Source organism: Primorskyibacter flagellatus (assembly GCF_048268605.1).
GTDB lineage: Bacteria > Pseudomonadota > Alphaproteobacteria > Rhodobacterales > Rhodobacteraceae > Primorskyibacter > Primorskyibacter flagellatus.
In genome coordinates this window covers 43607-99892 of sequence record NZ_JBLWVF010000010.1, presented here as the reverse complement: position 1 = coordinate 99892, position 56286 = coordinate 43607, and the positions used below count along the sequence as shown (strand labels likewise).

The following is a 56286-nucleotide window of genomic DNA, read 5'->3' as shown; positions in this document are numbered from 1 at the left end:
CTGCGAGCTTTGCCGCCGCGACAGCAACTGCCGGGCTGGCACAGGACGCGCTCTCGATTCACGTCTTGAAGGACCCGAATTGCGGTTGCTGCACGGCATGGATCAAGATCTTGCGCGAAGATGGCTTCACGGTCACCACCGAGCGCAGCTTCGGCACCCTCCTGATCCGGCACAAGCTCGATAACGGCATCCCCCAGAAGATGACGTCCTGCCATACCGGCGAAATCGAGGGCTACATGATCGAAGGCCATGTGCCGACGGCCGATATCCGCAGGCTCCTTGCGGAGCGTCCCGAAGCCGTCGGTCTCGCCGTGCCGGGCATGCCCTATGGATCGCCGGGCATGGGACCAGTGGATGCGCGCGAAGCCTATGACGTTTTCCTGATCCGCAAAGACGGTAGCACGGAGGTCTTTTCCAGCTACGAGGCCGCGTAAGAAAACGGCCTTCACCGTTAGGGTCCCAAGCCGATTTGATCCGCGCAATTGCGGCGAAAGTCTGGAAAGTCCCGTACAACTGTCGCTGGCCCTGTTATTGTCTACGCCCGCCTCGGTGCCTTTGGCCTCCACCCCCGGTAGACGGTCATGCGGAACGTGCCGAGGGCACTCGATGCATTTCCGGCCCCACATCAACCTGCACGCAAGACGTTCCAAGTTTTGCCGCGCAGTTCTTTTTCCTGCCGACGACAGTGTGGGCCGATGTCCAACCCAGCGGTGGCAAGCGCAGCGACTCTGCTTGTAGCACGCGGGCGGTTTGGTAAAGATGACCCAGCAAACACCGGGGGATTAACATGCTGAACGCGGCCGATGCGGAATTTGTCGAAAGACTTGCTGGGGACCTTCCTGACGACACTCTACGCCCCGCAGAACCACGTTATCTGGAAGAGCCGCGCGGTGCCTGGATGGGCAAGTCCGAATGGGTTGCCCTGCCCCGCACCGTCGAAGAGGCCGCGACGATCCTGCGCGCCTGTCAGGCCGCGCGGGTGGGCATTGTGCCATACGGCGGCGGCACCGGACTCGTCGGTGGACAGGTGTCCGGAGACGGTCCGCAAACGCTCGTCCTGTCACTGGAGCGCATGTCCGCGATCCGCGCCGTCTACCCGCAGGAGAACGTCCTGATCGCCGAAGCTGGCGCGACTCTGGCTGATGTGCAAGCTGCTGCCGAGACCGAGTCGCGGTTGTTTCCGCTGTCGCTGGCGTCAGAAGGCACTGCGCGGATCGGCGGCAATCTGTCGACCAATGCGGGTGGCGTGAACGTGCTGCGCTATGGCAATGCCCGCGATCTCTGCCTCGGGCTGGAGGCGGTCCTGCCCGACGGTCAAATCTGGCACGGGCTCCGGCGGTTGCGCAAAGACAACACCGGCTATGATCTGCGCCACCTTCTGATCGGGGCCGAAGGCACGTTGGGCATCATCACCGCAGCCGCGCTGAAACTGTCGCCTATACCTGCCGGGCGCGGAACCGCGATCATGGCGGTGCGCGATCCCGCATCCGCATTGGCGTTGCTGTCGCTGGCCCGTGACCAGATCGGCGAAGCAGTCAGCGCCTTTGAGCTGATCGACCGCACCGGCACCGATTTCCTTGCCGAAAAGCTGCCGGATGTCCGCCTGCCCTTTGACCCGATACCCGAATGGATGGTCCTGATAGAAGTGGGCCTGCCGCGCGGATTGGTCCCCTCGGAAGCGCTGGAAGAGCTGTTCGTGGCCGCATTCGACGCCGATCTGGTCACCGATGGGCTGGTCGCGCAGTCGGATACACAACGTGCCGAGTTCTGGACCATGCGCGAATCCATTCCACTGGCCAACCGGCAGATCGGCGCGATTGCCAGTCATGATATCTCTGTCCCCTTGGGCGCTCTGCCTGAATTTATCGCCCGTGGCCGCAAAACCATTGCCGCCATGGGCGATTTTCGGGTGAATTGCTTTGGCCATGTCGGAGACGGCAATCTGCATTTCAACATCTTCCCGCCGAAAGGCCGTAACAAGGCCGAATTTTCCAATCTGAAACAGGCAATGACCCGCGCCGTCCACGACCTTGTGCATGACATGGAAGGCTCGCTCAGTGCCGAGCATGGCATCGGACGGCTGAAGGTCGATGATCTGGAGCGCTACGGCGACGCGACGAAACTGTCAGCCATGCGCGCGATCAAATCCGCACTGGACCCGGCTGGCATCATGAACCCCGGTGCGGTGCTGCCAAAAGCATGAGACGCGCATCAACCCCACGCCTCCGTCCCCCACACGCAAGGCTTGCATGACGGTTGTTCGCTCTGTTCGCCTTGTATAAGGTCGGACGTGGATTTAGGAACCGTTCGAAAGTCGGTTCAATGGTAAGGAACATGGTCATGTTAGCGCGTTTAGGCTTGAAAAAGAGCGTTACGACAGAAGAGCCGAAAGACGAATGGTTCGACGCGTTTCAAGTCAATCCTCGGGCCTTGATATTCAGCAAACAGCGGATCGTCGTTTCCTTTTCGCCAAAATCGGCATGCTCGCATGTGGTGACGTGGTTTTTTCTGAAAGAACGCCTGTTGGCGGCTGCGAACTACTATCACCCCTGGCCGCATAATTTCCGCACCAAAGTCTATTATGACAGTGCGCAATTTAGACGGCGACGCAATGCGCTTCTGGCCAACGGGCAACAAGACTGGACCTTGATCAAGGTCACGCGCGACCCGGTCAAGCGCCTTGTCGCGATTCTAAGACATGCTGTCAGATTTCCCATTGCGGACGAGATTGCCTTGCAACGCGGAATCAATATCAAGCGTGACGGCCTGTCTTTGCGAGAATTCGGAGAGGTTCTGAAAACAGTGGATCTGACGCGGGCGGCGCGACAGGTGGATACTCATCTTTGCTCTCAGATCCATCCGATATGGGACATGCCATTTGGCCGGACAATTACGTTGAACCTGGACGAAGTATCCCTGAACGATGGCTTGAACGACATTGAACGGAGCCTTGGGCTGGAGGTCACGAATTTCTCCGCGCATCCCAAATTCGATGAAATCAGAGAGAGCCATTACGTCAATAATGACCAGGATCTCGACACCGAGCAGAACCCGGAAGACGTGAAGTTCCGTCGCAATCAGGTAGAGCGCCGGTTCCCGAAAACGGTGCTTCAGAAACTGCCCTATACAAGCGAACTGGCGCATCACCTCTATCCCGATGACTTTTCGCAGGTCGTCACCAATGACACCAAAGGTGAATTGTTCCGGACCAGGTAGCCGCAGCCCCATGTCCGGCTGCGATCCACCAATCTTTCGAACAGAATATCCGGTAGATGCCTGATGCCATGTATCAGCGCCTGTTTATTTTGGTGGATAATTCCTGATTTCTGAACACCGCCATCGAGCGATACGGAAAAACCGGAAAGGCATCCTTGTTTGCCGGTAATCCCGTGCTTGGAGCGAACTGGCGTATCGCATTGATACCCCGTTCTTTGTCATCTGCGTGGCAATTCGCCGGTCTCTCGCTCGGGCAGAAAAACCCGTCTTTCAGGGCAAAAAAGACGCTTGACGCCCTCCGAGTGCTGCACTACCTAGCGTCCACCGTGGCGGAGTAGCTCAGCCGGTTAGAGCAGCGGAATCATAATCCGCGTGTCGGGGGTTCAAGTCCCTCCTCCGCTACCATTTAATTCTACATCATGGCGCAGGCTGCAAACCGGGTCGGTTCCCGGCTATGCTGCACACGCTTCAGGTTCCGAGATTGGCGCGCAAAAGCGCAACCTCGCATGCTGTGCGAGGCAAGCGCTTGCCGCCCCGCACAGGTGGATTGCCCAAATAAAACTGTGTCGGTTCAGTTCACCCGGCTCCAGGTTTGCCCCCGGCAAATGCCCAGCACGCAACCTTCCACCTTCAGCGAACTGCCGTTCAGCTGCATTCTGGAGTTGTAGGTCTTGTCACGGTCAGGTGCCCAGATCTTGCCACCGGCATATTTTCCATTGCCCTTGGGCTGCATCGCCCAGATCATCCGCTTGCCGATATTGGGCGAACTGACTTTCTTGCCCGACTTGTCATAGCCCTGCCCCAACACGCCGCAGATCTCGGCACCGCAGGTGCTGATCTTGACCAGACCAAAATTACCGTTGTCGTCGGGCTGGGTTTGCCAGGTGCCCTCGACCGGATCTGCCAATGCCGCCCCCGCGACCAGCGCAACTGCAGCGGCCAATGCCATTATTTTCATCTCTGTTCCTCCCTGAGTGATGGGACAATCCTGACGTGTCGAAGCTGCGTTGATCAAGTCTGACGTCAGGTCGCGTTGCATTCTGTCCGTCCCCGGTGCAAAAGCCGAACCGGAACAGACAGACAGGAAGACGCAGATGATCCTTTATCCCGCCATCGACCTCAAGGACGGCCAGGCCGTGCGGCTTTTGCGCGGGGATATGGAGAAATCCACCGTTTTCAACGACGACCCCGCCGCGCAGGCGATGGAGTTTGTCGAGGCCGGGTGTGAGTGGCTGCACCTGGTGGATCTGAACGGTGCCTTCGCGGGCGAGCCGGTGAATGCGGCCGCGGTCGAGGCGATTCTCGCGCGGACAAAAGTGCCGGCACAGCTGGGTGGCGGGATTCGCGACATGGCCACGATCGAGCGTTGGCTGGAACGGGGCCTCGCCCGCGTCATCCTTGGGACGGTCGCCGTGGAAAACCCCGCGCTGGTGCGCGAGGCAGCAGCCGCCTTCCCCGGCAAGGTCGCCGTGGGCATTGATGCGCGCAACGGACGTGTCGCCACCAAGGGCTGGGCCGAGGAAACCGATGTCATGGTCACCGACCTCGCGCGCAGTTTCGAGGACGCCGGCGTCGCCGCGATCATCTACACCGACATCAATCGTGACGGTGCAATGCAGGGCCCGAATATCGAGGCCACCGCGGCACTGGCCCGCGCCGTATCCATCCCGGTGATCGCCAGCGGCGGCGTGTCCTCACTGGAAGACATCATCGCGCTGCGCGACTGCGGGGCCAACCTGAACGGCGCAATCTCAGGCCGCGCACTTTATGACGGGGCGCTCGACCTAAAATCGGCCCTCACGGCGCTGAAGGCCTAGTTGCCAGCGGCGGCAGATGTCAGCTTGGCCAGCGCGCCGGTCATCATCTTCACATATTCGGCACCGTCGGGGATGGACAATTCGTCCAGCATTTCTTCTGGATCCTCATAGGCCAGCCAGACCTGGCCTTCGCCATCCTTGTAGACCAAAACCCGCAGCGGCAGATACAGTCCCGCCAACGCGTCATCCTGCATGGCAGGCGTACCAAGCTTGGGATTGCCGAAAATCAGCAGTTGCTCGTCATCCAGCACCATGTCGACCGAGGCCGCCCCCGCCGCGTGATCCACCCGTGCAAAGACGGTGGTACCAGCCCCTGTCACCGCCTCTTCCAGCCGGTCCATCGTTGTGGCGACATCTCCGGAGGCCTGCACTTTGATAATATCGTCATCACTGGCGAGGGCGGGGAATGCGACAAGGCAGAAGGCGGCGGCAAGCAAGTGTTTCATAAAGCACTCCGATGGCTGTAAAACTTGCCCCTATCGTCGTGTAACCGCACGCGCCTGCCCATCAACAATTTCGTGAGGTGGCGTTCCGGCGGATTGCCGCTAACGCAACGGCCCCGTCCGAAACAGCCGCACCTTCAGCCCCCCGAACGACACTGGCGCGCCCTGCGGCGCGAATGGCAGTCCGGTCGCTTTCGCCAACCCCGCCTCGCTGGTCACGATCCCGACGCGCCATCCCGCGAACCGCTCTTTCAGCACCTGCCCCAAAGACCCGTAAAGCCCGTAGAGCAGCTTCTTGTTGCCGATACGCCCACCATATGGCGGATTGACCATCACCAGCCCCTTTGGTCCCTCTGGCGGCTCCAGCGCACTGATCGGCTGGCACTTGAATTGCGTCAAGGCGGAGACCCCGGCGCGCGCGGCATTGGCCTGGCTCATCCGGATCGCCCCGGCATCACGGTCAAACCCGAAATACCGCACCGGCCCATCAGCCACGTCAGAAGGCCCGCGCATTCCAGCAAATGCGTCAACATCAAAGCCTGCGAATTTCTCGAAGGCAAATGCCCGCGAGCGCCCCGGCATCAGACCTGCCGACCACTCTGCCGCCTCAATCGGAAACGTCCCCGACCCGCACATCGGGTCAACCACCGGCTCGGCCCCGTCATAGCCGCATTGCCGCAGGAACAGCGCCGCCAATGTCTCGCGCATCGGGGCCTTGCCAACGGCCTCTTTATGGCCGCGCTTGTGCAGAGCATCGCCCGAAGTATCGACGGAAAAGCCGCAGAAATTATCCTCGATCCGCGCCAGCACCCGCACCGGCGCGTCATCGGCGACCGGCGCGCCAAGCTCTTCGGTGATCGCCCGCACGATCCGTTCGCTGGCCGCCCCTGCATGATAGATCTTTGACCGGCGGCAGGTGACCTCGACCTTCACGGGCACATCCGTCCGCAGGACGTCCCCCCAGGGAAATTTGCGCGCCCGCTTGTCCATTTGCGCCAGATGGAACACCGGAAACCCGCCGATCCGTGCAAGCACCCGCCCGGCACCCCGAAGCGCAAGATTGGCCCGCCAGACCTCGGGCCAGCCCCCCTGAAAGCTCACGCCCCCCGGCACGGCCTCCAACGGACCAAATCCCAGCGCGCCAGCCTCCTCGGCCAGCACCTCTTCCAACCCCGGCGCTGCCGCCAGAAAGATCTCAAACGTGTTTTCCATATGGCTGCCATAGATCAATCGCCCCGCCCCCGCGACAGGTTTTTCACCAACTCCACCGACACCCGCTAACTGCAAGGTCGTGGCAGGTCACTCAACGACCTGCGTGTTTTCCACGCTTGCCGCCCGCCCTGCCGCCGCGTATGACGTCGCCCATGTTGAAGACACGCATCATCCCCTGCCTTGACGTGGCCGACGGCCGTGTCGTCAAGGGCGTCAACTTCGTCGATCTGCGCGACGCCGGTGACCCCGTCGATGCCGCCCGCGCCTATGACGCGGCCGGAGCCGACGAGATCTGCTTTCTCGACATCCACGCGACCCATGAAAACCGCGGCACAATGTTCGATGTGGTCACCCGCACGGCAGAGCAATGCTTCATCCCCCTGACAGTCGGTGGCGGCGTAAGGACCGCTGCTGATGTCCGGGCGCTGCTGCTGGCAGGTGCCGACAAGGTCAGCTTCAACTCCGCCGCCGTCGCCGATCCGGACGTCGTGGCCCGCGCTGCGGACCAGTTTGGAAGCCAGTGCATCGTCGTAGCCATAGACGCCAAGACCACAGCCCCAGGCCAATGGGAAATCTTCACCCATGGCGGCCGCCGTCCCACCGGCATTGATGCTGTGGATTTTGCCCGCACTGTCACGGCCAAAGGTGCCGGAGAGATTCTGCTCACCTCGATGGACCGCGACGGCACGCGTGCAGGTTTTAACCTGCCGCTGACCCGCGCCATCTCGGATGCTGTTTCTGTCCCGGTGATCGCCTCGGGCGGCGTCGGCACGCTCGATCACCTTGTCGAAGGCGTCACATTGGGCGGGGCTTCCGCCGTGCTGGCCGCCTCGATCTTCCATTTCGGTGACTATACGATTACCGAGGCCAAGGCCCATATGGCTGCCGCCGGCATTCCTATGAGGATGACATGACCCTCGACGATCTCGCCGCCACGATCGCGGCACGCGTCCAAGCCGACCCGGATAGCTCCTGGACGGCCAGGCTTCTCGCCAAAGGCCCGGAAAAATGCGCCGAGAAGTTCGGAGAAGAGGCGATAGAAGCCATTATCGAAGCCATCAAAGATGACAAATCGCGCCTCGCGTCAGAAGCCGCCGATGTCCTGTTTCATCTCCTCGTCATGCTTCAGTCGCGCAACGTGCCGCTCTCGGATGTCATGGCGGAACTGGCGCGGCGGCAAGGCACTTCCGGCATCAGCGAAAAAGCGTCGCGCTCGGAATAGCTGACGACGGGACGGTGGGCGGGGCGCCTTCCGGCGCAGCCGGAACAGCGGCGCACAACGTCACGTCAGTTTCGACGACAATATCCCGGTGTTGAAGCCGCCCATACGCAACTCACCGAACAATCGCTGGTATTCGATCTTCGGGCAACGGTTCATGATCACATCGCAACCGGCCGCTCTGGCCGCCTGTGCCGCCTCATCATGCTGCACACCGATCTGCATCCAGACCGTACGCAGCGCAGGCAACACCTGAAGCGCTTCTTCAACAATATCGGGCACAGCCTCTGAGCGGCGAAATATATCAACCATATCGACTGGTTGCTTGATATCTGTCAGCGATGCCCGCACCGTTGCACCAAAAAGCTGTTTACCAACATGACCGGGATTCACCGGAATCACCTGAAACCCCTTCAGCGCCAGATACCGGGCAACATAGTGGCTGGGCCGCACCGGATTGGGCGACACCCCGACCACCGCGATGGTTTTCGTCCGGGTCAGTATCTTTTTCAGGAAGGCGTCGGAATATGTTTCACTCATGCGCCCAAGCTACCGTCATCATCGTGCCGACAAAAGTCGAAAAAGAAAAGGCGCTCAAGAACCAGTCTTGAGCGCCAGTAGCGGAACGAGGGACAGTGTAAAAGAGCTTCGGGGTTCCGGCCCGTGCTCTTGATACAGTAGATAGGCAACAGGCTGAAAATTATAAGGACCACTCAAGGAAATGTGATTGACAGCTGAATCCCGACACTTTGCGGACGATCAAATGGCCTGCGCTTCGCCGGGATGCGCAGGGTGATCTCACGCTCCCACCGACTCGTGCAGACGTTCCGAAGCGTCCCGCCCGACCGTGCGCGCCCTGCGGAACCAAAACAGCTTTCCCGTGCCATTCCATGTGCCAACCGAGGGTGCCGTGACATCGCAGGGAAACCGTGCACGCCAACCATCGGGCAAGGGCAGACCGCATGCCTCGGCCCGGCCCAACATCCAGACCAGTGGAATATTCGCCAAAGGCCGTGACGCGATATGCCCGTTCAGTTGTCCACCGACATCCCCATGGGTGCCGCGAAACCAGACCTGTTCGGCCTTGCCCGGCCAATCCGGCGGGCTTGTCCACAAAACCGGCGCATAGGCATGACGGGTCTCGTTCAGCGCCAGCGCGTGGTAGCCATGCCGGATACTCGCGCCCAGCTCATGGTTGTGAAACCCGTGCTTATCCTCGATCCAGCGCCACAACACGGGCAATCTCAAGCCAAGCGCCTTGACGGTATCCCACACGCCGATCATCTCGATCGGGGCTTGCGGATGGCAATGGGCCTGACCAAACGACCGGGTGACCGGGCCTGCCGGGTCGCTTTCGTAAAGCCTGTAGATCGTCCGGATATTCCGGACTGTCGCCTCTTCGGCGCGCAGCAGTCCAACGCGGTCGATCAGACCCGCCAAAGACCGCACCGCATAGGCACCACGCGAATACCCGAACAGAAAAATCCTGTCTCCCGGCCTGTAGCGCGACGCCAGAAAACCGTAAGCCCTTCGGATCTGACGGTTTATGCCGCGCCCGGTCAGAACATCCGCGGTGCTTCGCCATTCCTGCCACTGAATGCCTGCCTCGTAATACAGCGACAGCTGGCCGTTCATCTCTTCCAGCAGACGGTAAGTGATGCCGGCATTGGTCTCTTCGCCGGGGACCAAGGACGACATCGTGCCATCCAGAACGATCACATGAGTGCGAATCCCACGCCGGGCGCTCAACGCCGAATGATCGGCCCGAAATGTCCGGCGCAGCCAGGTTACGAATCTGTCACTCAGCCGCGATGGCCACATCGTTCAACATTTCCCATACTCTGTGCGGCGTGAAGGGCATGTCGGCCTGACGTACCCCGCGCTGCCACAATGCATCCTGCACAGCATTGGCGACAGCGGCCATTGCCCCGACAGTTCCCGCCTCTCCGCAACCTTTCATCCCCATCGGGTTGGCCGTCGACGGCACCGGGCGCGTCGAGAAGGAAATCATCGGCACATTGTCGGCCCGTGGAACCGCATAGTCCATGAACGTCGCCGTGAGCAGTTGCCCATCCTCGTCGTAAACCACGCGTTCCGTGATCGCCTGACCAAGCCCCTGAGCGACCCCGCCATGCACCTGCCCTTCGGCCAGCATCGGGTTGATGAGGTTGCCGAAATCATCAACAACCGTATAGCGGTCGACCTGCACATCACCGGTTTCGGGGTCAATTTCGACCTCGGCAATATGCGCGCCATTCGGATAGGACCGTCCCGGCAATTCGTCGCGCGCGTCATGCCGCAACAGATCGTCACGACCGGCCTCGCGCGCCATCTGGGCCACTTCCAGCATGGTCGGCGTCACGTTCGACCCCTCGGCGCGGAATTGCATATCATCAAAGCTGACATCAGCCGCGTCGACGCCCAGTTTTTCGGCCAGAAACGCCGAAAATTCTGTCACGATCTTTGCAACTGCGGTCAGCGTCACGTTCGTCTGCGTGGTGACAGAGCGTGACCCGCCCGTGCCGCCGCCCTTGGCGATCAGATCACTGTCACCTTGCACCACACGGATCCGATCTGCTGGAATGCCGGACTGGTCGGACAGGAACTGCGCATAGACAGTTTCATGGCCCTGACCGTTCGACTGGGTTCCGACAAACAAGGTCACGCTGCCATCCTCCTCGAACTCTACTCTGGCACCTTCGGAAGGATCCCCCAAAATACTTTCGATATAGTAACAGATGCCCAACCCGCGCAGCCGCCCCTTGGCTTCGGACGCCGCCTTGCGCGCAGCAAGACCGGCGTGGTCCGCCTCTTCCACGGCTCTGTCCAGAAGCTTGGCAAACTCGCCGACGTCATAAAGCTCTCCGGTGGCGGTCTTGTAGGGAAACGATGCCTCGGGAATGAAGTTCCGTCGCCGCAATTCGACCGGATCAATATCCAGCTCGCGCGCGGCGCGGTCCATCAGCCGCTCCAGCAGGTAGATTGCCTCGGGCCGTCCGGCACCGCGATAGGCGTCAACCGGTGCGGTATTGGTGAAATACCCTTCGGCACGCAGCCAGGTGTTCTGCACGTCATACGTGCCCATCAACACGCGGCCGAACAGAAAGGTCTGAATAGCCTGCGCAAATTGCGAATTGTAAGCACCAAGGTTGAATTTGCTATGCACGCGGTAGGCCGTGATCTTGAGGTTTTCATCAAAGGCCAGCTCGCCCAGGCTGACCAGATCGCGCCCGCCATTGTCCGACAGCATCGCCTCTGTCCGGTCCGACATCCAGCGCACGGGACGGCCCAACGTCTTCGCGGCAAAGGCCACAACATGATATTCCGGATAGGCAAACCCCTTCATCCCGAAGCCTCCGCCGACATCCGGGTTGGTCACGCGCACCTTGTCGTCGGGCAAGCCAAACGCCTTGGACAGCAGGTCCTTCTGCCCCCAGACGCCCTGGCCGTTGACCGAGACATGGAGCTTGTCAGCGTCCCATTCGGCGAAACATCCACGCGGCTCCATCGAGCAGACCATGATCCGGTTGTCGGGCACTTCAAGGCTGACCACATGGGCGGCAGCCTCGAACGCCGCGTTGCAGGCCTCTTCATCGCCCAGACCGTAATCCAGCGCCCGGTTGTCCGGTGCCTCGTCATGGATCGCCACGTCGCCCGGCGCACAGGCCATCTGGGCGGGCAATTCGTCATAGTCCAACTCGATCAGCTCTGCCGCGTCCTTGGCTTGCTGTAGCGTGTCTGCGACCACCATCGCCACGGCCTCGCCGACATGACGCAGCTTGCCCCGCGCCAGAACCGGGCGTTCGGGTGCGGCACCGTCCGTACCATCGCGATTGGGCTGCGTGGCACCGGGAATGTGAACATCCAGCCCACCATCCAGCAGGTCCTGAACGGTCAGCACCGCATGCACACCTTCAGCCGCGCGCGCCTCATCCACGTTCAACGTGGTGATCGTGGCATGCGCGACGGGCGACCGAAAGACATACGCAAACAGCGCCCCTTCCGGGGCTATATCATCGACATAGCGGCCATGCCCTGTCAGGAACCGGACGTCCTCGACACGTTTGACTGGCTGACTCTTGCCAAATTTATCCATATCCCATTCTCCCGTTGGCGTCCGTTGTTGTTTGTGGGCGAGACTAATCCCTGCGTACAAACTGTCCAGCCCCGCACCGCGGGAAGGCGGTTCCGGGCACCTGCGCGCAGGGATGAAAAGATCGTGAGGTGCCCCGGCATATCTCAGTGATCTACGACGAAGCGGGCTGGCAATCGCTTATGCACAGGGGCGTTTTGGACAAAAGGCCCCCCCCCGCTTTCAGGTGTCGTCCTCGATGGCGTAGCGGTTGAATACACCGCTTTGGGTCATGAAAAACACGAAGATCGCAGCCGTCAGCCCGAATGTCTTGAAATAGACCCAGGTCTCGGTGCTCATCGTGCGCCAGATCACCTCGTTCAGAATCGCCAGTGTCAGGAAGAACGCCGTCAGCCGCCGGGTCAGGATCATCCAGCCCTCTTGTTGCAGCGGCATGACCTCTTCCATCACGAATTTCAGATAGCTTTCGCCGCGCAGCAAGCCGATCCCAAGCGCGCCGCCAAACAGCAGGTAGATCATCGTCGGCTTCATCTTGAAGAACTGATCGTCGTTGAACCAGACGCTCAGCCCGCCGAACACCACCACCAGAACCAGCGTGGCCACCTGCATCCGCGACAGCTTGCCGGTCAGCTTCCACAGCGCAAGCGTCGAAAGGATCATCAGTGGCACAAAGCCCGCCGTTGCCAGGATGAACCCGTCATACATGGTTCCGTTGATTTCATAGCTGTTCCCTTTCAGCCGTAGAAACGCCACGAAGAACACGACGACGGGGCCAAGCTCCAGCGCCAGTTTCAGTATCGGATTGATCTTGCGCTCTGCCAAAACAGGCCTCCATTCGGGTAATGCGGGCTTAGCCGCCAAATTCAACTATGACCGCGCCTGCGGCAATCAAGGTCATCAACGCAATCCGTCGCGGTCCGACCGTCTCTTTCAGCACCAGCCAGCCGATCAGCGCCGCAAACACGGTCGAGGTTTCGCGCAGGACCGCCGCCTCGCCAACCTTGTCAAGCCGGGTTGCCAGCATGATCGACCCGAAGCTGAAGAACGCAATCACGCCGCCGACCACACCCCGCACCAGAAGCGGCGGCAGTGTCGGACGCTCGGACAGTTTTCGCCAGCGCATCACGCCCAGCACCGGAAATGCCACCCCATCGATCATGAAAAACCACGCCAGAAAGGTAAACGGATCCGCAGTGGCCCGGATACCGTAGGCGTCGTAGGTGGTATAAAGCGCCACGAAGATCCCGGTGAGAAAGGCCAGCATAAGTGCCGCCCACAAAGTGTCTCGCGCTTGGGTCAGAAAGATCAGATTGTAGACCGCAAGCCCGAAGATGCCCGCCAGCAGGACACCGACACCCAGCCACTGCGTGACCGAAAACACCTCGCCAAAGATCAGATAGGCCCCGATGACTGCAAATAGCGGTCCGGTCCCGCGCACGACCGGGTAGACCACCGTATAGGCACCCTTGGTATAGGCCTGCGCCTGCAACAGCTTGTAGCCGGTGTGAATGACAAAAGCGCCCACGAAGATCGGCCACATATGCGGCTCTGGCCAGGGCACGACGAACAGCGCAAAAGGTGCCGCCATCAGCCCGTAGCTGCCGTCAATCGCCGCGCGGCTGAGCCACGGATCGTGCCGTCCCTTTTGCAACGCGCCGAACACGGCATGCAGAAACGCCGCCAGCAACGCCAGCACAAGTGCAAGCTGATGTCCGGCTTCGGTGCCTTCCAAAGAGATCAGCCAGGCGCTCATGCAATACCCAACCTTTCGGAACCACGCGCCAAGCAAACGAGTTGACTGTCCATGATCCGGCCGGATCGCAATGCAGGGGGAGGCATGCTCGAAACAATTGTCAGTGAATTCAAAGGCAGCTTTGCCGCCATCCCGGCAGAGGTTGCCGCGGTCCGGCTGCTCGCAGCGGTCCTGTTCGGCGGTATGATCGGGTTAGAGCGTGAACGCCGCGAAAAACCGGCCGGGCTGCGGACACATATGCTGGTGTCGATGGCCGCCTGTCTGTTCATCGTCGTCAGCCAGCAGCTCGCCGCGATGTTCGCCGAGACCGACGGTCTGCGCGTCGATCCCCTGCGCCTGATCGAGGCGGTGACCGCAGGTGTCGCATTCCTCGCGGCCGGGATTATCTTCACCTCTGGCGACAAGGTCCGCAACACCACGACCGGCGCATCTATGTGGCTGGCCGGGGCTGTGGGACTTGCCTGCGGATCAGGACAACTGCCGCTGGCCGCGATGGCAACAGTGATCGTTCTGGCCGTACTACTGCTATTGCGTGAGGTTGAGCGCTGGATGGGCACGCGGTAGCGCGCGTCTACAGGTGGCCTGCGCCTGCAAGGCAGCATCTGATTATCGTCGGTCACGCCCGGTCTAGACCGGTCAGAGCGGCGGCAAAATCCTCGGGGTCAAACGGGGCCAGATCGTCGATCTGCTCGCCCACTCCGATGGCATGGATCGGCAGGCCGAACTTATCGGCCAATGCGACAAGCACGCCCCCTTTTGCGGTCCCGTCAAGCTTTGTCATCACCAGCCCCGACACATCGGCAAGCTTCCGGAAGGTTTCAACCTGACTCAGCGCGTTCTGGCCGGTCGTCGCATCCAGCACCAGCAGCGTGTTATGTGGCGCGTCGGGGTCTTTCTTGCGGATCACCCGGACGATCTTGGACAGTTCCTCCATCAGGTCGGCGCGGTTTTGCAGGCGGCCCGCCGTGTCGATCATCAGAAGGTCCGCACCATCCGCCTGCGCCTTGGTCATGGCGTCAAAGGCCAGACTGGCCGGGTCAGAGCCTGCGGGCGCGGTCAGCACCGGCACACCTGCGCGATCCCCCCAGACCTGCAACTGCTCTACCGCGGCGGCGCGAAACGTGTCGCCCGCCGCAATCACGACCGATTTGCCCGCCGCCCGAAACTGGCTGGCCAGCTTGCCGATCGTCGTGGTCTTGCCAGAGCCATTCACGCCCACCACCAGCACGACCTGCGGCTTTGACGGATAAAGCGGCATCGGGCGGGCGACCGGATCCATGATCCGGGTAATCTCGTCCGACAGCAATTGTTTGATTTCCGGCACCGACAGCTTTCGCCCCATGCGCCCCTCGGCCATATTGGCGGTGACCCGCAAAGACGTATCAACGCCCATATCCGAGGCAATCAGCAATTCTTCGAGGCTTTCGAGCATGTCGTCGTCAAGCGCGCGCCGCACCACAATGCGATCCTCGCGCCGTCCCAACAGGCGGTTGAGCAAGCCAGTGCTGCGGGGGGGCACTTCCTGCGGTGCTTCAATCGGGATCTCCAGCGGCGCGGGTGCGGGCACCCGATCAGGCGTGCGCACGGGCACTTCCTGCGGTGCCTGCTGTGGTACTTCGACAGGGCTGTTGCCGGGAATGTCCGGGCCGGGCGTGGGTTCGGGTGCCGGGTTTGGCGGCACCTCCGGCTCTGGCGGGGTCTGCGGCGGCAAATCTGGCTCCGGCACCGGCTGCGGCTCTTCCGGCAAATCGGGTGCTGGTGCAGGCGGCACTTCGGTGGGCGTGTCTGGCGCGGGCGGGGTGGGCGCAGGCGGGGTGGGCGCAGGCGTCTCGCCCGGAGATTCAGGCGCGGTTTGTACCGCCCGCTCCTGTTCCGCGCTGCGCGGAGGCTCGGAAAGCGCTTTGTCTTCTTCGCCGCCCTCGCCAACGATCGCTTCCAGCCCCTCGTCCAGCTTTGACGACGACTTGAACAACCGGTTCTTCATCTTGCCGAAAAAAGACATACCCAACCTCAGCTTGTGATGCTTATCACCTAATACCACACTGGCTGAGATGAAAGTCCCAGTTGTCCAAGCGGCTGCTGAATTAGTTGAGCCACTGATCGCAATCCATCGCTGATGAGGCTGCGCCTCAACTGCACTCCACCGCCATCCGACCCCGTAACCGCCAGTCAGTCACCTTGTCGAAGGTTGCATAGCGAAGCCATCATCGGATTTGCAGAAAGCTGAAGGCAAAGCGACAGGGGCTGCGCCGCATCGTTGCCTTTGCTTTGCTGCGACAGGCCCACGAAGCGCAGGCCAAACAAAGGCGATCAAGCGAGATCGACCCACATCCGGACCGTGGCTGGTCACTTCAACTGACTGTCCTTCGACCCGCGCCGGTTCATGCCACCGCGCGCCTTGAACGCGCCGTCGCGTTCCTGTTGGCAGTCGATGCAAAGTTTCACCCCCGGCAAGGCGATACGGCGGGCTTCTGGGATTTCTTCTTCGCACTCGGCACAATGGGTCAGGCTTTCGCCGGTCGGTGCGCGCCGTGCCTTGAGACGTGCCAGTTCGTCATTGATCGACGCCTCGATCTGTTCGCTTACCGCGCCGTCGCGCGCCCATCCGCCTGCCATGCCATCCTCCGTCAATCAGCCTTCCTTGAACATAGGTATGCGCACCCATTCTGCAAAGGGTTTGGCCGCTTGACCTTTCGCCGCTGCCGCTATGTTTCAAACCAAAGGAGATTTGTCGCATGTTTCGTTTTGTCATTGCCCTTTTGTTGGCCGCTTTCACCGCACTGCCCGGCATCGCTGCACAGGGATTCACGTTCAAATCCATCGACGGCGGCACACTGTCGCTGGATCAGTGGAAAGGTCAGCCGGTGCTGGTGGTGAATACCGCGTCTCGCTGCGGGTTCACGCCGCAATTCGACGGGTTGCAGGCGCTTTATGACGCCTACCGGGATCAGGGATTGATCGTACTGGCCGTGCCCTCCAACGATTTCAAACAAGAGCTGGCCTCGGAAGAAGAGGTCAAGGAGTTCTGCGAGTTCAATTTCAATCTCGACATGCCAATGACCACCATAAACCATGTGCGCGGGCAGGATGCGCATCCGTTCTACGGTTGGGTCGAGGCCCGGACAGGCTTTGTCCCGTCGTGGAATTTCAACAAGATCCTGATCGGACCCGAGGGCGACGTTCTGGGCACATGGGGCGCACTGACGACACCGCAATCCGCGTCCATCATCAACGCCGTGAAAGCTGCGCTGCGTTAACGGTGTTCTTCGGCTGCAGTCGCCGCCAGAGCCCGGTTATAGGCCTTGAGCGCATCGACATGGTAAAGCGCGCCTTGCAGAACCGCCGCCTCACCCTCCAGCTTCACCACCGGCAGGAAGGCGACGCCGGATTTATCAAATACCGGCAGGGCCGTCTCCAGCGTCGCACTTTCCTGAACGTACAGGCCTTGCGCGATCATCTCCTGGCAGGTTTCCTCATCCGCGGTGTTTTCGTCCGTGACCCGGCGCATGACCCCCGTGACGCGGAACATCGCCAGAAGATAGGTCTGCGGGCCGGCGGCAAGCCGCACGTTGCGCTGTTCCAACTGGGTCAGGAAAAACGACCGGTTGACGAGACGTGACGCAAGCGCTGTTGACAGGGAGACCGAGACCATCACAGCCAGTCCCGTCTGCCAGTCGCCTGTCAGTTCGAACACGATCAGCGTGGTCGAGATTGGCGCACCCAGCACCGCCGCCGCGACCGCGCCCATGCCCGCCAGCGCGTAAAGCGTGTCGGCACCAGAGCTGTCAGGGAAAAGTCCCGTGGCGATCCCGCCGAACGCCAGCCCCGTCAGCGCCCCCACCATCAACGAGGGCGAGAAGATCCCCCCACCCATGCGACCTGCCAAGGTCACCGCCACCGCGATGACCTTGAGAACGGCAAAGACAATCGCCTCATGCGTCAACAACTGGCCGGTCAGCGCCATGCTGGTCGTTTCATAGCCGACACCGATGATATGCGGGAACTTGATCGCCATCACGCCAAGGATCAGCCCTGCGAGCGTTGGCCGCACCCAGACCGGCAGGCCGATGCGGTTTTCCAGCCGGTTTTCAACGCCTTCAGCATAAAAGATCGCCCGCATCATCACCACGGCGACCAGTCCGCAGACCAGACCCAGAACAAGGAACGCAGGCAGTTCAAGGTAGAATTCCAGTGTCGTGGTTCCGGGCAGGGTGAATTCTGTGACGTCGCCAAAGGCCAGCCGGTTGATCACCGTCCCCGCAGCGCTGGCCACGACAATCGGCGCAAAAGCGTGCAGGGAAAAGTGGCGCAGGACAACCTCCAGCGCGAACAGCGCACCGGCAATGGGCGCGTTGAAACTGGCCGAAACCGCCGCCGCCACGGCGCAGCCCATCAGATCGCGTCCGGTGATCCCGTCGGCCCTGATCAGGTTACTGATCCAGCTGGAAATCGTCGCCGCGATATGGACCACCGGCCCTTCCCGGCCGGACGAGCCGCCGGTTGACAGCGTGATCAACGACGCCAATGCCGAGACCAGTCCCGCCCTTTTCTGCACCCGTCCGTCATTCAGCGCGGCCCCTTCGATCACATCCGCCACCGCGTGAACGCGCTTGTCGGACGTGAACCAATGCAGCAAGAGGCCCACGGCCAACCCACCCCCAACTGGCACCAGAAGCACCACATACCAAGGCAATGTCCCGGCAAAACTGTGCAGGCTGTTCACGTCTGACGTGCCGTAAAAAGCCGTTTGCAGGATGTCGATGCCGCTACGGAACAGCAGTGCCGCAAAGCCCGCCGCGATGCCGATCACCAGCGCGATGAACCAGAACTGAATCTGGCTGGGTCCGCGATTGCGCAGCAATTGCCAGCCGCGGCCGAACATCCGGGCCATATCCGCCAGTTGTGCTTGCAGCGCCGTTACATACCGTCCGCTCAAAGTCTTTGCCTCGCTTCGCCTTTCCCCACTGGCCGGGTCGGGATAGGATGCGCCCCGCCCCTACGGAGTGTCCCGCATGAACATCCACGCAGCGCTTGACGCGCTTGAAGCCTTCCTAGGCCAACGGCTCAGCCGGTCCAAGTCCGATCTATCTCTGCATGGCGAATCAGAGACCCATTTTCCGCGAATGCCTCCCGATGCGGTCGCCTATCCCGAAACCACGGCAGAGGTCAGCCGTATCATGCAAATCTGTGCCAGGCATGGCTGCCCGGTGATCGCCTGGGGCGCTGGCACCTCGCTGGAGGGGCACACCTCGGCCGTCAAAGGCGGCGTGACATTGGATATGGGGCGCATGAATCGCGTGCTCGACATTCAGGCGGCGGATATGGATGTGCGGATACAGCCGGGTGTGACGCGCGAGGCCCTGAACGCAGAGTTGCGCGCGACAGGTCTGTTTTTCCCGATTGACCCCGGTGCCAATGCCACACTTGGCGGGATGGCAGCAACGCGCGCCAGCGGCACAACAGCGGTGCGATATGGGACGATGCGGGACAATGTGCTGGCGCTGGAGGTGGTTCTGGCCGATGGCCGTGTGATCCGTACCGGGACGCGGGCGCGCAAATCCAGTGCGGGCTATGACCTGACGGCGTTGTTTGTCGGCTCCGAGGGCACGCTGGGTATCATCACGGAATTGACCTTGCGGCTGCACGGCCAGCCAGAGGCGATCTCGGCCGGGGTCTGCGCCTTCGAGGATTTTCACGGGGCCGTGAACGCCGTGATCGAGACCATCCAGATGGGCCTGCCATTGGCCCGGATGGAGTTTCTGGACGAAGCCAGCGCCGCCGCCGTCAACGCCTATGCGGGCATGACCTTTCCCGAAAAGCCGCACCTCTTGTTCGAACTCCACGGCAGTCCCGACAGTGTCGCCGAGGATGCGCAGCGTTTTGGAGATATTGTCACCGATCACGGCTCTAGCGGCTTTGAGTGGTCCGACCGGACCGAAGATCGAAAAACGCTTTGGGCGATGCGACACAACGCATTCTATGCGATTCTGGCACTGAGGCCCGGAGCGCGGTCGCTGGTGACAGATATTTGCGTGCCGATCTCTCGCCTCGCGCAAGCTGTCGAGGAAACCCGCGCAGATATCGCACGGTCAGGGCTTGCAGGGCCCATTCTCGGACATGTGGGCGACGGCAACTTTCACGCCATCCTGCTGGTGGATCCCGCAGAACCTTCGGAAATGGCGGCGGCAAAAGCAGTGTCACACAGGATGGTCGAACGGTCTCTGGCGCTTGGCGGTACGGCCACAGGCGAGCATGGCGTGGGTCTGGGCAAGCGTGACTATATGGCAAAAGAGCATGGCGATGGCTGGGCGGTCATGGGCCAGTTGAAACAGGCACTGGACCCCTTGGACCTTCTGAATCCTGGGAAACTCGTCCCATAGTGAACAGGGACCGAGCTTGACCTCATTGAGCGCCTTTCGGCGCACAGGTCGGTTTTCTTGCAAGGGGCGTACCGCCCCCTCTTGGCCTCTCGGCCAATTCACCCCCGCGCGCATGTGGTGCCGGTTGCGCAAGACCTCAGACCTTCAGCAAAACCCGCGCGGCTGCCCGTGCCTCATCAGTGATGGTGTCGCCGGCCAGCATCCGGGCCAGTTCATCAATTCTGTCTGGTGGGGTAAGCGGTGTGACAGTCGACGTTGTCATCCCGTCGGCCACCCGTTTTTCCACCCGCCAGTGATGCGCCCCAAGCGCCGCCACCTGCGGCGAGTGCGTGACGACAAGCACCTGCCCGTCTTCGGCAAGCGCCGCCAGCCTGCGCCCGACGGCATCTGCCGTTGCGCCCCCGACGCCTCTGTCGATCTCGTCGAAAATCATCGTGATGCCGGACTGGTGCTGGCTAAGACAGACCTTGAGGGCGAGCAGGAACCTGCTCAGCTCCCCCCCGGAGGCGATCTTGTTCAGCGGCCCGGACGGCGCGCCAGGGTTTGTGGCGACTGTGAAAGCCACCGCATCGCGCCCCTCAGGTCCAGCGGAACCGTCGTCGATCTGCGTGTTAAAGACCGCGCGGTCCATCTTCAGCGGTGCCAATTCGGCAGAAACGGCCGCATCAAGGGCGGCAGCGTTCTTGCGCCGGGCGTCTGTCAGGGCGCGGGCTGCCGTATCATACGCGGCCTCAGCATCCGCCGCGACAGTTCTGAGATCGGCAAGTCCCGCATCCCCCGCATCCAGCGCTGCCAACCGGTCCATCAGATCGCGGGCGAGATCCGCCAAACTGTCCGGACTGACCTGATGCTTCCGCGCCGCCCCGCGTATGGCAAAGAGCCGCTCTTCGGTGTCTTCCAGCTCTCGCGGATCGAAACTGAGCGCGCGCAACGCATCTTCCACGCCCTGCGCCGCTTCGCCAAGCTCGACCATGGCACGCTCCAGCGCCGCAACAGACCCGTCAAGCCGCCCATCCGCCCGGTCAATCACGCCGTCGATCCAGCGCATCGCATTTCCCATCGACCCTTCGGCCCCTTCGGGACCAAGCGCCGACAGCGCCCGCGAAACGTCCGCGCGGGTCCGTTCGGCACCTTGCATCAGACGACGGCGGGCATCCAGAGCCGCCTCTTCGCCGGGCTGCGGATCCAGCTTTCCCAACTCATCCACGGCATGACGCAGAAAATCCTCCTCCGCGCGCATTTCGGACAGGTCTGCCTCTGCCTGCACAACAGCCTTGGCCGCCGCAGAGACCGCACGCCAGGCCTCTCTGACTGTGCTGACCAGACCGCCGTGGCCGCCGAAGTCATCCAGTAGCGCCCGGTGGACGCGGGGGTTCAGCAATCCCTTGTCGTCATGCTGACCATGCAGTTCCACCAAGGTTTCCGACAGGGCCCGCAAGACATCGCCAGAAACGCGCCTGTCATTCACCCAAGCCGTCTTGCGCCCGTCAGGTGTATTTATGCGTCGCAGGATCAACTCGTCAGAACCGGGCAAGCCGGCCTCTTCCAGCACCGCATACGCCGCATGCCCTGCCACGAGATCGAAGACTGCGACAACCTCTCCTTGCTCTGCGCCCGCACGCACCAGTTCGGCGCGGCCCCGCCATCCCAGCACGAAACCCAGCGAGTCCAGCAGAATGGATTTGCCCGCCCCGGTTTCCCCGGTCAGCACGTTGAGGCCCGGCTGAAATTCAAGCTCCAGCCGGTCGATGATCAACATGTCACGAATTTCAAGCGCCCGAAGCATGGCCTAATCCCACCATGACGGCGTCTCAGCCCCGACAGCGCTCAACGTCATCAGCAATAATCCGTAAGTCGCCACCCCGAAAGCGGGATGGCGGGCGGGGCGTCGCCGAAGGCGCGCGTCGTCTCGGCATCCATGGTTTACAACCACTGGCCTTTGACCATCTGGCGATAGATCTGCGCCAACCAGTTGTCGCCTGCGGCCTTCAACTCAAGCCCCTGACCGGTCAACAGCTTGAAACTGTCCTGATACCAATCGGTGGATTGATAGTTGTAACCAAGGATCGCCCCGGCGGTCTGCGCCTCATCCGTCAGACCCAGCGACAAATACGCCTCGACCAGCCGGTGCAGGGCTTCCGCCGTATGCGTCGTGGTCTGGAAATCCTCGACGACCACCCGGAAACGATTGATCGCTGCGGGGAAATGCTCGCGCCGTAGATAGTAACGGCCAATCTCCATTTCCTTGCCGGCGAGATGATCAAACGCCAGATCGAACTTCAGAATCGAGCTGCGGGCATATTCGCTGTCAGGATAGCGTTCAATCACGGTCCGCAGACTTTGCAGCGCCTGGAATGTCAGCCCCTGATCACGGCCGACTTCCTCGATCTGATCGTAATAGCTTAGCGCCAGAAGATATTGCGCATAGGCCGCATCGTCATCGGTCGGATAAAAATCGATATAGCGCTGCGCGGCACCCCGGCTGTTTTCGTAGTCCTTGTCTTTGTGATAGGCAAAGGCTTGCATGATCAAGGCCCGCTTGGCCCAGTCCGAATAGGGATAAAGCCGCTCTATCTCGGAGAAGTAAAACGCAGCATCTTCCGGCTTTTCACGATTCAGCTCGAATTCGCCACGTTCATAAATCTGCTCCGCCGTATAGCTCTCCAGCGGCGCGCCACCAGAACGGCCCGGTGCCTTCTGCAAGATGCCGCAGCCGGCTAGAAAAGCCGACACGAGCAATGCTGTGACCACCCCCGTACGCGATCCGACGCCTGCCATGCTTGCTCTTCCTCGTTCGACCTTGTGGGTTTCACCCACTTTCCTGCCCCGCTCCTAGCATAGAAAGTTCCGGTGCAAAACGCCTTTGCAACGATTCATGCGCAGGATGTGACCAAGGACACGCGTTGTGTCAGGCGACGGCGGGAATTTCGTGGCGTTCAACGCCCGATCCGGGCAGCCGTGCGGCAGTTTCCGGATCACAAACTGTCATCCGGAATGCGCCCGGCGTTGCGAACAGCGCGTGCAGCAATGTGTTCGTCATCGCGTGACCGGCACGAAAGCCTGTATAACGCCCGAGGATCGGCGCACCGGCAAGGGCCAGATCGCCAAGCGCGTCGAGCATTTTATGGCGCACAGCTTCATCTGCGTGTCGGAACCCGCCGGGGCTCAGCACGTCGGCACCGTCAACGACAACGGCGTTTTCCAGCGTCCCGCCAAGCGCCAGACCATTGGCATGCATCATGTCCACGTCGGCTTTGCGACAAAACGTCCGGCTGTCGCACAGCTCGCGGACAAACGCCCCGTTTGCCATGTCCAGCGCCATTTCCTGTTCACCGATCGCCTCATCCGCAAAATCAATATGAAAATCAATCACAAGACGATCCGCCGGATCAAGCCGCGCCCAGCCGTTCGGCGTGCGCACTTCAACGGGCTTCAAAATCTCAAGCGCGCGGATCGGCGCGTATTGTTCACGCACGCCGCGGGCAAGGATGCCCGACACGAAAGGTTGCGAGCTGCCATCAAGAATCGGAACCTCGGGGCCGTCAATCTCGACCAGTGCGTTGTGAATGCCACAACCGGCAAGGGCTGCCATGACGTGTTCGATGGTCGATACGGACACACCCGCCTTGTTGATGATGCGGGTGCAAAGGGGGGATTGCTCGACCACATCCCAACGCGCCGGGATCAACGTATCGCCCAAGCTGATATCGGTCCGTTTGAACCAGATGCCATGCTCTGCGCTTGCAGGGCGCAACGTGAGGCACGCGGGCTTGCCCGAATGCAGACCCACACCTTCGAAACTAACTGCCGATCTCAACGTCGTCTGCACGACAAACCCCCAAACATCTGCGCGCCTGAATTCAAACCAGCGCGTCTTGTGATTGGAAATAGTCTCTGGGGGCGGCGCGCTCAAATCAAACATTGCTACGCTTTGAAACATGCCCGCAACATGATGGGCGAGAACCCGCCAAAACTAGAAAAACGCGCTGCAAACTACTGTTTCTGAAATAAAAAAGCCCTCCTTTTCGGAGGGCTTTTCATCTCTGTTTATGACTGTTTTCAGTTCGCCTGACGCCTCAGAAAGGCCGGAATTTCGATCCGCTCCTGATCGGGGTCAGCCTCTGGCTCTGCCATCCGCTCGGGTTGATGGCCGTGAACCGGCGGTTGACGACGAGGTGCAGGAGCGTCGTGGCCATGCGCCTGCCCCTGACCGGTCATCCGATTGATCAGCGAATTGATCCCGAACCGGGGGCGCTCTGCGTCTGCGGGCTCCGGATCGGCGTCATAGCCTTGCGGCGCGGCTTGCGGACGGGCGCGGGCTGCAGCCTGCTGCAACCGGGCCAGCGCCTCGGGTGACGCTGCTCCGGCAGCCGGGGCGCGGGGTGCCACGAAGCTTCCGGCAGCCGGAGTGCGGGTGTCCTGCTTGCGGTGGATATGGGCCACGGGCTCTGCTGGCGGCTGATAGGCGGGGGCTGGCAGCTCGTCACCGGCACGCACTTCGCGACGCGGCGCATATTGCGGCTGCGTCTCTTCGAAGACCTCCTCTTGCGCTTCTCCCGCATCGGCATATCCGTCATCGAGCGTCTCGAACAGCGAAGGCTCTTCCGCTACGACAGCAGTTTGAGGCTCTGCCACGTCCTCGATCTGGGCTGCGATGGGCTGCTGTTCCGGCTCGTGATGCGCGAAGTCTTCTTCGACCGAGATCGGAGTGCGCAGCGGCTGTGCCAGCGAACGGCGTGGCACAGGCATTTCCAGGTTCACATCCGTCGCATCGATGCCGGTGGCGACGACGCTGACGCGCATCTTGCCTTCCATGCCGTCATCCAGCGTGCTGCCGACGATGATATTGGCCTCTTGGTCAACTTCTTCGCGGATGCGGTTGGCTGCCTCGTCCAGTTCGAACAGGGTCAGATCATGCCCACCGGTGATGTTGATCAGAACACCTTTCGCACCGCGCAGGCTGATTTCGTCGAGCAGCGGGTTCGCGATGGCTTTCTCGGCGGCCTGAATGGCGCGATCCTCGCCCTCGGCCTCGCCTGTTCCCATCATCGCCTTGCCCATCTCGTCCATCACGGCGCGAACATCGGCAAAGTCGAGGTTGATAAGGCCCGGACGCACCATCAGATCGGTCACGCCCTTCACGCCCTGATACAGCACGTCATCCGCCATGCTGAACGCTTCGGTAAAGGTGGTTTTCTCATTCGCCAGCCGGAACAGGTTCTGGTTGGGAATGATGATCAGCGTATCAACGACCTTTTGCAGCGCCTCGACGCCGTCTTCGGCCTGCTTCATCCGCTTGCCGCCCTCGAACTGGAAGGGCTTGGTCACGACACCAACGGTCAGGACGCCAAGTTCACGCGCGGCTTGCGCGATGATCGGGGCCGCACCGGTGCCGGTGCCGCCGCCCATACCGGCGGTGATAAAGCACATATGCGCGCCCGCCAGATAATCGACGATCTGCTCGATGCTCTCTTCGGCTGCTGCCGCGCCCACAGAAGCACGCGCCCCCGCGCCCAGCCCCTCGGTCACTTTCACACCCAGCTGCACCTTGCTTTCCGACATGGATTGCTGAAGCGCCTGCGCGTCCGTATTGGCAACGACAAAGTCAACGCCGTCCAACTGTTTCTGGATCATGTTGTTGACGGCGTTGCCGCCCGCGCCACCAACGCCGAACACCGTGATCCGGGGTTTCAGTTCTTCGTGTCCTGGCACCGTTAGGTTCAATGTCATCAATACATCCGCCTGCTGTTTTGGCCCGTTATCGGACCCTTTTTCCGCCTATTCCAGCCAACTTTATCGACCCAAGCGCCTTTCGTCACGCAAAAAGCAGCCGAAAACCACGGAATATGGCCCCATTCCCCACGACATACGCGACATTTTGCCGACACACCCATATGCAGTGTACGACAAAAAAAGCACCACTAGAGGAACGCCAAGCATCACGAAGCGCGTGGCGAATCAAAAAGGCTGCTTCTATTGGGAGTCTGCCCGACATCCCCTGACCACATCTTGTCGTGCGGTTCACGTTGAAACTAACAAAGAAATTCGGTGCCGTCACCCGCAATTGCACAAAAATATGACGCCCCGCGCCAATATAATGGCGCGGGTGATGTCCAATCGTGGAGGTCGGAAGAGTTTTGCGGAATTCGCGTGCCTACCAGTTGTCGCGGAACCATTTCACCGCGCGCTTGAGTGACCGCGCCGGGTATCTTTCGACCGGGATCGCAAAGTCCCACCATTCGTCCTGCGGATGCGCCGCAAACAGGCACAAGCCGACAGCGCTGGCAAAGCCCGGGCCGGTTGCGGCCTGCGGCAAACCATGCACCCGCATGGGCCGGCCCAACCGCACCTGATGGCCGAGGATCTTGCTGGCCAACCCGTCCAGACCGGGGATCTGGCTTGCGCCGCCGGTCAGCACGATCTGCTGGCTGGGCAAATGATCGAAGCCCGCCGCATCCAGACGCGCGCGCACCTCTTCGAGGATTTCCTCGACCCGCGGGCGCATGATGCCGATCAGTTCGGCCCGGCTGACGGTGCGGCGATCATGTTCCCAGTCGCCGGTATCGCCGCCAATGTCGATCTTTTCGCGATCATCCATGCCCGTCGCGACAACGCCGCCGTAAAAGGTCTTGATCCGTTCGGCAGTGGCCATCGGAATCTGAAGCCCCATCGAGATGTCGCCCGTGACGTGATCGCCGCCGATCCGCACCGCATCCGCCGCGATCATGTGCTTTTTCATAAAGATGGACACACCGGTCGCGCCGCCGCCAAAGTCGATACAGGCAGAGCCAAGCTCCTGCTCGTCCTCGACCAGTGCCGAGATGCCCGACACATAGGCAGAGCTTGCCACGCCGGCGAGTTCCAGATCGCAGCGCTTGACGCAATAGGCGAGGTTTTGCACGGCCAGCGCGTCCACCGTCAGCATATGCATGTCGGTGGCCAGTACCTGGCCCATCTGTCCGCGCGGGTCTTGCAGGCCCGAACGATGGTCCAGCGCAAAATTCACCGGCTGGGCATGCAGCACTTCGCGGCCCTCGCCGAAATCAGGCACATCGCAGGCCGACAGCACCCGGCCGACATCCTGTTCGCTGACGGTCTGGCCTTCCAGTTCGACCTTGCCTTCCAGTCCGTAGCTGCGCGGGCCCGCGCCAGAAAAGCAGGCAATCACATGATCGACCCGGATATTCGCCATTTTCTGCGCCGCCTGAATGGCGGTGCGGATCGCGCGCTCGGTCTCGGCCATGGCGCTGATCTCGCCGAATTTCACACCGCGCGACCGGGTCGTCGCAGCACCGATCACCCGGAACCCGGACTGCCCCGCCAAGGAGCCTATGCCGTCGATTTCCTTGGCATGCTCATTGCCGTCAAAACGCAGCACCAGACAGGCGATCTTGGACGATCCCACGTCCAGAATGGCAATGACGCCTCGCTGCATCGCCGCCTTGCGCATGTTGCGCATCGCGCGCTGGGTTTCATAGAGCTCGATCATGGTTCATTCTTCTCCAAACTCTAATGATTTCATTCGCCACAATTCCTCGACCGCGACGCTGGTCATCCGCACCGTCGGGCGGTTCGAGAGCCGCAGGTCCACCGTCACCAGATCACGCGACAGCATGTCCACGGCCTGATGCATCGCAATCACCCGCTCCAGCGCCTGAACGGCATCGGTTTCCGGCAACAGGATTCGTTGATTGCGGTTCAGCACCACGTCCCAACGACGCTCGCCGACGCGCACCAATCCGCGCAACCGCGTCGTCAGCGGCCCGGCGGCGGCGACAAGTTCCAGTGCTTCGGCCACGTTTCTGTCCGCCCCCGCCCCGGCAATCAGCGGCAGGTCGGGGCGTTTGTCGCGCGCCAGAAGCGGGCCGACCAACACGCCGTCGGCATCCAGCAGTTCCAACCCGTCCTGTGTGCGCCACACCATGACCGGCACGCGTTCTGTCACATCCACCTGCAACACGCCGCCCTGACGGACGCGCAGGCTGGCGCTTTGAACCGCGTCCAGCCCCGTGACCGTCGCGCGCATTGCATCCAGATCCAGATCAAAAGAGCTGACCGGGAAATCGAGCGGCAGAATATCGCGAATATCCTCGGACACCGAATTTGAGGCCCCGTCGATCGCCAGTAGTTTGACCATGAATTCCGGGCGTTCCTCAAAGGACCGACGATAGTCCTGAATGGTGGTGATGATCGCCTCGCGCCTTTCCTGATCGGCGAGATAGATGCCACCCGCCCCCAGCACCGCGGCCATCGGCAAGCCCACCCGCAGAACGACACGAAACAGCGGCGTCAACATCAGCCGTTGCATCCGGTAGCGTAGCCGTGAAGGCGCCGGATCGGGGCGGTTCACCGGTTGCAAGACGCGTCCTCCACCATCCAGCGGCACATCTCGCCAAAGCTGATACCCAGAACACCCCCCTGTTCCGGCGAAAGCGATGTAGGCGTCATGCCGGGCTGGGTGTTGGTCTCCAGCAGGATCAAGCCCTCCAGCCCGCGCGCCTCGTCCCAGCGGAAATCCGTGCGGCTGACACCACGGCAGCCAAGGGCGTCATGGGCGCGCAACGCATAATCCATGCAGGCATCGAAAATGTCTTTGGGGATGTCGGCGGGGACAACGTGGCGCGATCCGCCTTCCTTGTACTTGGCGTCGTAGTCATACCAGCCGTCGGTCAGAATGTCGGTGACGGTCAGCGCCCTGTCGCCCATCACGGTTGTCGTCAACTCGCGTCCCGGCGCGTAGGTTTCCACCATCACCACTTCGGGCATTTCGTCCGACAGATGCGGTGGGCTGTTGGCGGCGTCATGCACAAGGTAGACGCCGACCGACGACCCTTCATTATAGGGCTTCACCACATAGGGCGGCGGCAGAATATGGTGGGCCATGACCTCTGGCTTCGTCGCAAGGACGCTTTCGACAACCGGCAGGCCGACATCGCGGTAGACCTGCTTGGTCCGCTCCTTGTCCATCGCCATGGCAGAGGCCAGAACGCCGGAATGTGTATAGGGAAGCCGCATCCATTCAAGCATGCCCTGCACGCAGCCGTCCTCGCCCCACCGGCCATGCAAGGCGTTGAACACCACATCGGGCGCGGCGTCAGCCAGTTGCTGCGCCAAATTCGGGCCTGCATCGACCTCGACGACCTGAAATCCCTGATCCCTCAAAGCGGTGGCGCATTCACGCCCTGAACTAAGAGACACCTCGCGCTCTGCGGAGGGGCCACCCATCAGTACCACCACTTTCGGGCTTGTCCTGCTCGACATACCCAAAACTGCCTCGATATACCGGACCTTTGGCCCGTGTTATTGTCGCAACCTGCCTGTGGCTGCGTTTTCACCGCCGTTTTTTCGGCGTTTATTCCGGTGCGGGTTTGCCCACACGCATGATTTCCCACACTAGCTCTATTCCACTGTGTTGGAAAACCTTTTTTCGCACTTCCTCGCCCAAACCTTCCAGATCGGCGGCAGTAGCTCCGCCGGTATTGACCAGAAAATTGGAATGCATCGGGCTCATTTGTGCACCGCCCCGCATGGCGCCGCGCATTCCCGCGTCATCAATCACTTTCCACGCTTTCAGGTCATGGGCGTCATCGGACCGCCCGGTGCTGGAAAAGCCAGCGGGGTTGCGAAACGTGCTGCCTGCGGTGCGGTCCTTGGTGGGCTGTGTCTCGTCGCGCTTTTTCAACTGCGCGTCCATCCGCGCGGCCAGTTCTTCGGGGTCGCCCGAGACACCTTCGAACGTCGCCTGTGTAATCACGCAGCCCTCGGGCAGATCGGTCTGACGGTAGCGGAAATTCAGATCATCGGCATCAAGGGTGACAACCTCGCCTGCCCGCGTCACCGCCTGCACCTCGACAAAATGATCCGCCACATATGACCCGTAGCAGCCTGCATTCATCCGCACGGCCCCGCCGACAGCACCGGGAATGGTGCGCAGAAAGGTCAGGTCCACGCCCGCCTCTGCCGCGCGTCTGGCGACATGCGCATCCAGTGCGGCAGCGCCCGCCGTCACGCGGTTGCCCTCGACGGTGATCGCGTTGAACCCGCGCCCCATCCGGATTACCACGGCGCTCAGGCCGCCGTCGCGCACGATCAGGTTGCTGCCGACCCCCATCGGAAAAACGGCCACGGCGGGATCCAGTTCACGCAGAAAACCGCAAAGATCCTCGACATCCGCAGGCTGGAACAGCCAGTCGGCAGGCCCGCCGACGCGCAGCCATGTCAGTTCAGCAAGCGAGCGGCCAGCCGTCAGGCGGCCTTTGGGGGTGGGAAATCTCTTTGTCATGCCTGTCCTGCTACAAACTCGGCGCATCAAGAGCAAGCGCCGGAACCCTCAATCCGCCGTGGCCCTCCGGCGAAACCGCCACCACGCAATCAGCGCGCCCATGGCGGTTCCAATCACGGCAGGTGCCATCATCAGCACCGCAAAGATCGTATAGCCGATGCCGTCCCAGCCGACCTGCTGCCGTCCCTGCCAGATGCCCCAGAGCATCCCGGTCAGCGCCATCCCGGCCATGGCAGCCGCGATCCAGCCCCGCCGCCCGCGCACCACGACATGCGCCACAATCAGCGTCGTCATCAGACTGAAAGCCGGGATGAGATAGATCATGCCCGCGATCATGCGCCACGATCCTTCGTCAGTCCACCACACTGCCAAACAGACGCCGCAGCAGAGTGTCGGCAAAGACGACGCGCCAGCGCAGAACGCTCATTCCCGCCGCCAGCACCAACAGCCCGACCCACGGGCCGTTCTGCCAGGTGGCAAAACCCAAAAGCGGCACCCCGGTGACGATCAACAGATAAGCACTGTTCGGCTGTTCTTCTTCCGGCCACAGCATTGCGGTGACAGCGGCGGCGATCGCCCAGATACAAGCCAGCAAAAGCGATGTCGTCATCGCGCGCACTCCAGTGCTTCGCCACGAGGCCGCTGCCGGATATGGCAAGGCGGATTGCGCAGCATCGTCAGAAAACCGGCCCGTCGGGCCAGTGCAAATGTCAGCAGCCCATCCCGGCGGGCGGCCATCTTGGCGCGCGTCACGTCGACAACCGGCCCGGCAAATTATTGGCCCAGGTGCTGATTGTGCCCGCCCCAAGACAGACGACCATGTCGCCCGGCTGGGTCTGTTCCCGCACAAGGCGTTCCAGATCGTCTTCGCTTTGCAAGGCGCGGGCGTGCCGGTGGCCGTGGCGGATCAGCCCGGCCACCAGATCGTCACGCCCTGCGCCTGCGATCGGATCTTCGCCGGCGGCATAAACTTCTGCGATTGCGACCACATCAGCCTCGTTGAAACAGGCGCAGAAATCATCGAACAGCGAATGCAGGCGTGAATAGCGATGCGGCTGGTGGACCGCGATCACGCGGCCCTCACAGGCCTGACGCGCGGCCTTCAACACTGCGGCAATCTCAACCGGATGATGGCCGTAATCGTCGATGATCGCCACGCCGTCCACCTCGCCCACGCGGGTAAAGCGGCGATTGACGCCCCCGAAGGCCGCCAGTGCTTCGCGGATCTCGTCGCGTTTCATGCCCAGATGGCGCGAAACCGCCACCGCCGCCAGCGCGTTCGAGACGTTGTGATCGCCCGGCATCGGCAAGGTGCAGCCCTCGATCATCTTGCCCTCGGCCTGCAACGCGATGTCGAAATGCGCCACGCCGGTCTTGTAGGTCAGATTGACGGCGCGAATATCGGCCTGCGCGTTGAACCCGTAAGTCAGCACGCGGCGGTCGGTGATCTTACCGACCAAGGCCTGAACCTCGGGGTGATCGGTATTGCACACCGCCAGCCCGTAGAACGGAATATTCGACACGAAATCCAGAAAGCCCTGACGCAGCGTGTCGAAATCGCCCCAGTGTTCCATATGCTCCGGGTCGATATTGGTGACAATGGCAATGGTAGCGGGCAGACGGTTGAAGGTGCCGTCGCTTTCATCGGCCTCCACCACCATCCATTCGCCCTGCCCCATCCGGGCATTCGATCCATAGGCGTGAATGATCCCGCCATTCACCACCGTGGGGTCGATCCCGCCCGCAACAAGCAATTCCGCAACCAGTGTCGTGGTCGTCGTCTTGCCATGCGTTCCGGCCACCGCAATGTTGGATTTCAGGCGCATCAGCTCGGCCAGCATCTCGGCCCGGCGCACGACGGGCAGGCCAGTGCGGCGCGCCTCGTCCAGTTCAGGATTGCCAGGCTTGATCGCGGACGAGATCACCACAACCTCTGCCCCGTCAAGATTTTCGGCACGCTGGCCTTCAAAAATCACCGCGCCCAGGTCTTTCAGCCGGTCGGTGATTTTCGAGGCTTTCAGGTCAGACCCCTGCACGGTGTAGCCCAGGTTCAACAACACCTCGGCAATGCCCGACATGCCGATCCCGCCGATCCCGACGAAATGAATCGCCCCGACATCTCCGGGTAGCTTTGTTGCGCTCGCGTTCATGTCCTGCCCTTTTCTGCCAACTCTTCAACCATCGTAACAAGACGCTCTGTCGCGTCGGGCATCCCGAACCCAAGGGCGGCACGCACCATCTGCAATGCCCCGTCAGGCTCTGTCAGGACCAACTCTATCTGTGCGGCCAAGTCCTCGACCGTCATGCGCGATTCCGGCAGCATGATTGCCCCCCCGGCATCGACCAGCCCCCGCGCATTTGCGGTTTGGTGATCGCCCGCCGCCGCGGCATAGGGGATCAGGATGGACGGACGCCCGATTACCGAAAGATCAGCCAGAGAGGACGCGCCCGCGCGGCTGATGACAAGCTGCGCCTCGGTCATGCGGCGCGGAATATCATTGAAGAAGGGCTGCACATCGGCATCAATGCCATTTTCGGCATAATAGGTGGCGACGCGCTCGATATCCTCTTCGCGGGCCTGATGGCTGACCCGCAGACTGCGCAGCACCTCCATCGGCAATTGCGCGATTGCCGGCGGCACCACATCCGACAGGATGCGCGCGCCCTGACTGCCCCCGATCACGAGGACAGACATCGGATAATCGCCCGGCACGATATAGCCAGCCCCCGCACGCTCTATCACAGAGCGGCGCACCGGATTGCCGACGTGATGCCCTTCGATACCCTCGGGCAATTCGGTGGGCCAGGTGCCGCAAGCCACGACATCGACACGGCTGGCAAAGATCTGATTGACCCGTCCCAACACGCCGTTCTGTTCGTGGATCATGCGCGGACGCCGCAGCAGCGTTGCCGCAGCCAGTGCCGGAATCGACGGGTAGCCGCCAAAGCCCACGACAACATCGGGCTTGTCCCGGATCATCCCCGCCACGGCAGAGGTGACGCCGCCCGCAATGCGAAACGGCACGCCTGCCTTGGCGATCAGCCCGCCGCGCGCGAAAGTGGCGCTGGAGATCTGGTCGATCTCAACCGTATGCGGGAAGCCGCCGGTATAGCGTGCACCGCGCGCATCGGTGGAGAGTTTCACCCGCCAGCCGCGCCGCAACATCGCCTCGGCCAACGCCTGAGCAGGAAACATATGCCCGCCGGTTCCCCCCGCGGCCATCACAAGAAGCGGCTGTCTCATGCGCTCGCTCCGCCCGACAAGACCGAAGCGGCAGGCCCAAAGGCATTTGCTGCGATTCCTCTACGCGTTGACACGGTCATCTCAGCCGCCCCCGCAGAATATCGCCGATCTCGCCCTGCGGTCGGCTACGCGTAAAGGCCAGTAACATGCCGACAGCGATGCCGCCCGCAATCAGGGATGATCCGCCATAGCTGACAAAGGGCAGCGTCATGCCCTTGGCAGGCAGCAGCCGCACGGCCACGCCCATATTGATCATCGCCTGCACGCCGAACATGCAGGCCAGCCCGGTCCCGGCCAGACGGATGAACGGATCACGTTCCCGCATCAGACGCACCATCGAACGCACAACGACGGTCGCGTAAAGCGCGATGATGCACAGGACCAGAACCAGACCGTATTCCTCGGCCGCGACGGCGATGATGAAATCCGTATGGGCATCGGGCAACGACCATTTCACCTGCCCCTCGCCGACGCCGACGCCAAAGAAACCACCCTCGCGGATCGCGTTGGTGGCATAGCCCAGCTGCGTCGTCGGATCGACATCGGGGTTGAGAAACCCGTCAATGCGGCGGGCGAAGTGTTCAGAGTTGTTATAGGCAAACGATCCGCCCAGCACGACAAGCCCGGCCATGCCGACCAGCAACAGCATTGGCGCACCGGCGACGAAATACATCACACCCCAGCCGAAAAGCACCAGACAGGCCTGCCCGAAATCCGGCTGCATCGCCAGCATCAGCACAATCGCCACGGCCAGCGCAAAGGACCACAACCGCCCCGGCGGGCCGTTGATCTCTTGCGCGGCGGCCATCATCCAGGCCGCGACCACGACAAAACCGGGCTTGAGAAACTCCGACGGCTGCAAGCTGGCAAAGCCCAGCGAATACCAACGCACGGCACCCTTGCCGAAATCCGTGCCGAAGAACGGCAGAAAGGCCAGCGCCACGAAGGCAACAAGAAAGCCCAGCACCGCCAACCGTCGCACAAGTACAGGCGACATCATCGAGGTCAGGAACATCGCGGTCAGCGCAAGCCCGCCAAAAAAGGCCTGCCGCTGCACATAGTGGAAAGGGTCAAACCCGTTTTTGGCGGCCAGAGGCGGCGATGCTGCCAGCCCCAGCAAAATCCCCACGCCAAAAAGCATAAGAATGCACGACATCGACCACCTGTCGACCGTTCGCCACCATTTTGGTAAAATCGGCTCCCCGTCGCGAACGGGAACCGAGCCATAAACCATCTCCGTCATGGAACACCGCCAATACTGCCTCAAAGCGCCCCTTTTCGGGGTCTGCCTACAAGTGTAACCAATTTTTTATGTCCGGGCCAGTCCAAAGACGGCCCGATCCACCTGCCGGGTGGCACAAAATTCACCGCCCGACGCGCCGGGATGGAAAAGAGGAACGGCCAGTCCCACCGCGGCCTTTGACCGGATTTGCCAAGCGGCGTTGGCACTTGCGCCCTTGCGGGACACGGCCGCTGTGTCTAATCCCCCCGGATGGAAGTTGATACCCTGATCATAGGCGCAGGCGCGGCCGGTATGATGTGTGCAGCCCATGCGGGGGGCCGCACCCTGCTGGTCGATCACGCGAAAAAGCCCGGCGAGAAGATCCGCATCTCTGGTGGTGGGCGCTGCAACTTCACCAATCTGCATGCTGGCCCGGCCAATTTCCTGTCCGGCAATCCGCATTTCTGCAAGTCCGCGCTCAGCCGCTACACCCAGTGGGATTTCATCGCGCTGGTCGAAAAACACGGCATCGCATGGCACGAAAAGACGCTTGGCCAGTTGTTTTGCGACGACAGTGCCAAACAGATCGTCGCCATGCTGACCCGCGAAATCGACGCAGCGGGTGCAGACCTGTACGTCGAAACCAGTGTCGACGCGATCGAGCGTGGCCCGGATGGCTTCACCGCAACCCTCATCACCGCGCGTGGCAAGAAACGCCGCGTCAGCGCCCGCAATGTCGTGCTGGCGACGGGCGGCAAGTCGATCCCGGCGATGGGTGCCACGGGCTTTGCCTATGATATTGCCCGCCAGTTCGGCCTGCCCGTTACGGAGACACGCGCGGCTCTTGTCCCCTTCACCTTCCCTGAAAAGCGTTTCGCAGATCTGTCCGGCACCGCCTTGCCTGTCCGCGCCACCACCGGCGGCACGACCTTTGACGAGGCGATGCTGTTCACCCATCGCGGCCTATCCGGCCCGGCGATGTTGCAGGCCTCTTCCTACTGGCGAGAGGGTCAGCCTCTGGCGATTGATCTAAGCCCCGGCCTGTCACTCTTCGATCATCTGCGGGCCCGCAGGCAGGTTCATGGCGGACGCAACCTGACGACCGAGCTTTCCGCCGTCCTGCCCGCGAAGCTGGTGCAGCACCTTGCCGGGCCGCTCGCGCTGACGGGCAATCTGGCCGATCAGAATGACGCGCGGCTGGCCGAGATCTGCGACACCCTGCACGCGTGGCAGCTGCTTCCCTCGGGCACCGAAGGCTACCGCACCGCCGAGGTGACGCTGGGCGGGATCGACACCGCCGCCCTGTCCTCGCGCACGATGGAGGCGCGCGATGTCCCCGGCCTGTATGTCATCGGCGAGGCTGTTGACGTCACCGGCTGGCTGGGCGGATACAATTTTCAATGGGCCTGGTCGTCTGGCTGGGCCGCAGGACAGGCGATTGCACAGACATCACGCACAACGTGAAATCGGCGCCGCTGCTTGGGATCGAGTTCCAAAACCTCTTGCACAGACCCCACGCTGCGGCGGAAGATGCGGGTCCCGGCCCTCAAAAAGGCGCATTCATGCCGACCACCCTCACCGATGCTTTCGACGCCCTCGGCTATTCCGCTCGCAACGGTTTCCGCTTTGAACGAATGCCACGGATTCGTCAGCGCGCCTTGCTAAATGCCGGGTCAAGCGTGTCCGAGCCATTCACGGTGTGCCGCCTGCCAGCGGAAGGCCGGGGAAATATGGGATTGTACCGAATTGACAGTGCCGAGGTTTCCGTCTTCCAAAAGGTCACCACCAACACCCGTGAGTTTCGTATTGCCAAGGCCTTGATGCCGCATCAGGACGCGCCCTGCCATCCGCGTATCCTGCTATGCGCCATGCGCGGCCCCATGCTGCACATCTTTCAGGAATTCATCGGTGAAGATCCGCGACCGATCAGCCCGGAGGCTTACGCCGCGCTGGCCTGCGACTTCTCTGCCATGGCCACACGGGTGCTGGCCGATGCCGCGCCAACATCGCGTCTGGATTGGCTCGACAGTCTGACCAGCCGCAAATTTGTCAAAGACCTGGCCCACAGTACGGGCCGGGATGAAGGTTCCGTGCGCGACGCCCTGAATGACATCATTGCCCAACCCCGTGCGGTGGTTCACAACGACCTGCACAGTTCGAACATCCGGCATCGCAAGGACGGCAGCCCGGTCGCGATTGACCTGGGCGGCGTTGGCTGGGCCCTGCAAGGCGCTGAATATTATCGCCTGCTACCCAAGAACCTGACCGATGACAGCGATCTGGACCGGTTCGAGCAAACCACCGCCTGCGCCGCTGAACGTCTCGGCCGCCCCGTTGGCACGATCCGACGCGCCGCGTTCCTGGCGGCAGCAGCCCGACATGCCCGGTTCGCCAAACTGCGCCGCGGCGATGCGGTGCGCGAAGACCAGGCGCTTGCCTGCGCCGCGCGGGCGCTCTGACGCAAGACTTCCTGACCGCGCAGCCGTGTCAGGCGCCCCCCGCCTGTTCCAGCACCCGGTGCACCTGTGCTGCAAAATCCTCACCGCGCTGCTCAAAATTGTCATATTGGTCAAAGCTCGCCGCCGCGGGTGCCAGAAGCACAACATCGCCGTCCTCCGCATCAGCCGATGCGCGGGCAACGGCAGTCGCCATGTCGCCGCAAACTTCAGTCTCCATGCCGCCAAGCTGCATTGCAAACGCCGCCGCCTCACGTCCGATCACATAGGCCTTGACCACCGATCCGGAGGCTGCCGCCAACGCCTCCAGCCCGCCTTCCTTCTGCAAACCGCCGCAGATCCAGCGCACCTTTCCAAAAGCCGCAAGCGCCTTGGCCGCGCTGTCGACATTGGTGGCCTTGCTGTCATTGACATAGCGGACGCCACCTGCCTCGGCGACGGTCTGGCTGCGATGCGGCAAGCCCTCGAACGCGTGGAACGCCGCCTCGATCACACGCGGCGCAATTCCGAATGTGCGCACCACGGCATAGGCCGCGCAGGCATTCTGATGGTTATGCGCGCCCGGCAGGCCCTGCACGCCCCGCAGGTCGATCGAGGCAATCTGCCGCCCCTTGCGCCATTCCGCCAGAAACCCCTTGCGCGCAAAGACATGCCAGCCCGGCCCGGTCAGCTTCTGGCCTGATGAGACGCGGATCACCCGCGCATCCACCGCCGCCTCGGAAAGCTGATTGGCAAGAAACCGGCCCTCGGCCTCGTCCACGCCGATCACCGCGCGCTCCGGACCACCTTCGGCAAACAGCCGGCGCTTGGCGGCAAAATAGCCCCCCAACCCGCCATGCCGATCCAGATGATCGGGCGAAAGATTGGTGAAAACCGCCACATCCGGCGTCAGCGCCCGCGCCAGTTCGGTCTGATACGACGACAGCTCCAGCACCACGATCCCGCCATCGCCCGGCGGATCAATATCCAGCACCCCGCGCCCGATATTGCCCGCAAGCTGCACATCGCGACCGGCATGGCGCAACACATGATGGATCAGAGCAGAGGTGGTGGACTTGCCATTCGACCCGGTGACCGCGATCACCCGTGGCGTGGCACCGTGATCGTCCCAATCCTCGACGGCGAGCGAGCGGAAAAACAACCCGATATCATTGTCGACAGGCACCCCCGCGTCCCAGGCGGCGACAACCACCGGGTTGGGGGCCGGATAAAGATGCGGAATGCCGGGCGAGACGATCAGCCGGGAAATGCCGCGAAACCCGTCGACATGGCCCAGATCGCGGCAGACGAACCCTTCGGCTTCGGCGATGCTGCGGGCCGCGGGATTGTCGTCCCAGCACACCGGCTCCGCCCCGCCCGCGCGCAGGGCGCGCGCCGCCGCAAGACCGGATCTGCCAAGACCCAGAATGGCAATCTCCTGCCCCTCGAAACCATTCACCGGAATCATCTGCCTATCCTTTTTCTACGATAGCCCTTTCCATAGCCCGATGACGCGCCCCACACCATGACCGGCAATTACCGACACGCCGCTCCGGCCTTCTTCTTGGCAAAATACTCTCCGGGGGTGCGGGGGTGGAAAACCCCCGCTGGCTCCACCTGAGACAGGCAGCAAATCCGAGAGACCTCAGCGCACCTTCAGCGTCGCAAGACCCAGCATCGCCAGAATCAGCGAGATGATCCAGAAGCGGATCACGATCTGCGGCTCCGACCAGCCCTTCTTTTCGTAATGGTGGTGGATCGGTGCCATCAGGAAAACCCGCTTGCCGGTGCGCTTGAAATACAGCACCTGGATGATCACGGACAGCGCCTCGACCACGAACAACCCGCCAACAATGGCCAGCACGATCTCGTGCTTGGTGGCAACCGCGATGGCGCCAAGCGCCCCGCCAAGCGCCAGCGATCCGGTATCGCCCATGAACACGGCCGCAGGCGGCGCGTTATACCACAAAAAGCCCAGCCCGCCGCCGATCAGGGCGGCGGAAAAGATCAGGATCTCACCCGTCCCCGGCACATAATGCACGTCCAGATATTCGGTAAAGTCGGTGCGCCCCACCGCATAGGCAATCACCCCCAGCGTGCCGCCCGCGATCATCACCGGCATGATCGCCAGCCCGTCCAGCCCGTCGGTCAGGTTGACCGCATTGGCCGATCCGACAATGACGATCACCGCGAAGGGCACAAACAAATAGCCCAGGTTGATCAGCGTGTCCTTGAACACCGGCAGCGCCAACTGGTTGGTCAGTTCCGCCGGATGGTACTGCGCGGCCCAGAACCCCGCCGCCGCCGCGATCAGCAGCCCCAGAAGCAACCGGACGCGTCCGGGCACGCCGGCCACGTTCTGTTTGCTGACCTTGGCGTAATCGTCGGCAAAACCGATAAGACCGAAAGACACCGTCACGAACAGCACCATCCAGATATAGGGATTGTCCAGCCGCGCCCAGATCAGGGTCGAGGTCAAAAGCGCACCCACAATCAGCAGCCCGCCCATCGTGGGCGTACCCGCCTTGAGGAAATGCCCCTCGGGGCCATCATCCCGGATCGGTTGGCCCTTGCCCTGACGCTTGCGCAACACGTTGATCAACGGCACGCCGAAGATGAACCCGAACAGCAGCGCCGTCAGAAAAGCCCCACCGGCCCGGAATGTTATATAGCGGAACAGGTTGAAAAAGTCGCCGCCATCAGACAGGGCCGTCAGCCAGTAAAGCATCCGTTCAGTTCTCCGTGGTCTCACTGTGGGCTGGGCCTTGGCGCAATTTGCGCAAGCCGTCAACCACGCGCGCCAACCCCATGCTCAGCGACCCCTTCACCAGAACAACGTCTCCGGCGTCCAGATCGTGGCGCAGCCCCTTGGCCATCTCGGCGCTGGTCTCGGTCCAGCGGCCGCGCTTTTCCTGGGGCAGTGCCTCCCACAGGTGGTGCATCAACGGCCCTACGGCATGAACCCGGTCGATCCGGTCCATCGCCGCCAGATCGGCAATCGCCGCATGCAAGGCAGCCTCGTCGTCACCCAGTTCCTTCATGTCGCCCAGAAAGGCAATCCGTCGCCCCTGCGCGACACGCCCCAGATCGTGACGCACAGAAGCCGCCGCCAGCACTTCCAGCGCCGCGCCGACCGATGCCGGATTGGCGTTATAGGCATCATCAATCATCTCGAACGCCATTTGCGTATCAACCGCGTCAAGCCGAATGACCTCGCGCGCGCCCCGCCCCTCGACAGGATGCCAGCGGCCCAGAGCCAACATGGCAAGGGCGCGGTCCAGATGCAGCGCACTGACCACCGCGATCACAGCCATCGCGTTCACCGCAAAATGCCGTCCCGGCACCGCCACCTTGTACAAAAGCGGCGTGCGCCAGGCGCGCCCATGCACCACCGTCGCCTGATCGCCGATCTGCACATTGCTCACGCGGTGATGACAGGCCGCGCTTTCGCCAAAGGTGATCACCCGCGCAGCACGCGCCTGCGCGGCCTCGATAAGGATCGCCGAGGTTGCCAGATCGCCGTTGACGATTCCCGTACCACCCGGTTCCAGCCCCTCGAAGATCGCGGCCTTTTCACGCGCAATGCCCTGCACATTCTCGAACGCTGCCAGATGCGCAGGTGCCACGATGGTCACCACGGCGACATGAGGCCTTGCCAGCCGCGCCAGCGGGGCGATCTCACCGGGGTGGTTCATGCCGATCTCGATCACCGCGAAATCGGTGTCTTTCGGCATCCGCGCCAATGTCAGCGGCACGCCCCAATGGTTGTTATAGCTTTTCTCGGCGGCATGGACCTTGCCCTGCCCGCCCAGAACCTTGCGCAGCATCTCCTTGGTCGAGGTCTTGCCGACAGAACCTGTCACGGCAACGACCCGCGCATCCGTGCGCGCGCGTGCTGCTGCGCCCAGCCGTTCCAACCCGGTCAACACGTCATCAACGATCAGCAACGGCGCGTCCGCAGGCACATCCTCGGGCACATGATCGACCATTGCTGCGGCGGCACCGCCTTGCAACGCCTGAGCGACAAATTCATGCCCGTCGCGCGCGGCTTTCAGCGCCACGAACAGATCGCCCCGGACAATCGTGCGCGTGTCGATGGAAACGCCCGTCGCCGCCCAATCGCCGACAGCCCGCCCGCCGGTGGCCGCGGCCGCCTCCGCGGCGGTCCAAAGCGTCATGGCAACCTCCCGTCCAGTGCGGCCACGGCCACGCTGGCCTGTTCGACATCATCGAAAGGGTAGACAATATCGCCCACAGTCTGGCCGCTTTCGTGCCCCTTGCCGCAGATCAGCAGCGCGTCACCGGGGCCAAGCGCGTCGACACCGCGCAGGATCGCCTCGGCCCGGTCGCCCACCTCTGACGCATCGCCCGCGCCTTCCAGCACGGCGGCGCGGATCGCGGCGGGATCTTCAGAGCGCGGGTTATCATCGGTCACGATCACCAGATCGGCATGTTCCGCCGCCGCCTGCCCCATCAGCGGACGCTTGGCGCGGTCGCGGTCGCCGCCCGCGCCGATGATCGCCACCAGACGGCCCATCACATGCGGGCGCAGCGCCTGAATGGCAGTGGCAATCGCGTCGGGCGTATGGGCAAAATCGACAAATACCGCAGCGCCGTTTTCGCGCGTCGCGGCCAGTTGCATCCGGCCCCGGACGGTGCGCAATTGCGGCAACGCGTCGAACACCTCTTCCGGCTCTGCCCCGCAGGCGATGACCAAACCGGCGGCCAGCAACACGTTTTCGCCCTGAAAGCCGCCGATCAGCGGCAGGCGCAATTGTCGGGCCACGCCCTCGTGCAGAACGCGGATTTCCTGTCCGGTGGCATCGAACCGCTGCGCGCTCAGGCAAATATCGGCCCCTTCGGCATCGCCGACGGTCAGGACATGCTGGCCGCGCGCGCTGGCAATCGCCGCCATGTCCACGCCGCGCGCGTCGTCGATATTGACCACCGCCACACCGTCATCAGGCAGCACACGGGCGAACAGCCCTGCCTTGGCGTCGAAATATTCCTCGAAACTCGCGTGGTAATCCAGATGATCCTGGCTGAAATTGGTAAAACCCGCCGCGCGCAGATGCACGCCGTCAAGACGGCGCTGCGCCAGCCCGTGACTGGACGCTTCCATCGCGGCATGGGTCACCCCCGCCCTTGCTGCCTGCGACAGAACCCGGTGCAGGGTGATCGGTTCGGGTGTCGTATGGGCCAGCGGTGCGTCCCAGTCGCCTTCCACGCCCGTCGTGCCGACATTGACCGCGCTATGACCCAACTCCTGCCAGATGTGACGCACAAATGTGGCGACCGAGGTCTTGCCGTTGGTGCCGGTGATGGCCACCATCACCTCTGGCTGCGCGCCGAACCACAACGCGGCAGAATAGGCTAGCGCCTGTCGGGGATCTTCGGCAATCACCAGAGCGGCGCCTGACGCTTCCAATTCGTCCGCGGCAATCCTTGCGCCCTCGGCATCGGTCAGGACAGCGCCCGCGCCCATGCGCAGCGCATATTGGATGAATTCTCCGCCATGCACCCGCGTGCCCGGCAAGGCCGCAAACAGATGGCCGTCGCGCACCTCGCGGCTGTCCACGGCCAGGCCCGTCACCTGGGCCTCGCGGCCACCCCGCGCCGTCAGCCCCAGCTCGCTCAGCGTTTTTGCACCGTTTCCCATGCGCGTCTTCCCGTCTTTGACCATTGCCCGCAGGTGCCACCGGCAGCCGCGCATGACAAGGGCAGGCGCTGCGTCAATTGGACGTCAGCGTTATACCAGCAAGCTGTCCCGGCTCAACCTCGGGTGCCATGCCCAGAAGCGGCGCGATCCGACCGATCATCTCGGCCGCGACGGGAACAGCGGTCCACCCGGCGGTGCGGCGCGGCTTGTCGCCAGAGTTCTCGGACGGCTCGTCCAGCGTCACCACCAGCACGTATTTCGGATCATGCGCGGGGAACATCGCGGCGAATGTCGCGATCACCTTGTCCTTGTAATAGCCGCCCCCGCGTTCCTTGGGCTTGTCAGCGGTGCCGGTCTTGCCCGCAACCGCATAGCCCGGAACCTCGCCGAAGCTGGCCGTGCCTTCTGTCACCACCTTGCGCAGCATGGCACGCGAGCGTGCGGAAACCTCGGGGCGCATGATCCGCGGACCAAGCTGCGAGCCGGACTGTTTCAGCAAGGTCGGCGTGATCTGATAGCCGCCATTTGCAATCGCGGCATAGCCCGCCGCCAGATGCAGAGGCGTCGCGGACAACCCGTGACCGTAAGAAATCGTCATGGTGGACAATTCCGACCATTGCGGCGGCAGCAAAGGCTTGCCGCCTTTCGATTCCACCATTTCCAATCCTGTCGGCTTGAAGAACCCCAGCGCTTCAAGGAACTGCTTCTGACGCTCTACCCCGATCATCTGGGCAATCCGTGCGGTGCCGATATTCGACGACTTCACGATCACCTTGGTAACCGACAACTCTTTGCCGTAATTGTGAAAATCGCGAATTCGGTGCCGACCCCAACGCAGAGGACCACGGATGTCGATCATCGTGTCGGGACTAACGAGGCCCAGTTCCATCGCCTGTGCCGTCGCGAAGATCTTGAAGGTAGAGCCAAGCTCGTACACGCCCTGCACCGCACGGTTGAACAGCGGGCTGTCGGACGGGTTGCCTTCGGTCGGGGGGCGAGGGCGGTCATTGGGGTCGAAATCCGGCAAGCTGGCAATGGCAATCACCTCGCCAGTATGCACATCCATCAGGACCGAGGCGGCACCCTTGGCATTCATCAGCTTCATGCCGCCGTACAGCACGCGCTCGGTCGCCGCTTGAACGGTCAAATCCAGCGACAGTTCCAGCGGTGCGCCTTCGCGGGCCGGATCACGCAGCACGTCGTCAAAATATTTCTCAACCCCGGCAGTGCCGATCACCTCTGCCGAATGCACGCCCTCACGGCCAAATCCAGCGCCCCCCAGAACGTGGCTGGCGATGGACCCGTTGGGAAACAGCCGCATCTCGCGCGGGCCGAACAGCAAGCCCGGCTCGCCAATATCATGCACGGCCTGTTGTTGTTCGGGGCTGATCTTCTTCTTCACCCAGACGAATTTGCGCTTGCCCGAAAAATCCTTGATCAGGCGCTCTTCCTTAAGATCCGGAAAGATCCCGGCCAAAGCCTTGGCGGCGCGTTCCGGTTCAACCATCTGCTGCGGATGCGCATAAAGTGAATGGGTTTCCATGTTGGTCGCAAGAATGCGGCCCCGGCGGTCCACAATATCGGCGCGCTGCGCGATGATCGACGCGCCCGCGGCCTGCGCGCGTGGCTCGCTCGCCTCGGAGGCCGACAAGACACCCATCCGCGCACCGATCACCGAAAATGCGCAGAAAAACATCACGCCCAGCACCAACAGCCGCCCCTCGGCGCGGGTGCGGGACCGGTCGCGCATCTGCTCGTGGCGGATGCGCAGGTTTTCGCGTTCAATGGCATCGGGGTTTTCGCCCCGGCTGCGGGCTTCGAGAATACGGGCGAGAGGGCGCAGCGCGGTCCGGTTCATTCGTCCTCTCCCGAGCTGGCCACCGTGATCGCCTGTTCGTCAATCACCGCGGCACGCTGCGGATAGGACACCTGATCGACGCGACCAAACTGATCCGGGCGCAGCGGCAACAGCCCCAAGCTTTCAAAGTTGACCTCGGCCAGATCGCGCAGCCTGTCGGGACGGTTGAGATAGGCCCATTCGGCCTTCAGCACGGCCAGGCGCGCGCGCGCGGCACCGATCTTGTGTTGCAGGCGTTCGGCATTCGACAGCGCCTCCTGCGTCTTGTAATTCTCGTGATAGGCCCAGAAGGCCAACCCGATCACGGAAAGCGCGGTCAGCACAAAAAACAGGCTACGCATTATCTCGCTCCTTTCAGCAATGGCATGGCAATGGATTTGGCGTCGATCTCGCCCGCAGGTGCGTCCGTCCGCGTGGCCACCCGCAACAAGGCGCTGCGCGCACGCGGATTGACATCCAGCTCTTCGGGATCGGCGCCGATGGCCTTGCGGTTGGCAATCTTGAATTGCGGGTCCGGCGCTTCGACCTCGGGCGCGAAACGGTTGGCATTGCCCAGCGCCCCGCCGCGCGCCTGAAGGAAACGCTTGACCATGCGGTCCTCGATGGAATGAAAGCTGACAACCGCCAGCCAGCCGCCGGGTCTCAGCACCCGTTCCGCCGCCAGCAACCCCTGATACAGCGCGCCATATTCATCATTCACCGCAATCCGCAGCGCCTGAAAGCTGCGCGTGGCGGGATGCGACTGTCCTGGCTTCTGCCGTGGCAGGCAGCCCTCGATGATACCGGCCAGTTGCAACGTCCTGGTGATCGGCTCTTTTTCGCGTTCGCGGACAATCGCACGGGCTATGCGACGAGAGGCGCGCTCTTCGCCGTAAGTATACAGAATATCGGCCAGATCGATCTCTTCGGCACTGTTGACCAGATCGGCGGCGCTGTCGCCCGTGACCCCCATCCGCATATCCAGCGGCCCGTCGCGCATGAAGGAAAAGCCACGCTCGGCCAGATCCAGCTGCATCGAGGACACGCCCAGATCCAGCACCACGCCGTCGACGCCCTCGGCATGTTTATCCATATCGGCGAAATTCGCCTCGACCAGCCGCAGCTTGTCGCCATATTCCGCCGCCCAGTCCCCGGCCATGTCAAAAACCATCGGGTCGCGGTCAATGCCGATGACCTGCTCGGCACCAGCCTCCAGCAACCCGCGCGCATAGCCGCCCGCACCGAAGGTGCCGTCAATCCAGATGCCTTCTACAGGCGAAACCGCCCGCAGAAGCGGGCGTAGCAAGACCGGGATATGCGGGGCAGAAGGCGGGGCGGCGGGTGGCATCTCTTACGCGCCTCCTTCATCTTCCAGGAAACTCAGCGGATCGAAATCCTCGGGCAGCTCGTCCAGGAATTCTTCGGTCTTGGCCAGTTCTTCCCGCTCAAAGGTTTCGGGATTCCAGATCTGGAACGTATCGCCCGCGCCAATGAAAAACGCCTGCCCGTCAAGGCCGATCTTCTGGCGCAGCTTGGCAGGCAGGACCAGACGCCCGGTCTCGTCGACATTGGTGGGATGGGACTGGCCTTGGAAAAGCTGTTGCAGAATCCGGCGTTGCCGCGATCCGCGCGGCTTTGCGTCGATCTTGCTGTCCACCTCTTCGATGGCCTCGATCGTGTAGCATTCCAGAAATTTGCGGCGATGGTCGCCATAGACAATCACAAGCTCGGGGTTCAGCCCTTCGGTCCAGTTCGGATCGCACTCTTCCAGTACACGACGAAAAGAGGCCGGGATGGATACCCTGCCTTTCGCATCTACCTTGAGTTGGCTTTCGCCTCTGAACCTGCGACCCACTGCCCTGCCGCTTCCTTCGATTGCCCCACCCGGTTTTCCCGGTCCCTAAACGCGAAAGGGCGGGCTGATCTGCTGCCACTGATCAACCCGCCACCCTCGTCCCGCTTTGTGCGGATATGTCCAGCTACACGCGCCATCTGGGGGGATGTCTGCTCGCTCGCGCGCCGGATCTTTGGTCACGATGAAAGGCGGAGCCTGTATGAAACCTGCCGTTCTTGTTTTTGTTGGGAGAATGTTTCGGGGTTCTTTGTGTGCCCCTTCGTCCCGTCCCTCATCGTGTTTACAGGGATACTATGGGAATTGATGGCGATCAATAGGAATTTATGGTCCTGAGCCACTGCATCTAGTTTTCCACACCCCTACAAAACAACATATCGTTGCCATCCTGCAAAACTGGACGCGATTTGTAGCGGATGGATAGAAACTACACACCAGATATAGCGCCCAAACCGCGCCGCGTTTTTCCCATGAGTTTGTCGATTTTTTCTCGACTGGTGACCGCTTTCACACAGCACTGGCCAAGCCATCGCCACGAATCGTGGTTGCATCTGTCGCTTTTGCGCGGAATCCCCCTGTTGGCGGTATGAATTCCCATCCGTCCCATGCAATCCCGTCTGACAGCCTTCTTTCGCCCTTATAATTCCACTCTTGCCTTGAAAATGCCTGCGCAGTAGAGCGTTCGTATCTCGGTTCGGGCTGTCAAACGTCCGACGAAGAGGGAACGCGGTGCGGGGCATGCCCTTATTCCGCGGCTGCCCCCGCAACTGTGAGCGGCGAGCGCGGTCGGATGATGTCACTGTGGTGTGCGCGCACCCACGGGAAGGCCCGACCAAGCGACGACCCGCAAGCCAGGAGACCTGCCGGGAAGATCACCCTATTCGGGCGCGGGGGGCGCCGGGATAACGGTTCTCCGTTGCGGTGACAGACCTTCACCGTTCGCGGATGGGCACCCCTTTCCCGAGCCAGACATAAAGCGCCGGTGCCCGGATTGCGCCGCTTCGATCTGGAAAGGATCGTCCATGAAACAAACCCTCGCCCCGGCCTCCCTGCTGGCGATCGGCCTCGCCCTGCCCGCAATGGCGCAGGAATACACCATCCTCGACACGATCACCGTTTATGCCAACCAGTCCAGCCTGCCGCTGTCGCGCACAGGCGCTTCCGTGGATGTCATCGACAAGGATGATATTGCCGACACGCCCAGCGCGTCGCTGTCTTCGATCATCTCCGGCACGGCAGGCGTCACCTTCACCCAGCCCGACGGCCCCGGTGGTCTGTCATATAGCGGTGCAAACTACGTCCGCCTGCGCGGGCTTGACCAAAAATACGCCCCGGTGCTGCTGAACGGCATCGACATTTCCGACCCATCCGCCACCCAGACCAGCTTTGACTGGAAGAATACGCTGCTCGGCGGCATCAGCCGGGTCGAGGTCGTCAGAGGCGCGCAATCGGCCTTATACGGGTCCGAGGCCGTGGCAGGCGTCATCGCCATCACCGCCGCCCAAGCCCCCGAAGAACCGGGCCGCGAAGGCTCTGTCGCGATCGAAGCCGGGTCTTACGGAACCGCGCGCGGCACGCTGAGCTACGGTATCGCGACCGACAATGCCGGGTTCGCGGTCACCGCCTCGCGGGTGCGCACCGACGGCATCAGCGCCTACTCCAATGACGATGAGGAGGACGGCTTTGCCGGCGGCCAATACACGTTCGACGCCTATTACCGCGTCACGCCGGATGTGAAACTCGGCCTGACTGGCTTCGCCTTCGATTCCGAGTTTGACTACGACCCCGGTGCCAGCACCGGCGACACGCAACAACGGGGCCTGCGCGCCTATGTCGAGGCCGATACCGGTGCCGTGCATCACGAATTCGACATGTCCCGCTTTACCGTGGATCGCGACACGCCGCTGTCCTTCACTCAGGCTTATGAAGGCGAACGCGACAAGGTCGGCTATAACGGAACCTGGACCGCGACCGACGCCCTGACCGTGTCCTTCGGGGCCGACTGGACCCGCGAAACTGCCGAAAGCTTCACCGATGACGAGGTTGTGGTGCGCGGCCTCTTTGGCGAGGTTCAATACGCGGCGACGCCCGATCTTGATCTGGCCCTGTCCGTTCGCCATGACGACAACCTGCAATTCGGCGGTTTCACCACCGGACGTGCCGCATTGAACTGGCGGCTGCGCGATGACCTTACCATCCGCTCGACGCTGGCCAACGGCTTCCGCGCCCCGTCCCTGAACGAACTGTTCGGCGGCTTCGGCGCGAACCCGAACCTTGACCCGGAGAAAAGCCGCAGCTTCGATCTGGGGCTGGAAAAGACCTTTGCAAACGGCGCAGAGGTGACGGCGACGCTGTTCTATACCGAGATCGACGATCTCATCCAGTACACCACTGCCTATAATCAGGTTGAAGGCACATCCGTGTCCAAAGGGGTTGAGCTTTCGGGCCTCCTGCCGATTTCTGACCGGGTGACATTGACCGGCGCATTCACCTACACCGATGCGCGCGACTCCGACAACGATCCGCTTCAGCGTGTGCCGCGCTATGCGCTTGACCTTGGCGTTGCCGCGGACATCACCGACCGGATCAGCGCGTCGGCCAGCCTGCAACGTCGCGCTGACTTGCCCGCAACCTTCGGCACGGGTTTCACGCCCGAGGATGTGGCAAATTACACCGTGGTCAACGCGCAGCTGGGCTACGCCTTCGACAATGGCATTGATGCCTATGTCCGCGTCGAAAACCTGTTCGACCGCGAATACGAGCCAATTCCGGGCTACGAGACCTCCGGTCGTGCCGCCTATGTCGGGATCCGTGCGTCCTTCTAGGCTCATATCGTTTGTCGCCGCGCTGGTTCTTTCCGGCGCGGCGGCGCTCGCGGCCCCGCAGCGGGTCGTGTCTCTGAACGTCTGCACCGACCAGATGGCGATGCTGCTTTCCGGTCCCGGCCAATTGATGGCGGTCTCCAAGCTGGCGTCGGACCCGCGCACATCCGCGATGGCCGAACAGGCCGAGGGCTGGCCCGTCACCGATGGCAGCGCCGAGGATGTCTTTCTGCGCACCCCCGATCTGGTGCTGGCGGGCACCTACACCACCCGCGCCACCGTCGAGATGCTGGAACGGCTGGGCGTGCGCGTCGAACGGTTTGCGCCTGCGAACTCGCTTGCGGATGTGCGCGACAACCTGGCGCGGATGGGGGCGTTGCTGGGACGCGAGGTCGCCGCCACCGCCCTGATCGCGGCTTTTGACGCCCGTCTGGCCGCGCTGACGGAAACCCCTGACACCCCCCCGCGCGTTGTCATGTATCAGGCGCTCGGCACCACGACCGGTGCCGACACGCTTGCAGGCGATGTGCTGCGCGCCGCGGGCTTTCGCAATATCGCCGCCGAGTTGGGCCTGCCTTTCGGGGGCCGCCTGCATCTGGAAGAACTGCTGCTGGCGCAACCCGATCTGATCCTGATCGGTGCGCCCTATGGCGGACATGCGCGCGCCACCGAATTGCTCGACCACCCCGCCCTTGCCGCCACCGGCGCGCTGCGGCGGATCGACGATGGCGCCAAATGGACCTGCGAGACACATTATATACTGGATGCCGTGGCGCAGATGCGCGCCCTGCGACTGGAATGGGAGGCCGCACAATGAGCCCCCGCATCCTCGCCGCCTTGCTCAGCCTGCTTGTGCTGGCGATGTTCGCCGCCTCGATGTTTCTGGGTCACGCCGCGATTGGCCCGATGGATGCGCTGCGCGCGCTGGCCGGTCAGGGCGAAGAGCTGACCACGTTGATCCTGACGCAGATCCGCCTGCCGCGTGCGCTTCTGGCGGCGATGGTCGGTGCCTCGCTGGGCCTGTCGGGTGCTGCGATGCAGGGCTATCTGCGCAACCCGCTGGCCGAACCCGGACTGATCGGCGTGTCCGGGTCCGCCGCCCTGGGCGCAGTGATCGCGCTGCAAACCGGGCTGGCGGCGGGTTTTGCGCTGGTCTTGCCACTGATGGCCCTTGGCTTTGCCTTCGCTGCGGTCCTGCTGATCCTCGCCCTCGCCGGCCCGCGAGGATCGTCGCTGACGCTGATCCTTGCAGGCATCGCGATTTCGGCACTCGCAGGCGCGTTCACGGCGCTGGTGCTGAACCTGTCGCCCAACCCCTATGCCGCGTCGGAAATCATGTTCTGGATGATGGGGTCCGTCGCTGACCGCTCGATGGCGCATGTGGCGCTGGCCGCCCCCCTGATGCTGCTGGGATGGGCCGCGCTGTTCACGCTGGGCCGGGGGCTGGACGCGCTGACACTGGGCGAGGATGCGGCGCAGGCGATGGGCATTCCGCTATCGCGCCTGCGCCTGACCCTTTTGGCGGGCACCGCCGCCGCCGTGGGGGCCGCGACGGCCGTGGCAGGCGCTGTCGGTTTTGTCGGCCTGATCGTGCCGCATATCCTGCGCCCGCTGACCGGGGCGCGCCCGTCAACGCTGCTCTGGGCCTCGGCGCTTGGCGGCGCGGCGATGGTGCTGGCCGCCGACCTTGCCGTACGGCTGATCTTGCCTGACCGCGACCTGAAGCTTGGCGTTGTCATGGCGCTGATCGGCGCGCCGCTCTTCCTGCATCTGATCTACAAGACGCGGAGGGAGATGGCATGACCCTGCTCACGCTCGATGCCCTGACCGTCCGGCGTGGCGACCGCCCGGTGGTGGATCGCGTGTCCTTCTCGATCGGCCCCGGCGAATGCGTCGGCCTGATCGGCCCGAACGGTGCGGGCAAGACAACGCTGATGCGCGCGGCCCTTGGCTTGTTGGCACACCAAGGCCATAGCAGCCTTGCCGAGATGCCCGCACGCGACCGCGCCGCCACCGCCGCATGGCTGCCCCAGAAGCGAGAGATCGCCTGGCCCGTCACGGTCGAGGCGCTCGTAGCCCTTGGTCGGCTGCCGCATCTACCACGCGGCACAAGGCTGCGCGAGACCGACCGAACCGCCGTCGAGGCCGCCTTGTCCCGCATGGGGCTGACCGCCTTCAGGGACCGGCTGGCAACAGAACTGTCCGGTGGCGAGCAGGCGCGGGTTCTCATCGCCCGCGCGCTGGCGCAGGAAACGCCCCTGCTGATGGCGGACGAACCCTCTGCCGGGCTTGACCCGGCAGCTCAGATCGCCACGCTGCGGGTGTTCAGGCAGCTGACGCGCGAAGGTCGCGCAGTGCTGGCCTCACTCCACGATCTTAACCTCGCAGCGCGCTATTGCACGCGGCTGATCTTGCTGGGCGACGGGCTGCTCGTGGCCGACGGCCCCCCCGCCGATGTGCTGACGGCCGACAATATCGCCCGTGTCTTTCACCTCGAGGCGCGGATGATCAACACCGATCACGGGCCGCTCTTCCAACCGCTGGACGTGCTGCCATGACCGCCCTGAAGGAAGCCTTCCGATGCTAGGCCAGATCACCCCCCTCCTGTCGCGCGGCGGTCCCGCGCTCTGGGTCATCGCGGCGCTGTCCGTGGTCACGCTGGCGCTGATCCTGTGGAAGCTGTGGCGCCTGTCGGTGCTGGGCGCATGGCGGCGCGCGCGGGTCGAGTCCGCCCTGACGCTCTGGTCTGACGGTCAGCGCGACGCCGCCCGCGATCACCTGAGTGGCCGCCCCGGCCTGCGCGCCCGCGTGACCCATGCCGCGATGCAGGCGCTGACGGGTGGCATGGCCCCCGACCCCGCCCGCGAGGAAACCGCCCGCGTCGCCCGCGCCGCCCTGATCGAGGCGCGCACCGGGCTGCGCGCATTGGAACTGATCGCCACCATCGCGCCGCTCCTGGGCCTGCTCGGCACGGTTCTGGGCATGATCGAGGCGTTCCAGGCCCTGCAAGACACCGGCAGCCGCGCCGATCCCGCAGCCCTGGCAGGCGGCATATGGGAAGCGCTGCTGACCACCGCCGCAGGCATGGCCGTGGCCATCCCGGCAGGCGTTGCCCTGTCATGGTTCGACAGCATCGCCGAACGCCTGTCCCATGATATGGAGGACGCCGCCACCCGCATCTTCACCACCGGGCCCCGCTCCTGATGTTGTCTCTCGCCGCCCCCCCACGCCGCCGCAAGCCCAGCCTGACACCGATGATCGACGTGGTGTTCCTGCTGCTGGTGTTCTTCATGCTGGCCGCGCGGTTTGGCGGCGAAAGCGCGGTGCCGCTGGATGTGGGCGGCGCGGGTGACGGCTGGACCGGTCCGCCACGGCTAGTCGAGATCAATGCCACCGGCCTCAGCCTCAACGGCATTCCGGTGGCGCAGGGCGCGCTGGCGGATGCCCTCGCCCCGCTGATGCCCGCGCCCGATGCGCCGGTGATCCTGCGTGGCAGCGACGGCGCGTCGGTGCAGGACATGCTGGACGTACTTGACCTGTTGCGCGCTGCTGGCCTGACATCGCTGGTGGTGGCGGAATGAGCAAATCAGACCGCAAAGCCGCGCCATGACCCGCCTGCTGCCCCCCACCCCAAGACGCGCGACGCGCGAACCCGTGGTGCCCATGATCAACGTGGTGTTCCTGCTGCTCATCTTCTTTCTGATGACCGCCAGCCTGACCCCGCCCGATCCGCTGCCCCTGACCCTGCCGCAAAGCGCAAGCGAGGCGGCGGCTGACCAAGCCAACACGCTCTACCTTGCCAGCGACGGCCAGATCGCCTTTGGGAGATTGCGCGGCGCAGAGGCAGAAACCGCCGCGGCGTCAGGCACCACACTTCTGCTCAAGGCCGATCGCGACGCACCCGCGCAGGCGCTTGCCGCCCTGCTGACCCGCCTTACCCGGCTTGGCGTCCAGCAGGTTTCCGTCGTCACCGAGGCCGCGCCGTGACCCGGCCCGCCACATGTCCTGACGGCCCCGACCGATGAGAGGCACGCTGGAAGCCGCAGCCGCCCTGACACTGGCCACCGCGCTACACGCGGCGGGGCTTGTCTGGGTCGACGACCACCTGTCACCGCCGGACGCCGCCGCATCGCAGTCAGGCGATCTGGGCAGTGACAGCGTGACGCTTGCCGCCCTGCCCCGCAGCATGGCCGGGATGCTGGAACGTTGGGACGCCCCGCCCGAGACATCCATGCCGACGGATTTACCCGATGCACCGGCCGCTGATGCCGCCCCGACAATACAACCTGCCATGTCTGCGCCCCTCGCGGTGCCGCGCCCGGACGCGCTGAATGACCCCGCCGAGGATACCGCGCCCGCGCTGGACACAAGATCGCCTGCCCCCTCTGCGCTGGACAGCAAGGCCCCACGGGGGTTGCGCGCCCCTGCGGCACCCGCGCTTAGCCTGCCGGACGTGCCAAACACCGCACCCCAAGCGCTGCCGAGGTCGCCAACAACGCCGCGCCCGCCTGACCAACGCGCCACCGCCGCCTTGCCGCAGGTGGACAGTGCAGCGCCCCCGCAACCCAGACGCCATGCGCCCAGCGTGTCAGAACGGCCGCAAGCGCGCCCCACGCCCAAGGCCGCCCCGCAAAAGAGCACGACGAAAGCGTCCCCTCGCAAGCCTGCAAGCTCTGCGCCCCCGCAAGCACCCTCCGCCGGGCGCGAAGCGCAGACCGCCGCCGGTGCAGGCAAAACCGCGCCGCAACAGCAACGCGCCAGCACCGCACAGATTGCCAGCGCCAAGGCCCGCTGGGATGCACAGGTCGGCCAGCGCATCGCTCGCGCCCAGCGCTATCCGCGCGGCACCCGCGCCAGCGGAACGGTTGTCGTGAAGATAAAGGTGACGCGGCAAGGCCGGGTCGTGGATGCCAGCATCGCGCGCGGCTCCGGCGATGACACGCTGGATCAGGCGGCCTTGCGCGCGGTCAATCGCGCGCGGCTGCCCGCCGCCCCGTCAGAGCTGACGGATGCGGCGTATTTCTTCCAGATCCCGCTGGCCTTCCGCCGGTAGCGCCCGGATCAGCAGGCGGCATCCGATTCGGCGGACGGCACCCGGTTCGGCAGGTAGCGCCCGGTCAAGCGATCCCGTCTTTGACCAGACGGTCCGCCAGCTGCGCAAAGGCTTGCGCCACCGGCCCGTCGCCTGCTGCAATCGGCTTGCCCGCGTCGCCCGACAGGCGCGTGTCCAGATCGACGGGCAGCGATCCCAACAGGGGCACGCCCAGCTTTTCCGCCTCTGCCGCGACACCGCCCTGACCGAACAGATGCGCCTCATGCCCGCAGGAGGGGCAGATATAGGTGGACATGTTCTCGATCATCCCGAGGATCGGCACCTTGAGCGTCTGGAACATGTCGATGGCCTTGCGCGCATCCAGCAGCGCCACATCCTGCGGCGTGGACACGATCAGCGCACCGGTCAGATCGGCCTTCTGGCCCAGCGTCAATTGCACATCCCCGGTGCCGGGGGGCAGATCGACGAGCAGCACGTCCAGCTCGCCCCATTGCACCTGAGTCATCATCTGCTGCATCGCGCCCATCAGCATCGGCCCGCGCCAGACAGCGGCCTTGCCTTCCTCCAGCATGAACCCGATGGACATCAGCGTGACGCCATGCGCGTGCAAGGGAATGATCGTCTTGCCATCGGGCGAGGCCGGGCGCTTGTTGATCCCCATCATGCGCGGCTGGCTGGGTCCGTATATATCCGCGTCGAGCAATCCCACGCGCCGACCCGAACGCGCCAGCGCCACGGCAAGGTTGGCCGAGACCGTGGATTTGCCCACACCGCCCTTGCCGGAACCGATGACAAGGATCCGGTCCACGCCCGGAGGGTTCATCGGCTGTGATTGCGGCTTGGCATGACCGCCGAATTTCAGACTGGGCGGCGGCGTCTTTTCCGCCGGTCCATGCGCCGTCAGCGCAACACTGGCCGAGGTCACACCCTCGATCCGCGTCACAGCTTCCTCGGCCGCGCGGCGCAAAGGCTCCATGTGACGCGCGACTTCGGGGCTTGGGGCCTCGATGACAAACCGCACGGTGCCACCATCGACACTCAATGCGCGCACCATATCGCTCGAAAAAAGATCGCCGCCATCCGGCAAGGCGAGTCCTGCCAAAACCCGCTCTACTTCATCGCGAATTTCATTCATGCTCAATTCTCCATCATCGTTGCTGCCGAAGGTGGCAGCTTTGCGAGCGAACACAACCCTAACCCGACAACCACAAAAAAATCACAATATTTTATGACGTTACGTCAGCCTCCACTATGCAATTGCTGCATAGCAGCATTGACCATTGGGGTATTGTGCATCTGCAGCATACGCCTATCTTGGTGTCAACGAAACGAACAACAACACACGAAAATGAGCATCACAATGGCATACGCAACGCACACATCAAACACTCAAAGCGCATTCGCTGCACGCGTCGGCGACGCTCTGGACACCATCCGCACCCGGTTCGAACGCCGTCGCGTCTACAAGCGCACATTGACAGAGCTGCAATCGCTGTCGACCCGCGAACTCGAAGATCTGGGCTTGAACCGCAGCTCGCTGAACCGGATCGCCTACCAGGCCGCATACGAGGTCTGAACAAGTTTCAAGGATCGAAAGGCTTTTCCTCCTCCCTGAGCCTTTCGTAACTGGCGACGGTCTCCATCCTCCCGGAGATCGTCGTCCGGAATTCCGGGCCCAAATGGCCCAGCACAGTTCGGAAGACGCCTCTCCTCCTCCCTGGCGTCAACCGTAACGAGAGCGGCGGCA

The 56286-nt window shown here is 62.7% G+C and carries 54 protein-coding genes, 1 tRNA gene and 1 riboswitch (1 of these 56 running past the window's edge); of the genes, 21 read left to right on the top strand and 34 right to left on the bottom strand.

Annotated elements, in window-relative coordinates; translation table 11 throughout:
• From ACN0WV_RS12480 to ACN0WV_RS12465, 4 genes are all read left to right on the top strand, one after another.
• On the top strand, positions 1-434 hold the 3' portion of the coding sequence (locus ACN0WV_RS12480) for a DUF411 domain-containing protein (protein WP_084353343.1). The gene continues 34 nt to the left of window position 1, outside the view; 434 of the gene's 468 nt are visible here — the last part of the coding sequence; the start codon falls outside the window, past its left edge; the stop codon is at positions 432-434.
• 353 nt (positions 435-787) lie between these two features.
• The gene (locus tag ACN0WV_RS12475; RefSeq protein ID WP_417606174.1) at positions 788-2203 is read left to right on the top strand and encodes an FAD-binding oxidoreductase; all 1416 of its coding nucleotides are present in this window, start codon (positions 788-790) and stop codon (positions 2201-2203) included.
• Between the two features lie 71 nt (positions 2204-2274).
• A complete protein-coding gene (locus ACN0WV_RS12470) occupies positions 2275-3216 on the top strand; it encodes a hypothetical protein (protein ID WP_417606173.1) in 942 nt (313 codons plus the stop codon).
• A gap of 328 nt (positions 3217-3544) precedes the next feature.
• A tRNA-Met gene (locus tag ACN0WV_RS12465) sits at positions 3545-3621 on the top strand.
• Between the two features lie 166 nt (positions 3622-3787).
• Here the strand turns inward: ACN0WV_RS12465 and ACN0WV_RS12460 are convergent.
• Positions 3788-4174 (bottom strand): DUF2147 domain-containing protein, encoded by a 387-nt coding sequence (locus ACN0WV_RS12460; RefSeq protein WP_417606171.1) that lies wholly within the window; start codon positions 4172-4174, stop codon positions 3788-3790.
• Positions 4175-4310: 136 nt separating this feature from the next.
• Here ACN0WV_RS12460 and hisA point away from each other — a divergent pair, with 136 nt between their 5' ends.
• A complete protein-coding gene (gene hisA / locus ACN0WV_RS12455; RefSeq protein WP_417606169.1) occupies positions 4311-5033 on the top strand; it encodes a 1-(5-phosphoribosyl)-5-[(5-phosphoribosylamino)methylideneamino]imidazole-4-carboxamide isomerase in 723 nt (240 codons plus the stop codon).
• On the opposite strand, the gene ACN0WV_RS12450 is transcribed toward hisA, so the two are convergent.
• Together ACN0WV_RS12450 and ACN0WV_RS12445 are read right to left on the bottom strand one after the other, a co-directional pair.
• Entirely contained in the window at positions 5030-5479 is a 450-nt protein-coding gene (locus ACN0WV_RS12450; protein WP_417606167.1) for a DUF302 domain-containing protein, read from the bottom strand. The genes hisA and ACN0WV_RS12450 overlap by 4 nt on opposite strands.
• A 99-nt stretch (positions 5480-5578) precedes the next feature.
• Positions 5579-6688 carry a THUMP domain-containing class I SAM-dependent RNA methyltransferase gene (locus ACN0WV_RS12445; RefSeq protein ID WP_417606165.1) on the bottom strand — a complete coding sequence of 370 codons (1110 nt, stop codon included), beginning with the start codon at positions 6686-6688 and terminating at the stop codon, positions 5579-5581.
• 152 nt (positions 6689-6840) lie between these two features.
• Here ACN0WV_RS12445 and hisF point away from each other — a divergent pair, with 152 nt between their 5' ends.
• Together hisF and ACN0WV_RS12435 are read left to right on the top strand one after the other, a co-directional pair.
• Positions 6841-7602, top strand: a complete 762-nt coding sequence (gene hisF / locus ACN0WV_RS12440) for an imidazole glycerol phosphate synthase subunit HisF (protein ID WP_417606163.1) — start codon at positions 6841-6843, stop codon at positions 7600-7602.
• Positions 7599-7910 (top strand): phosphoribosyl-ATP diphosphatase, encoded by a 312-nt coding sequence (locus ACN0WV_RS12435; protein ID WP_417606161.1) that lies wholly within the window; start codon positions 7599-7601, stop codon positions 7908-7910. Before hisF ends, ACN0WV_RS12435 begins: the two co-directional genes overlap by 4 nt.
• A 60-nt stretch (positions 7911-7970) precedes the next feature.
• Here the strand turns inward: ACN0WV_RS12435 and ACN0WV_RS12430 are convergent, their stop codons facing one another.
• The 5 genes from ACN0WV_RS12430 to ACN0WV_RS12410 all read right to left on the bottom strand — a co-directional run bounded on the left by ACN0WV_RS12430 (position 7971) and on the right by ACN0WV_RS12410 (position 13753).
• Positions 7971-8447, bottom strand: coding sequence for a CoA-binding protein (locus tag ACN0WV_RS12430; RefSeq protein ID WP_084353337.1), 477 nt, complete (start codon positions 8445-8447; stop codon positions 7971-7973).
• 258 nt (positions 8448-8705) lie between these two features.
• A complete protein-coding gene (locus ACN0WV_RS12425) occupies positions 8706-9728 on the bottom strand; it encodes a DUF2235 domain-containing protein (protein ID WP_417606159.1) in 1023 nt (340 codons plus the stop codon).
• A complete protein-coding gene (locus tag ACN0WV_RS12420) occupies positions 9706-12003 on the bottom strand; it encodes a xanthine dehydrogenase family protein molybdopterin-binding subunit (protein ID WP_417606157.1) in 2298 nt (765 codons plus the stop codon). The genes ACN0WV_RS12425 and ACN0WV_RS12420 overlap by 23 nt, the downstream gene beginning before the upstream one ends.
• A gap of 219 nt (positions 12004-12222) precedes the next feature.
• The gene (locus ACN0WV_RS12415; RefSeq protein ID WP_417606155.1) at positions 12223-12822 is read right to left on the bottom strand and encodes an inner membrane-spanning protein YciB; all 600 of its coding nucleotides are present in this window, start codon (positions 12820-12822) and stop codon (positions 12223-12225) included.
• 28 nt (positions 12823-12850) lie between these two features.
• The gene (locus tag ACN0WV_RS12410) at positions 12851-13753 is read right to left on the bottom strand and encodes an EamA family transporter (protein WP_417606153.1); all 903 of its coding nucleotides are present in this window, start codon (positions 13751-13753) and stop codon (positions 12851-12853) included.
• A gap of 84 nt (positions 13754-13837) precedes the next feature.
• Here ACN0WV_RS12410 and ACN0WV_RS12405 point away from each other — a divergent pair, with 84 nt between their 5' ends.
• On the top strand, positions 13838-14317 hold the full coding sequence (locus ACN0WV_RS12405; RefSeq protein ID WP_084353383.1) for an MgtC/SapB family protein: 480 nt from the start codon (positions 13838-13840) through the stop codon (positions 14315-14317).
• Between the two features lie 52 nt (positions 14318-14369).
• On the opposite strand, the gene ftsY is transcribed toward ACN0WV_RS12405, so the two are convergent.
• Positions 14370-15755: a signal recognition particle-docking protein FtsY gene (ftsY, locus tag ACN0WV_RS12400; protein ID WP_417606150.1), complete on the bottom strand. Its 1386-nt coding sequence runs from the start codon at positions 15753-15755 to the stop codon at positions 14370-14372.
• A 344-nt stretch (positions 15756-16099) separates the two neighbouring features.
• Positions 16100-16369 (bottom strand): DksA/TraR family C4-type zinc finger protein, encoded by a 270-nt coding sequence (locus ACN0WV_RS12395; RefSeq protein ID WP_417606148.1) that lies wholly within the window; start codon positions 16367-16369, stop codon positions 16100-16102.
• A gap of 119 nt (positions 16370-16488) precedes the next feature.
• Here ACN0WV_RS12395 and ACN0WV_RS12390 point away from each other — a divergent pair, with 119 nt between their 5' ends.
• Entirely contained in the window at positions 16489-17010 is a 522-nt protein-coding gene (locus tag ACN0WV_RS12390) for a glutathione peroxidase (RefSeq protein WP_417606146.1), read from the top strand.
• On the opposite strand, the gene ACN0WV_RS12385 is transcribed toward ACN0WV_RS12390, so the two are convergent.
• Positions 17007-18644, bottom strand: a complete 1638-nt coding sequence (locus tag ACN0WV_RS12385; protein ID WP_417606224.1) for a chloride channel protein — start codon at positions 18642-18644, stop codon at positions 17007-17009. The genes ACN0WV_RS12390 and ACN0WV_RS12385 overlap by 4 nt on opposite strands.
• 121 nt (positions 18645-18765) lie before the next feature.
• On the opposite strand from ACN0WV_RS12385, the gene ACN0WV_RS12380 reads away from it, so the two are divergent.
• Positions 18766-20133 carry an FAD-binding oxidoreductase gene (locus ACN0WV_RS12380; RefSeq protein ID WP_417606145.1) on the top strand — a complete coding sequence of 456 codons (1368 nt, stop codon included), beginning with the start codon at positions 18766-18768 and terminating at the stop codon, positions 20131-20133.
• Between the two features lie 136 nt (positions 20134-20269).
• Here the strand turns inward: ACN0WV_RS12380 and recN are convergent, their stop codons facing one another.
• The 14 genes from recN to ftsW all read right to left on the bottom strand — a co-directional run bounded on the left by recN (position 20270) and on the right by ftsW (position 34902).
• Positions 20270-21919, bottom strand: a complete 1650-nt coding sequence (recN, locus tag ACN0WV_RS12375; protein ID WP_417606143.1) for a DNA repair protein RecN — start codon at positions 21917-21919, stop codon at positions 20270-20272.
• A 137-nt stretch (positions 21920-22056) separates the two neighbouring features.
• On the bottom strand, positions 22057-22911 hold the full coding sequence (locus tag ACN0WV_RS12370; protein WP_084353329.1) for an outer membrane protein assembly factor BamD: 855 nt from the start codon (positions 22909-22911) through the stop codon (positions 22057-22059).
• A gap of 130 nt (positions 22912-23041) precedes the next feature.
• Entirely contained in the window at positions 23042-23962 is a 921-nt protein-coding gene (lpxC, locus tag ACN0WV_RS12365; protein ID WP_084353380.1) for a UDP-3-O-acyl-N-acetylglucosamine deacetylase, read from the bottom strand.
• Between the two features lie 230 nt (positions 23963-24192).
• Positions 24193-25863: a cell division protein FtsZ gene (gene ftsZ, locus ACN0WV_RS12360; RefSeq protein WP_417606141.1), complete on the bottom strand. Its 1671-nt coding sequence runs from the start codon at positions 25861-25863 to the stop codon at positions 24193-24195.
• A 424-nt stretch (positions 25864-26287) separates the two neighbouring features.
• Positions 26288-27622, bottom strand: coding sequence for a cell division protein FtsA (gene ftsA / locus ACN0WV_RS12355; protein ID WP_417606140.1), 1335 nt, complete (start codon positions 27620-27622; stop codon positions 26288-26290).
• 3 nt (positions 27623-27625) lie between these two features.
• Positions 27626-28441, bottom strand: coding sequence for a cell division protein FtsQ/DivIB (locus tag ACN0WV_RS12350; RefSeq protein WP_084353379.1), 816 nt, complete (start codon positions 28439-28441; stop codon positions 27626-27628).
• Positions 28442-28479: 38 nt separating this feature from the next.
• The gene (locus ACN0WV_RS12345; protein ID WP_417606138.1) at positions 28480-29394 is read right to left on the bottom strand and encodes a D-alanine--D-alanine ligase; all 915 of its coding nucleotides are present in this window, start codon (positions 29392-29394) and stop codon (positions 28480-28482) included.
• 91 nt (positions 29395-29485) lie between these two features.
• A complete protein-coding gene (murB, locus tag ACN0WV_RS12340) occupies positions 29486-30415 on the bottom strand; it encodes a UDP-N-acetylmuramate dehydrogenase (RefSeq protein WP_417606136.1) in 930 nt (309 codons plus the stop codon).
• A gap of 48 nt (positions 30416-30463) precedes the next feature.
• Positions 30464-30751 carry a hypothetical protein gene (locus ACN0WV_RS12335; protein ID WP_417606135.1) on the bottom strand — a complete coding sequence of 96 codons (288 nt, stop codon included), beginning with the start codon at positions 30749-30751 and terminating at the stop codon, positions 30464-30466.
• A 16-nt stretch (positions 30752-30767) separates the two neighbouring features.
• The gene (locus ACN0WV_RS12330; protein ID WP_084353323.1) at positions 30768-31025 is read right to left on the bottom strand and encodes a DUF2484 family protein; all 258 of its coding nucleotides are present in this window, start codon (positions 31023-31025) and stop codon (positions 30768-30770) included.
• Positions 31022-31168: a hypothetical protein gene (locus tag ACN0WV_RS12325; RefSeq protein ID WP_417606133.1), complete on the bottom strand. Its 147-nt coding sequence runs from the start codon at positions 31166-31168 to the stop codon at positions 31022-31024. Before ACN0WV_RS12325 ends, ACN0WV_RS12330 begins: the two co-directional genes overlap by 4 nt.
• A complete protein-coding gene (gene murC / locus ACN0WV_RS12320; protein WP_417606131.1) occupies positions 31165-32565 on the bottom strand; it encodes a UDP-N-acetylmuramate--L-alanine ligase in 1401 nt (466 codons plus the stop codon). The genes ACN0WV_RS12325 and murC overlap by 4 nt, the downstream gene beginning before the upstream one ends.
• On the bottom strand, positions 32562-33659 hold the full coding sequence (locus tag ACN0WV_RS12315; RefSeq protein ID WP_417606129.1) for a UDP-N-acetylglucosamine--N-acetylmuramyl-(pentapeptide) pyrophosphoryl-undecaprenol N-acetylglucosamine transferase: 1098 nt from the start codon (positions 33657-33659) through the stop codon (positions 32562-32564). The genes murC and ACN0WV_RS12315 overlap by 4 nt, the downstream gene beginning before the upstream one ends.
• A 76-nt stretch (positions 33660-33735) precedes the next feature.
• Positions 33736-34902 (bottom strand): putative lipid II flippase FtsW, encoded by a 1167-nt coding sequence (gene ftsW / locus ACN0WV_RS12310; protein ID WP_417606127.1) that lies wholly within the window; start codon positions 34900-34902, stop codon positions 33736-33738.
• Between the two features lie 249 nt (positions 34903-35151).
• Between ftsW and ACN0WV_RS12305 the strand changes: the two genes are divergently transcribed.
• Both ACN0WV_RS12305 and ACN0WV_RS12300 read left to right on the top strand, forming a co-directional pair.
• Positions 35152-36345, top strand: coding sequence for a BaiN/RdsA family NAD(P)/FAD-dependent oxidoreductase (locus tag ACN0WV_RS12305; RefSeq protein WP_417606125.1), 1194 nt, complete (start codon positions 35152-35154; stop codon positions 36343-36345).
• 98 nt (positions 36346-36443) lie between these two features.
• Positions 36444-37340 carry an aminoglycoside phosphotransferase/kinase family protein gene (locus tag ACN0WV_RS12300; protein ID WP_417606123.1) on the top strand — a complete coding sequence of 299 codons (897 nt, stop codon included), beginning with the start codon at positions 36444-36446 and terminating at the stop codon, positions 37338-37340.
• A gap of 28 nt (positions 37341-37368) precedes the next feature.
• On the opposite strand, the gene murD is transcribed toward ACN0WV_RS12300, so the two are convergent.
• The 8 genes from murD to mraZ form a co-directional block, all read right to left on the bottom strand.
• Positions 37369-38784: a UDP-N-acetylmuramoyl-L-alanine--D-glutamate ligase gene (murD, locus tag ACN0WV_RS12295; protein WP_417606121.1), complete on the bottom strand. Its 1416-nt coding sequence runs from the start codon at positions 38782-38784 to the stop codon at positions 37369-37371.
• Between the two features lie 177 nt (positions 38785-38961).
• Positions 38962-40044: a phospho-N-acetylmuramoyl-pentapeptide-transferase gene (gene mraY, locus ACN0WV_RS12290; RefSeq protein ID WP_084353316.1), complete on the bottom strand. Its 1083-nt coding sequence runs from the start codon at positions 40042-40044 to the stop codon at positions 38962-38964.
• Between the two features lie 4 nt (positions 40045-40048).
• Positions 40049-41494 carry a UDP-N-acetylmuramoyl-tripeptide--D-alanyl-D-alanine ligase gene (locus tag ACN0WV_RS12285; RefSeq protein ID WP_417606119.1) on the bottom strand — a complete coding sequence of 482 codons (1446 nt, stop codon included), beginning with the start codon at positions 41492-41494 and terminating at the stop codon, positions 40049-40051.
• The gene (locus ACN0WV_RS12280) at positions 41491-42975 is read right to left on the bottom strand and encodes a UDP-N-acetylmuramoyl-L-alanyl-D-glutamate--2,6-diaminopimelate ligase (RefSeq protein WP_417606118.1); all 1485 of its coding nucleotides are present in this window, start codon (positions 42973-42975) and stop codon (positions 41491-41493) included. Before ACN0WV_RS12280 ends, ACN0WV_RS12285 begins: the two co-directional genes overlap by 4 nt.
• 73 nt (positions 42976-43048) lie before the next feature.
• On the bottom strand, positions 43049-44833 hold the full coding sequence (locus tag ACN0WV_RS12275; RefSeq protein WP_417606116.1) for a peptidoglycan D,D-transpeptidase FtsI family protein: 1785 nt from the start codon (positions 44831-44833) through the stop codon (positions 43049-43051).
• Positions 44830-45174 (bottom strand): cell division protein FtsL, encoded by a 345-nt coding sequence (gene ftsL, locus ACN0WV_RS12270; RefSeq protein WP_417606114.1) that lies wholly within the window; start codon positions 45172-45174, stop codon positions 44830-44832. The genes ACN0WV_RS12275 and ftsL overlap by 4 nt, the downstream gene beginning before the upstream one ends.
• Positions 45174-46160: a 16S rRNA (cytosine(1402)-N(4))-methyltransferase RsmH gene (gene rsmH, locus ACN0WV_RS12265; protein ID WP_417606112.1), complete on the bottom strand. Its 987-nt coding sequence runs from the start codon at positions 46158-46160 to the stop codon at positions 45174-45176. Before rsmH ends, ftsL begins: the two co-directional genes overlap by 1 nt.
• A 3-nt stretch (positions 46161-46163) precedes the next feature.
• Complete coding sequence (mraZ, locus tag ACN0WV_RS12260) at positions 46164-46667, bottom strand: division/cell wall cluster transcriptional repressor MraZ (protein ID WP_417606110.1); 504 nt, start codon at positions 46665-46667, stop codon at positions 46164-46166.
• 670 nt (positions 46668-47337) lie between these two features.
• A riboswitch (cobalamin riboswitch) is annotated at positions 47338-47546 on the top strand.
• Positions 47547-47686: 140 nt separating this feature from the next.
• On the opposite strand from mraZ, the gene ACN0WV_RS12255 reads away from it, so the two are divergent.
• From ACN0WV_RS12255 to ACN0WV_RS12220, 8 genes are read left to right on the top strand one after another with little or no spacing between them, the layout of a single operon-like run.
• Positions 47687-49489 (top strand): TonB-dependent receptor plug domain-containing protein, encoded by a 1803-nt coding sequence (locus ACN0WV_RS12255; protein ID WP_417606108.1) that lies wholly within the window; start codon positions 47687-47689, stop codon positions 49487-49489.
• The gene (locus ACN0WV_RS12250; protein WP_417606106.1) at positions 49464-50303 is read left to right on the top strand and encodes an ABC transporter substrate-binding protein; all 840 of its coding nucleotides are present in this window, start codon (positions 49464-49466) and stop codon (positions 50301-50303) included. The genes ACN0WV_RS12255 and ACN0WV_RS12250 overlap by 26 nt, the downstream gene beginning before the upstream one ends.
• Positions 50300-51289 carry a FecCD family ABC transporter permease gene (locus ACN0WV_RS12245; protein WP_417606104.1) on the top strand — a complete coding sequence of 330 codons (990 nt, stop codon included), beginning with the start codon at positions 50300-50302 and terminating at the stop codon, positions 51287-51289. The genes ACN0WV_RS12250 and ACN0WV_RS12245 overlap by 4 nt, the downstream gene beginning before the upstream one ends.
• Positions 51286-52044, top strand: a complete 759-nt coding sequence (locus tag ACN0WV_RS12240; protein WP_417606102.1) for an ABC transporter ATP-binding protein — start codon at positions 51286-51288, stop codon at positions 52042-52044. Before ACN0WV_RS12245 ends, ACN0WV_RS12240 begins: the two co-directional genes overlap by 4 nt.
• A 22-nt stretch (positions 52045-52066) precedes the next feature.
• A complete protein-coding gene (locus ACN0WV_RS12235; protein ID WP_417606100.1) occupies positions 52067-52690 on the top strand; it encodes a MotA/TolQ/ExbB proton channel family protein in 624 nt (207 codons plus the stop codon).
• The gene (locus tag ACN0WV_RS12230; protein ID WP_417606098.1) at positions 52690-53067 is read left to right on the top strand and encodes an ExbD/TolR family protein; all 378 of its coding nucleotides are present in this window, start codon (positions 52690-52692) and stop codon (positions 53065-53067) included. The genes ACN0WV_RS12235 and ACN0WV_RS12230 overlap by 1 nt, the downstream gene beginning before the upstream one ends.
• Before the next feature lie 25 nt (positions 53068-53092).
• Positions 53093-53473, top strand: coding sequence for an ExbD/TolR family protein (locus ACN0WV_RS12225; RefSeq protein ID WP_417606096.1), 381 nt, complete (start codon positions 53093-53095; stop codon positions 53471-53473).
• Positions 53474-53507: 34 nt separating this feature from the next.
• A complete protein-coding gene (locus ACN0WV_RS12220) occupies positions 53508-54539 on the top strand; it encodes an energy transducer TonB (RefSeq protein WP_417606094.1) in 1032 nt (343 codons plus the stop codon).
• A gap of 64 nt (positions 54540-54603) precedes the next feature.
• Here ACN0WV_RS12220 and ACN0WV_RS12215 read toward each other — a convergent pair whose 3' ends face one another.
• Positions 54604-55674, bottom strand: coding sequence for an Mrp/NBP35 family ATP-binding protein (locus ACN0WV_RS12215; protein ID WP_417606092.1), 1071 nt, complete (start codon positions 55672-55674; stop codon positions 54604-54606).
• A gap of 225 nt (positions 55675-55899) precedes the next feature.
• Between ACN0WV_RS12215 and ACN0WV_RS12210 the strand changes: the two genes are divergently transcribed.
• A complete protein-coding gene (locus tag ACN0WV_RS12210; protein WP_084353300.1) occupies positions 55900-56115 on the top strand; it encodes a DUF1127 domain-containing protein in 216 nt (71 codons plus the stop codon).
• Positions 56116-56286: the final 171 nt, after the last annotated feature.

Bases quoted from the DNA above. Each gene is read 5' to 3' on its own strand.
- ACN0WV_RS12315 (WP_417606129.1), bottom strand. From the start codon at position 33,659: ATGAGACAGCCGCTTCTTGTGATGGCCGCGGGGGGAACCGGCGGGCAT.
- ACN0WV_RS12450 (WP_417606167.1), bottom strand. From the start codon at position 5,479: ATGAAACACTTGCTTGCCGCCGCCTTCTGCCTTGTCGCATTCCCCGCC.
- ACN0WV_RS12210 (WP_084353300.1), top strand. From the start codon at position 55,900: ATGGCATACGCAACGCACACATCAAACACTCAAAGCGCATTCGCTGCA.
- rsmH (WP_417606112.1), bottom strand. From the start codon at position 46,160: ATGCCACCCGCCGCCCCGCCTTCTGCCCCGCATATCCCGGTCTTGCTA.
- ACN0WV_RS12255 (WP_417606108.1), top strand. From the start codon at position 47,687: ATGAAACAAACCCTCGCCCCGGCCTCCCTGCTGGCGATCGGCCTCGCC.
- ACN0WV_RS12405 (WP_084353383.1), top strand. From the start codon at position 13,838: ATGCTCGAAACAATTGTCAGTGAATTCAAAGGCAGCTTTGCCGCCATC.
- ACN0WV_RS12300 (WP_417606123.1), top strand. From the start codon at position 36,444: ATGCCGACCACCCTCACCGATGCTTTCGACGCCCTCGGCTATTCCGCT.
- ACN0WV_RS12275 (WP_417606116.1), bottom strand. From the start codon at position 44,833: ATGAACCGGACCGCGCTGCGCCCTCTCGCCCGTATTCTCGAAGCCCGC.
- ACN0WV_RS12305 (WP_417606125.1), top strand. From the start codon at position 35,152: ATGGAAGTTGATACCCTGATCATAGGCGCAGGCGCGGCCGGTATGATG.
- ACN0WV_RS12420 (WP_417606157.1), bottom strand. From the start codon at position 12,003: ATGGATAAATTTGGCAAGAGTCAGCCAGTCAAACGTGTCGAGGACGTC.
- ACN0WV_RS12330 (WP_084353323.1), bottom strand. From the start codon at position 31,025: ATGACGACATCGCTTTTGCTGGCTTGTATCTGGGCGATCGCCGCCGCT.
- ACN0WV_RS12385 (WP_417606224.1), bottom strand. From the start codon at position 18,644: ATGGCCCGGATGTTCGGCCGCGGCTGGCAATTGCTGCGCAATCGCGGA.
- ACN0WV_RS12350 (WP_084353379.1), bottom strand. From the start codon at position 28,441: ATGCAACGGCTGATGTTGACGCCGCTGTTTCGTGTCGTTCTGCGGGTG.
- ftsA (WP_417606140.1), bottom strand. From the start codon at position 27,622: ATGATCGAGCTCTATGAAACCCAGCGCGCGATGCGCAACATGCGCAAG.
- ACN0WV_RS12430 (WP_084353337.1), bottom strand. From the start codon at position 8,447: ATGAGTGAAACATATTCCGACGCCTTCCTGAAAAAGATACTGACCCGG.
- murB (WP_417606136.1), bottom strand. From the start codon at position 30,415: ATGACAAAGAGATTTCCCACCCCCAAAGGCCGCCTGACGGCTGGCCGC.
- ACN0WV_RS12225 (WP_417606096.1), top strand. From the start codon at position 53,093: ATGACCCGCCTGCTGCCCCCCACCCCAAGACGCGCGACGCGCGAACCC.
- ACN0WV_RS12390 (WP_417606146.1), top strand. From the start codon at position 16,489: ATGTTTCGTTTTGTCATTGCCCTTTTGTTGGCCGCTTTCACCGCACTG.
- ACN0WV_RS12345 (WP_417606138.1), bottom strand. From the start codon at position 29,394: ATGTCGAGCAGGACAAGCCCGAAAGTGGTGGTACTGATGGGTGGCCCC.
- ftsY (WP_417606150.1), bottom strand. From the start codon at position 15,755: ATGTCTTTTTTCGGCAAGATGAAGAACCGGTTGTTCAAGTCGTCGTCA.
- ACN0WV_RS12250 (WP_417606106.1), top strand. From the start codon at position 49,464: ATGTCGGGATCCGTGCGTCCTTCTAGGCTCATATCGTTTGTCGCCGCG.
- ACN0WV_RS12425 (WP_417606159.1), bottom strand. From the start codon at position 9,728: ATGTGGCCATCGCGGCTGAGTGACAGATTCGTAACCTGGCTGCGCCGG.
- ACN0WV_RS12230 (WP_417606098.1), top strand. From the start codon at position 52,690: ATGTTGTCTCTCGCCGCCCCCCCACGCCGCCGCAAGCCCAGCCTGACA.
- ftsL (WP_417606114.1), bottom strand. From the start codon at position 45,174: ATGCGTAGCCTGTTTTTTGTGCTGACCGCGCTTTCCGTGATCGGGTTG.
- murC (WP_417606131.1), bottom strand. From the start codon at position 32,565: ATGAACGCGAGCGCAACAAAGCTACCCGGAGATGTCGGGGCGATTCAT.
- ACN0WV_RS12380 (WP_417606145.1), top strand. From the start codon at position 18,766: ATGAACATCCACGCAGCGCTTGACGCGCTTGAAGCCTTCCTAGGCCAA.
- ACN0WV_RS12460 (WP_417606171.1), bottom strand. From the start codon at position 4,174: ATGAAAATAATGGCATTGGCCGCTGCAGTTGCGCTGGTCGCGGGGGCG.
- ACN0WV_RS12395 (WP_417606148.1), bottom strand. From the start codon at position 16,369: ATGGCAGGCGGATGGGCGCGCGACGGCGCGGTAAGCGAACAGATCGAG.
- ACN0WV_RS12285 (WP_417606119.1), bottom strand. From the start codon at position 41,494: ATGACGCTTTGGACCGCCGCGGAGGCGGCCGCGGCCACCGGCGGGCGG.
- mraY (WP_084353316.1), bottom strand. From the start codon at position 40,044: ATGCTTTACTGGCTGACGGCCCTGTCTGATGGCGGCGACTTTTTCAAC.
- ACN0WV_RS12240 (WP_417606102.1), top strand. From the start codon at position 51,286: ATGACCCTGCTCACGCTCGATGCCCTGACCGTCCGGCGTGGCGACCGC.
- hisF (WP_417606163.1), top strand. From the start codon at position 6,841: ATGTTGAAGACACGCATCATCCCCTGCCTTGACGTGGCCGACGGCCGT.
- ACN0WV_RS12215 (WP_417606092.1), bottom strand. From the start codon at position 55,674: ATGAATGAAATTCGCGATGAAGTAGAGCGGGTTTTGGCAGGACTCGCC.
- ACN0WV_RS12280 (WP_417606118.1), bottom strand. From the start codon at position 42,975: ATGGGAAACGGTGCAAAAACGCTGAGCGAGCTGGGGCTGACGGCGCGG.
- ftsW (WP_417606127.1), bottom strand. From the start codon at position 34,902: ATGACGGAGATGGTTTATGGCTCGGTTCCCGTTCGCGACGGGGAGCCG.
- ACN0WV_RS12245 (WP_417606104.1), top strand. From the start codon at position 50,300: ATGAGCCCCCGCATCCTCGCCGCCTTGCTCAGCCTGCTTGTGCTGGCG.
- ACN0WV_RS12435 (WP_417606161.1), top strand. From the start codon at position 7,599: ATGACCCTCGACGATCTCGCCGCCACGATCGCGGCACGCGTCCAAGCC.
- murD (WP_417606121.1), bottom strand. From the start codon at position 38,784: ATGATTCCGGTGAATGGTTTCGAGGGGCAGGAGATTGCCATTCTGGGT.
- ACN0WV_RS12445 (WP_417606165.1), bottom strand. From the start codon at position 6,688: ATGGAAAACACGTTTGAGATCTTTCTGGCGGCAGCGCCGGGGTTGGAA.
- ACN0WV_RS12335 (WP_417606135.1), bottom strand. From the start codon at position 30,751: ATGATCGCGGGCATGATCTATCTCATCCCGGCTTTCAGTCTGATGACG.
- ACN0WV_RS12475 (WP_417606174.1), top strand. From the start codon at position 788: ATGCTGAACGCGGCCGATGCGGAATTTGTCGAAAGACTTGCTGGGGAC.
- hisA (WP_417606169.1), top strand. From the start codon at position 4,311: ATGATCCTTTATCCCGCCATCGACCTCAAGGACGGCCAGGCCGTGCGG.
- ftsZ (WP_417606141.1), bottom strand. From the start codon at position 25,863: ATGACATTGAACCTAACGGTGCCAGGACACGAAGAACTGAAACCCCGG.
- recN (WP_417606143.1), bottom strand. From the start codon at position 21,919: ATGCTTCGGGCGCTTGAAATTCGTGACATGTTGATCATCGACCGGCTG.
- ACN0WV_RS12220 (WP_417606094.1), top strand. From the start codon at position 53,508: ATGAGAGGCACGCTGGAAGCCGCAGCCGCCCTGACACTGGCCACCGCG.
- ACN0WV_RS12370 (WP_084353329.1), bottom strand. From the start codon at position 22,911: ATGGCAGGCGTCGGATCGCGTACGGGGGTGGTCACAGCATTGCTCGTG.
- ACN0WV_RS12235 (WP_417606100.1), top strand. From the start codon at position 52,067: ATGCTAGGCCAGATCACCCCCCTCCTGTCGCGCGGCGGTCCCGCGCTC.
- ACN0WV_RS12410 (WP_417606153.1), bottom strand. From the start codon at position 13,753: ATGAGCGCCTGGCTGATCTCTTTGGAAGGCACCGAAGCCGGACATCAG.